The organism is Sphingomonas naphthae, from assembly GCF_028607085.1.
Lineage (GTDB): Bacteria > Pseudomonadota > Alphaproteobacteria > Sphingomonadales > Sphingomonadaceae > Sphingomonas_Q > Sphingomonas_Q naphthae.
The window spans coordinates 3,749,807-3,807,477 of sequence record NZ_CP117411.1; the positions used below are offsets into that span (position 1 = coordinate 3,749,807).

Annotated in this window: 48 protein-coding genes (2 of these 48 running past the window's edge); 24 read left to right on the forward strand and 24 right to left on the reverse strand. The window is 68.2% G+C overall.

The window, feature by feature from the left end; genetic code table 11:
• Together PQ455_RS18115 and PQ455_RS18120 are read right to left on the reverse strand one after the other, a co-directional pair.
• Positions 1-402, reverse strand: partial view of an FAS1-like dehydratase domain-containing protein gene (locus PQ455_RS18115; RefSeq protein WP_273687757.1) — the 5' portion only. The gene continues 747 nt to the left of window position 1, outside the view; only the first 402 of its 1,149 coding nucleotides appear in the window; it begins with the start codon at positions 400-402; the stop codon falls past the left edge of the window.
• Between the two features lie 48 nt (positions 403-450).
• Positions 451-2,019 (reverse strand): acetate--CoA ligase, encoded by a 1,569-nt coding sequence (locus PQ455_RS18120; RefSeq protein ID WP_273687759.1) that lies wholly within the window; start codon positions 2,017-2,019, stop codon positions 451-453.
• A 152-nt stretch (positions 2,020-2,171) separates the two neighbouring features.
• Between PQ455_RS18120 and PQ455_RS18125 the strand changes: the two genes are divergently transcribed.
• A complete protein-coding gene (locus tag PQ455_RS18125; protein ID WP_273687761.1) occupies positions 2,172-2,987 on the forward strand; it encodes an IclR family transcriptional regulator in 816 nt (271 codons plus the stop codon).
• A gap of 63 nt (positions 2,988-3,050) precedes the next feature.
• Here PQ455_RS18125 and PQ455_RS18130 read toward each other — a convergent pair whose 3' ends face one another.
• Both PQ455_RS18130 and PQ455_RS18135 read right to left on the reverse strand, forming a co-directional pair.
• Positions 3,051-4,445 (reverse strand): aromatic ring-hydroxylating oxygenase subunit alpha, encoded by a 1,395-nt coding sequence (locus PQ455_RS18130; RefSeq protein WP_273687763.1) that lies wholly within the window; start codon positions 4,443-4,445, stop codon positions 3,051-3,053.
• A gap of 110 nt (positions 4,446-4,555) precedes the next feature.
• A complete protein-coding gene (locus tag PQ455_RS18135) occupies positions 4,556-6,463 on the reverse strand; it encodes a flavin-containing monooxygenase (protein WP_273687765.1) in 1,908 nt (635 codons plus the stop codon).
• Positions 6,464-6,740: 277 nt separating this feature from the next.
• Between PQ455_RS18135 and PQ455_RS18140 the strand changes: the two genes are divergently transcribed.
• From PQ455_RS18140 to PQ455_RS18170, 7 genes are all read left to right on the forward strand, one after another.
• Positions 6,741-8,159, forward strand: coding sequence for an aldehyde dehydrogenase family protein (locus PQ455_RS18140; RefSeq protein ID WP_273687767.1), 1,419 nt, complete (start codon positions 6,741-6,743; stop codon positions 8,157-8,159).
• Between the two features lie 67 nt (positions 8,160-8,226).
• Positions 8,227-8,979, forward strand: coding sequence for a coenzyme F420-0:L-glutamate ligase (gene cofE / locus PQ455_RS18145; RefSeq protein WP_273687769.1), 753 nt, complete (start codon positions 8,227-8,229; stop codon positions 8,977-8,979).
• Complete coding sequence (gene cofD / locus PQ455_RS18150) at positions 8,976-9,905, forward strand: 2-phospho-L-lactate transferase (RefSeq protein WP_273687772.1); 930 nt, start codon at positions 8,976-8,978, stop codon at positions 9,903-9,905. Before cofE ends, cofD begins: the two co-directional genes overlap by 4 nt.
• The gene (gene cofC, locus PQ455_RS18155; protein WP_273687775.1) at positions 9,902-10,498 is read left to right on the forward strand and encodes a 2-phospho-L-lactate guanylyltransferase; all 597 of its coding nucleotides are present in this window, start codon (positions 9,902-9,904) and stop codon (positions 10,496-10,498) included. The genes cofD and cofC overlap by 4 nt, the downstream gene beginning before the upstream one ends.
• 41 nt (positions 10,499-10,539) lie before the next feature.
• A complete protein-coding gene (locus PQ455_RS18160; RefSeq protein ID WP_273687777.1) occupies positions 10,540-11,241 on the forward strand; it encodes a TetR/AcrR family transcriptional regulator in 702 nt (233 codons plus the stop codon).
• 308 nt (positions 11,242-11,549) lie between these two features.
• Positions 11,550-13,814 carry a TonB-dependent receptor gene (locus tag PQ455_RS18165; RefSeq protein ID WP_273687779.1) on the forward strand — a complete coding sequence of 755 codons (2,265 nt, stop codon included), beginning with the start codon at positions 11,550-11,552 and terminating at the stop codon, positions 13,812-13,814.
• Positions 13,815-13,957: 143 nt separating this feature from the next.
• Positions 13,958-14,389, forward strand: a complete 432-nt coding sequence (locus PQ455_RS18170; protein WP_273687782.1) for a helix-turn-helix domain-containing protein — start codon at positions 13,958-13,960, stop codon at positions 14,387-14,389.
• A gap of 4 nt (positions 14,390-14,393) precedes the next feature.
• Here PQ455_RS18170 and PQ455_RS18175 read toward each other — a convergent pair whose 3' ends face one another.
• Together PQ455_RS18175 and PQ455_RS18180 are read right to left on the reverse strand one after the other, a co-directional pair.
• Complete coding sequence (locus PQ455_RS18175; RefSeq protein ID WP_273687784.1) at positions 14,394-15,182, reverse strand: arginyltransferase; 789 nt, start codon at positions 15,180-15,182, stop codon at positions 14,394-14,396.
• Between the two features lie 160 nt (positions 15,183-15,342).
• Positions 15,343-16,596: a threonine ammonia-lyase gene (locus PQ455_RS18180; RefSeq protein ID WP_273687786.1), complete on the reverse strand. Its 1,254-nt coding sequence runs from the start codon at positions 16,594-16,596 to the stop codon at positions 15,343-15,345.
• 68 nt (positions 16,597-16,664) lie between these two features.
• Between PQ455_RS18180 and PQ455_RS18185 the strand changes: the two genes are divergently transcribed.
• The 3 genes from PQ455_RS18185 (at position 16,665) to PQ455_RS18195 (ending at position 19,690) form a co-directional block, all read left to right on the forward strand.
• Positions 16,665-18,359 carry an amidohydrolase gene (locus tag PQ455_RS18185; protein WP_273687788.1) on the forward strand — a complete coding sequence of 565 codons (1,695 nt, stop codon included), beginning with the start codon at positions 16,665-16,667 and terminating at the stop codon, positions 18,357-18,359.
• On the forward strand, positions 18,356-18,994 hold the full coding sequence (locus tag PQ455_RS18190) for a Pr6Pr family membrane protein (RefSeq protein ID WP_273687790.1): 639 nt from the start codon (positions 18,356-18,358) through the stop codon (positions 18,992-18,994). Before PQ455_RS18185 ends, PQ455_RS18190 begins: the two co-directional genes overlap by 4 nt.
• Positions 18,995-19,303: 309 nt before the next feature.
• Positions 19,304-19,690, forward strand: coding sequence for a hypothetical protein (locus PQ455_RS18195; RefSeq protein ID WP_273687793.1), 387 nt, complete (start codon positions 19,304-19,306; stop codon positions 19,688-19,690).
• A gap of 41 nt (positions 19,691-19,731) precedes the next feature.
• Here PQ455_RS18195 and PQ455_RS18200 read toward each other — a convergent pair whose 3' ends face one another.
• A complete protein-coding gene (locus PQ455_RS18200; RefSeq protein ID WP_273687795.1) occupies positions 19,732-20,529 on the reverse strand; it encodes a tetratricopeptide repeat protein in 798 nt (265 codons plus the stop codon).
• Entirely contained in the window at positions 20,526-21,266 is a 741-nt protein-coding gene (locus tag PQ455_RS18205; protein ID WP_273687797.1) for an alpha/beta fold hydrolase, read from the reverse strand. The genes PQ455_RS18200 and PQ455_RS18205 overlap by 4 nt, the downstream gene beginning before the upstream one ends.
• A 184-nt stretch (positions 21,267-21,450) precedes the next feature.
• On the opposite strand from PQ455_RS18205, the gene PQ455_RS18210 reads away from it, so the two are divergent.
• Both PQ455_RS18210 and PQ455_RS18215 read left to right on the forward strand, forming a co-directional pair.
• Positions 21,451-22,362, forward strand: coding sequence for a sulfite exporter TauE/SafE family protein (locus tag PQ455_RS18210; protein WP_273687799.1), 912 nt, complete (start codon positions 21,451-21,453; stop codon positions 22,360-22,362).
• Complete coding sequence (locus tag PQ455_RS18215; protein ID WP_273687801.1) at positions 22,359-23,120, forward strand: TIGR02186 family protein; 762 nt, start codon at positions 22,359-22,361, stop codon at positions 23,118-23,120. The genes PQ455_RS18210 and PQ455_RS18215 overlap by 4 nt, the downstream gene beginning before the upstream one ends.
• Positions 23,121-23,201: 81 nt before the next feature.
• Here PQ455_RS18215 and ppc read toward each other — a convergent pair whose 3' ends face one another.
• Genes ppc through PQ455_RS18230 form a run of 3 tightly spaced genes read right to left on the reverse strand, consistent with a single transcriptional unit; the run spans position 23,202 to position 28,128 of the window.
• Positions 23,202-25,874 carry a phosphoenolpyruvate carboxylase gene (gene ppc / locus PQ455_RS18220; protein WP_273687803.1) on the reverse strand — a complete coding sequence of 891 codons (2,673 nt, stop codon included), beginning with the start codon at positions 25,872-25,874 and terminating at the stop codon, positions 23,202-23,204.
• 38 nt (positions 25,875-25,912) lie between these two features.
• Positions 25,913-27,145 (reverse strand): dihydroorotase, encoded by a 1,233-nt coding sequence (locus PQ455_RS18225; protein ID WP_273687805.1) that lies wholly within the window; start codon positions 27,143-27,145, stop codon positions 25,913-25,915.
• Positions 27,142-28,128 (reverse strand): aspartate carbamoyltransferase catalytic subunit, encoded by a 987-nt coding sequence (locus PQ455_RS18230; protein ID WP_273691445.1) that lies wholly within the window; start codon positions 28,126-28,128, stop codon positions 27,142-27,144. Before PQ455_RS18230 ends, PQ455_RS18225 begins: the two co-directional genes overlap by 4 nt.
• A 187-nt stretch (positions 28,129-28,315) precedes the next feature.
• Here PQ455_RS18230 and PQ455_RS18235 point away from each other — a divergent pair, with 187 nt between their 5' ends.
• The 3 genes from PQ455_RS18235 (at position 28,316) to PQ455_RS18245 (ending at position 30,868) form a co-directional block, all read left to right on the forward strand.
• A complete protein-coding gene (locus tag PQ455_RS18235) occupies positions 28,316-29,236 on the forward strand; it encodes an isoaspartyl peptidase/L-asparaginase family protein (RefSeq protein ID WP_273687806.1) in 921 nt (306 codons plus the stop codon).
• A 149-nt stretch (positions 29,237-29,385) separates the two neighbouring features.
• Positions 29,386-30,282, forward strand: coding sequence for a S1/P1 nuclease (locus PQ455_RS18240; protein WP_273687808.1), 897 nt, complete (start codon positions 29,386-29,388; stop codon positions 30,280-30,282).
• A gap of 133 nt (positions 30,283-30,415) precedes the next feature.
• Positions 30,416-30,868 carry a hypothetical protein gene (locus PQ455_RS18245; RefSeq protein ID WP_273687810.1) on the forward strand — a complete coding sequence of 151 codons (453 nt, stop codon included), beginning with the start codon at positions 30,416-30,418 and terminating at the stop codon, positions 30,866-30,868.
• Here PQ455_RS18245 and PQ455_RS18250 read toward each other — a convergent pair.
• The 7 genes from PQ455_RS18250 to PQ455_RS18280 are packed head-to-tail and all read right to left on the reverse strand — an operon-like array spanning position 30,865 to position 35,421.
• Positions 30,865-31,137 carry an acylphosphatase gene (locus tag PQ455_RS18250; RefSeq protein ID WP_273687813.1) on the reverse strand — a complete coding sequence of 91 codons (273 nt, stop codon included), beginning with the start codon at positions 31,135-31,137 and terminating at the stop codon, positions 30,865-30,867. The genes PQ455_RS18245 and PQ455_RS18250 overlap by 4 nt on opposite strands.
• Positions 31,134-32,210, reverse strand: coding sequence for a chorismate synthase (aroC, locus tag PQ455_RS18255; RefSeq protein WP_273687815.1), 1,077 nt, complete (start codon positions 32,208-32,210; stop codon positions 31,134-31,136). Before aroC ends, PQ455_RS18250 begins: the two co-directional genes overlap by 4 nt.
• Positions 32,207-32,461, reverse strand: a complete 255-nt coding sequence (locus PQ455_RS18260) for a DUF2442 domain-containing protein (RefSeq protein WP_273687817.1) — start codon at positions 32,459-32,461, stop codon at positions 32,207-32,209. The genes aroC and PQ455_RS18260 overlap by 4 nt, the downstream gene beginning before the upstream one ends.
• Positions 32,445-32,687 (reverse strand): DUF4160 domain-containing protein, encoded by a 243-nt coding sequence (locus tag PQ455_RS18265; protein ID WP_273687818.1) that lies wholly within the window; start codon positions 32,685-32,687, stop codon positions 32,445-32,447. The genes PQ455_RS18260 and PQ455_RS18265 overlap by 17 nt, the downstream gene beginning before the upstream one ends.
• Positions 32,688-32,691: 4 nt before the next feature.
• Positions 32,692-33,495: an enoyl-ACP reductase FabI gene (fabI, locus tag PQ455_RS18270; protein WP_273687821.1), complete on the reverse strand. Its 804-nt coding sequence runs from the start codon at positions 33,493-33,495 to the stop codon at positions 32,692-32,694.
• A gap of 2 nt (positions 33,496-33,497) precedes the next feature.
• Complete coding sequence (locus PQ455_RS18275) at positions 33,498-34,436, reverse strand: YihY/virulence factor BrkB family protein (protein WP_273687822.1); 939 nt, start codon at positions 34,434-34,436, stop codon at positions 33,498-33,500.
• 34 nt (positions 34,437-34,470) lie between these two features.
• Positions 34,471-35,421: a DnaJ C-terminal domain-containing protein gene (locus tag PQ455_RS18280; RefSeq protein ID WP_273687823.1), complete on the reverse strand. Its 951-nt coding sequence runs from the start codon at positions 35,419-35,421 to the stop codon at positions 34,471-34,473.
• 275 nt (positions 35,422-35,696) lie between these two features.
• On the opposite strand from PQ455_RS18280, the gene PQ455_RS18285 reads away from it, so the two are divergent.
• The gene (locus tag PQ455_RS18285; RefSeq protein ID WP_273687827.1) at positions 35,697-36,821 is read left to right on the forward strand and encodes a zinc-binding metallopeptidase family protein; all 1,125 of its coding nucleotides are present in this window, start codon (positions 35,697-35,699) and stop codon (positions 36,819-36,821) included.
• 17 nt (positions 36,822-36,838) lie between these two features.
• Here the strand turns inward: PQ455_RS18285 and PQ455_RS18290 are convergent, their stop codons facing one another.
• From PQ455_RS18290 to PQ455_RS18305, 4 genes are all read right to left on the reverse strand, one after another.
• On the reverse strand, positions 36,839-37,324 hold the full coding sequence (locus PQ455_RS18290) for a hypothetical protein (RefSeq protein ID WP_273687829.1): 486 nt from the start codon (positions 37,322-37,324) through the stop codon (positions 36,839-36,841).
• Between the two features lie 245 nt (positions 37,325-37,569).
• Positions 37,570-38,466 (reverse strand): transglutaminase family protein, encoded by an 897-nt coding sequence (locus PQ455_RS18295; protein WP_273687831.1) that lies wholly within the window; start codon positions 38,464-38,466, stop codon positions 37,570-37,572.
• Positions 38,467-38,477: 11 nt separating this feature from the next.
• Positions 38,478-40,988, reverse strand: a complete 2,511-nt coding sequence (locus tag PQ455_RS18300; protein WP_273691447.1) for a circularly permuted type 2 ATP-grasp protein — start codon at positions 40,986-40,988, stop codon at positions 38,478-38,480.
• A gap of 175 nt (positions 40,989-41,163) precedes the next feature.
• Complete coding sequence (locus PQ455_RS18305) at positions 41,164-44,514, reverse strand: transglutaminase family protein (RefSeq protein WP_273687833.1); 3,351 nt, start codon at positions 44,512-44,514, stop codon at positions 41,164-41,166.
• A 188-nt stretch (positions 44,515-44,702) separates the two neighbouring features.
• Here PQ455_RS18305 and cysD point away from each other — a divergent pair, with 188 nt between their 5' ends.
• The 4 genes from cysD to PQ455_RS18325 all read left to right on the forward strand — a co-directional run bounded on the left by cysD (position 44,703) and on the right by PQ455_RS18325 (position 49,303).
• Entirely contained in the window at positions 44,703-45,608 is a 906-nt protein-coding gene (gene cysD, locus PQ455_RS18310) for a sulfate adenylyltransferase subunit CysD (RefSeq protein ID WP_420542811.1), read from the forward strand.
• A 111-nt stretch (positions 45,609-45,719) separates the two neighbouring features.
• Positions 45,720-47,627 (forward strand): sulfate adenylyltransferase subunit CysN, encoded by a 1,908-nt coding sequence (gene cysN, locus PQ455_RS18315; protein WP_273687837.1) that lies wholly within the window; start codon positions 45,720-45,722, stop codon positions 47,625-47,627.
• Between the two features lie 8 nt (positions 47,628-47,635).
• Complete coding sequence (locus PQ455_RS18320; RefSeq protein ID WP_273687839.1) at positions 47,636-48,370, forward strand: 3'(2'),5'-bisphosphate nucleotidase CysQ; 735 nt, start codon at positions 47,636-47,638, stop codon at positions 48,368-48,370.
• A gap of 54 nt (positions 48,371-48,424) precedes the next feature.
• Complete coding sequence (locus PQ455_RS18325; protein WP_273687840.1) at positions 48,425-49,303, forward strand: acyl-CoA thioesterase; 879 nt, start codon at positions 48,425-48,427, stop codon at positions 49,301-49,303.
• Between the two features lie 63 nt (positions 49,304-49,366).
• Here the strand turns inward: PQ455_RS18325 and thrS are convergent, their stop codons facing one another.
• Positions 49,367-51,355, reverse strand: coding sequence for a threonine--tRNA ligase (gene thrS, locus PQ455_RS18330; RefSeq protein ID WP_273687841.1), 1,989 nt, complete (start codon positions 51,353-51,355; stop codon positions 49,367-49,369).
• Positions 51,356-51,632: 277 nt separating this feature from the next.
• Between thrS and PQ455_RS18335 the strand changes: the two genes are divergently transcribed.
• Positions 51,633-52,625: an acyltransferase family protein gene (locus PQ455_RS18335; protein ID WP_273687842.1), complete on the forward strand. Its 993-nt coding sequence runs from the start codon at positions 51,633-51,635 to the stop codon at positions 52,623-52,625.
• A 3-nt stretch (positions 52,626-52,628) separates the two neighbouring features.
• Here PQ455_RS18335 and PQ455_RS18340 read toward each other — a convergent pair whose 3' ends face one another.
• Positions 52,629-54,686, reverse strand: a complete 2,058-nt coding sequence (locus PQ455_RS18340; protein WP_420542812.1) for a S9 family peptidase — start codon at positions 54,684-54,686, stop codon at positions 52,629-52,631.
• 133 nt (positions 54,687-54,819) lie between these two features.
• Between PQ455_RS18340 and PQ455_RS18345 the strand changes: the two genes are divergently transcribed.
• Together PQ455_RS18345 and PQ455_RS18350 are read left to right on the forward strand one after the other, a co-directional pair.
• Positions 54,820-56,328 carry a hypothetical protein gene (locus PQ455_RS18345; protein ID WP_273687843.1) on the forward strand — a complete coding sequence of 503 codons (1,509 nt, stop codon included), beginning with the start codon at positions 54,820-54,822 and terminating at the stop codon, positions 56,326-56,328.
• A gap of 52 nt (positions 56,329-56,380) precedes the next feature.
• Positions 56,381-57,671, forward strand: the 5' portion of a protein-coding gene (locus PQ455_RS18350; RefSeq protein ID WP_273687844.1) for an aminopeptidase P family protein. Its footprint extends 509 nt past the window's final position; only the first 1,291 of its 1,800 coding nucleotides appear in the window; it begins with the start codon at positions 56,381-56,383; the stop codon falls past the right edge of the window.

Genomic DNA, 57,671 nt, shown 5'->3' on the forward strand with positions numbered 1-57,671 from the left:
CTGATGCTCGATCAGATCCTTCAGATAGGCCTCGGTGCGGATCGTGTCGCCGCGCAGCACCGGCTTGTGCCACGTCCAGTCGGCGCCCGCCCACATGGCGTGGACGCCCGACAGGCCGCCGCAATAGCCCGAGATGATGCGGCTGGTGGTGAACAGGAAGCTCGGCAGCGCGACGAGCGTGCCGTACTTCGTGGTCGCGGCATATTCCGGGTCGTTCCACAGGGGATTATCGTCGCCGATGCCGTGGGCGTAATGGCGGATCGCGTCGCGGCTCGCCTCGTAATTCCACGGCTCGACGGTGTTGGTGATCTTCACGCCGATGCGCTGGCGCAGATCCTCCAGGCCCTCCTCGGTGATCTTGGGGAAGCGGTTGGTGGGCTTGTCTTCTGCCAATGTGGCCATGGTCTTCTCCTGATGGTCGGATGTCGGGATGGGTCGGGGGCCGGGCCGTCAGGCCGCCGCCGCTTCGGCCGCCTTGGCGGCCTCGCGATCGCGCAGCATCTTGCGATGCACCTTGCCGGCCGGGGTCTTGGGAAGTTCGCTGACGAACTCGACGATGCGCGGGAATTCGTGCTGCGCCAGTTTCTGGCGGGTGAAGTCCTGCAATTCCTTGATGAGCGCGTCGCTGCCCTCACGATCCGAAACGACGAAGGCCTTCACGACCTGGCCGCGCTTCTCGTCGGGCACGCCGATCACGCCGCATTCCAGCACCGCGTCATGCTTGAGCATGCTGTTCTCGATCTCGACCGCGCTCATCGTCCAGCCGGCGGAGATGATGACGTCGTCGGCGCGGCCGCAGTGGTAGAAATAGCCGTCCGCGTCGGTCCTGGCCCGGTCCTTGGTGGAGAGCCAGCCGCCGCCGCGCCACAGCATCAGCTCGCCGATCTCGCCGGCGTCGCAGACGCTGCCGTCGGGGCGCTGCACCTCCAGCTTCTGCCCCGGCACCGCCTTGCCGAGCGAGCCGGGTTTCACGGTGAAATCCTCGGCGCCAGGATAATTCACCAGCACTACGCCGATTTCGGTCGTGCCGTACATCGAGCAGACCGGCACCTTGAAATGCAGGTCGATCCAGTCGAGCGTGGCCGGGTCGATCGGCTCGCCGGTGTAGGAGAGCTTGCGGAAGTGAAAGGCGTAATCCGCCACTTTCCCGCTGTTCTTCATCATCCGGTAATGCGTCGCCGCCGCCGACATGTTGGTGACGCGATAGTCGTCCAGCGCCTTCATCAGCCGCACCGGATCGAAGCGTCCCGCGAAAGTGCCGGTCGTAACGCCCAGCCCCAGCGGCGCGAGCGTACCGTGCCACAGGCCATGGCCCCAGGCGGGCGAAGAGGGGCAGAAGAACTGGTCGCCGGGGCGGATGCCCGTGCCGTAAAGCGCGGCGAACATCAGCGTCACGAGCGCGCGGTGGCTATGCTTGACCGCCTCGGGCAATTCACGGGTCGTGCCCGACGTATATTGGAACACGGCGAGGTCGTTCGCCTTGGTTTTGGGCGTATAGGTCGAGGGGAAGCGGGCGATGTCGTCGAGCAGCCCGTCGTCCGCCACGATCACGCGCGGGCCGGGGGCGCCGCGCGCCAGGTCGGCCTTTTCGGAATTGGTGATGAGGATCGTCGGCTTGCAATCGTCGATCCGCAGCTTCAGCGCATCCGGCCCGAACAGGGTGAACAACGGCACCGAGATCGCGCCCGTCTGCATCGCCCCGAACAGGCAGACGTAGAAGGGCAGCGACGGCTCCAGCATGAAGGCGATGCGCTCGCCCGGCTGGATGCCCTCCGCATCGAGCCAGTGCGCGAAGCGGGCGGCACCGGTGGCGATCTCGTCGAAGCTCAATATCTCGTCGCGGCCGTCGGCATGGGCGATCCGCACCGCCGCCCGGCCCGACCCGTCGGCATGGCGGACGATACATTCATGGGCGATGTTCAGGTCTTCGCGGTCGCCGTCGAACAAATCCCATAGCGCCGCGGACGTCGCATGGCCTTGTGCATCGGCATAAGCCGTATAGTCGGTAAGCTGTGCCATCGATCCCACTGTCCTGTCGGGATGCGCCGGCCGGGAATGACTTCCCGACGGCCCCCGCCGTGTCGATCGATCGCTGACATGGGCTAATTTTGTTGTAAATATAGAATGCAGTTCTGTATATTGAACGCTGCGTCATATCGGGGAGGCGATGAATGAGCGATCCGCTACACTATGTTCCCCGGCCGGATCAGGAGCTTGCCAAGGCGGTAGAGGTCAGCAAGGCGCCCGCCATATCGCGCGCGGCGGCGGTGCTGCGGCTGCTCGGCAAGAGCGAGCAGCCGCTCGGCCTCCAGGCGATCGCGCGAGAACTGGGGCTGGTGCCCAGCACCTGCCTCTATGTGCTGCGCGCCCTCGTCGCCGAGGAATTCGTGGCGTTCGATCCCGATACCAAACGCTATGCGCTTCAGGCCGGGGTGCTGACGCTCGCGCGCCACTGGCTGCGCCGCGATCGCTTCAACGAACTGGCCCAGCCGATCCTCAACCGGATCAGCCGGCAGGTCGATGCCACGGTGATCGGCGTCCACATCGTCGGCATCGATCATATGATCATCGTCGCCACCTCGCAGGCGGGGAATAATTTCCAGCTGAGCGCGCAGGTCGGCAGCCGCTTCCCGGCGCTCATCAGCGCTACCGGCCGTTGCATCGCCGCCTTCGGCGATCATTCGGAAGCCGAGCTGGAGGCCAAATTCCGCACCCTGCGCTGGGATGACGGCCCGAGCTTCGAGACATGGCTGACGCAGGTGCGCGAAACCCGCGCGCAGGGCTTCGCGGTGGACGAGGGCGCCTATATCACCGGCGTCACCGTCGTCGCCGCGCCGGTGTGGAAGGTGCGCGGCCGGCTGAGCCATGCGCTCGTCGTGGCGGGCCTCACCAGCGCCGTCCGCCGCGCCGGGCTGGAGGCCGTGCAGCAGGAATTGCTGCGGTCCGCCACATGGCTGTCGCGCCAATTGTGCGGCGAGCAGGAATGATGTCGCCGGGGACCGGCCACCGGGCGGCCCCTGACGCGCACCATCCCCCGATAGAGCGGCCGCTCAGTCGAGCAGGCGCGGCCCGCCCATGCCCATATATTGCGCCAGGTTGCGGTGGAAGTTGGTGATCTTCTGTTCCTGATGCGGATTGGGCAGGGTGCCGCGGAAGCCGCGCGACTTCATGCCCTTCTGCACCCATTCCATATTGGCGAAGTCCTGCGCCAGCACCGATCCCCATTTCTCGGCGGTCGCCTCGGCATGGACCCATTCGGTCCTGGGCACCTCGCCTTCGGGGAAACGCTCGATCGCATAGCTCTCGAAAATGCATTTGTCGGGATCGTCGCCATAGGGCCGCGCGCGGTAGCACAGCGCGAAGGTGGCACCCTGCAACAGCGACATATTGGGGAACACATGCCAGGCGAGGCCCGCCTCGGCCATGTTCTCCGCGCTGATCTCGGGCCAGATCACGCCGCGCTTGGCGTCGTCCGCCTTGGCCGAAGCCAGCCAATGCTTGACCACGTCGCCAGGTGACGTGCCCTCGGGCAATTCGTCCACCAGCCGGCTGGCGGCGTTGACGAGCGTCTCGGTCGAGGCGGCGTAATTGACGGTCGTGTAATTCTCGCGCGCCAGTTCGTAGGTCGACACGCGCGGATCGCCGCCCAGCCCGGCGCGGGTGACGGTGCTGCTCTGGCTCATCTTCATGCTGGCGTCGCGCTCGTCGAAACCGCTGACGCCGTGCAGGCCATAGGATTTGCTGTAGGCGTAGAATTGCCCGTATTTCAGCAGTTGCGAGTGCGTGCCGGAGACGTGGTACGGCTCCATGAACGCCTCCAGCGCCGTCTTCCAATTGGCCGGATAGATGACCCACTGGCGCCATTTGTAGCGCATCTTCTCGAACTGGAAGGCATCGAGGATGCTGGCGGCGGGCTCGAGAAACTCGCGCAGCGGCACGCAATTGGGGTCCATGTTGATGAACACCCAGCCGCCCCAATGATCGACCTGCACTTCGGACAGGCCGGTGCGCCCCTCGGTCAGCGCGCCCTTCCAGTCCTGCGGATCGAGGATGTAGACGTTCTTGCCCTCCAGATCGAAGGCCCAGCCGTGGAAGCCGCAGACGAAGCGCCGCTTCGTACCGCACGCGCCATTCTGCTCGCATGGCGTATCGATCAGGCGCCGGCCGCGATGCGGGCAGACGTTGTGGAACGCCTTGATCTCGTCGGGCGCGCTGCGGACGACGATGATCGAATCGTCGCCGATCTCATAGGTGATGAAATTGCCGACCTCGGGGATTTCCTCCAGCCGGCACGCCATCTGCCAGACCTTCGGCCACAGCAGCTTCTTCTCGGCCTCGGCATAGTCCTTCGAGAGGAAGGCCTCGGTCGGGTAGGTCAGCGGCTTGGCGAGATCCTCCTCGGAGGCGACCGGGGCACCGACCTCGAGACTGAAGGGCTTGTTCATGAGATTCTCCTGGGTCCGCTCATCGCCGCGACGGAACGATTTGACCCGGCCTGTATCATTCCGCGCCGAGTCGATGCCATGGTCTTTGATGTTTGATGCATTATTTTCACTCAGGCCACGCTTTCCGGCTCGGCCGCGTCGTTGGCCGCCACCGGCGGCGTGAGTTCGAGGCCGGCCATGCTGCCCTCGTCGCGCCATTCCTGAAGCAGCGTGTCGAAGGCGTAGAAGCCGGGGCCATAGGGCTCGCCGAAGATGAACTTCAGTTTCTTGCGCCGCTCTTCGTCGGCCCCTGCGCCGCCGCCTTCGCCGTTCCAATAGCCGGGGGTACATTCCAGCAGGAAATCGCTGATATCGACCGCCGTCTCGTGGATGGTGCGGACCCAGCCCTCCTGCGCCTCGCGCGTCGGCTCGATCACGGCGGCGCCCCGCGCCAGCGCCTCCTTCACGATCCAGGCGATATGGCTGACCTGCTGGTCGTACATCGCGGTGATGTTGCCGCCGGCGCCCGCCTGGGTGAAGCCGGTGTAGAAATGGTTGGGGAAGCCGTGGCTGGTCATGCCGTGGAAGGTTTTCAGCCCGTCACGCCAATGATCGTACAGCGACAGGCCGTCGCGCCCGGCATAGGGCTCGATCCCCAGCCGCCGGTCGAGCTTGGTCGTCACCTCGAAGCCGCTGGCGTAGATGATGCAATCGACCTCATATTCGACGCCGTTGGCGACGATGCCCTTCTCGGTGATCCGCTCGACACCCTGGCAGTCGGACACATCGATCAGCTTTACGTTCGGCAGATTGAACGTCTCGAGATAGGTGTCGTTCGAGCAGGGTCGCTTGCAGCCCATCCGGTAATAAGGCTTGAGCGATTCCGCCGTCGCCGGATCGGTGACGATGCTGGCGATGCGGCGGCGCAACCGCTCCATCACGCGATAATCCTCCTCCTCGCGCATCGCCAGGATCTGCTCGAGCGGCAATTCCTCGCCGATCGCTTCCAGCCGGGTCGCCATGTTGCGATTGATCTCGGTCCAGAAGTCGCAGATCGCATCCTCCGCCACCTTGCCGGGCGGCAGGAATTCGAAGCTCCACTGGTGGAAGTTGCGCTGCCGCTCCTGCTGCCAGCCCGGCCCCAGATTGGCCGCCCAATCGGGATCGGTCGGCACGTTGCCGCGCCGGTCGACCGACGAGGGCGTGCGCTGGAAGACGAGCAGTTTCTTGGCATATTTGCCCACGAACGGCACGATCTGGATCGCGCTGGCGCCAGTGCCGATCACCGCCACCCTTTTGTCGGCGAGCTTGTCGAGCGTGGGATCCTCCCAGCTGCCGCCGGTATAATCATAGTCCCACCGCGCGCTGTGGAAGCTGTGGCCCTTGAAATCGGTGATGCCGGGGATGCCGGGCAGCTTCGGCTTGTTGGTGCTGCCCACGCACATGATGACGAAGCGGGCGCGGACGTCGTCGCCATGGTTGGTGCCGATCCGCCAGCGCTGGAGCCCGTCGTCCCACTGCATCGAACTGACCGACGTGCCGAACAGGGTATTGCCGTAGAGATCGAAATGCGTGCCGATCCGGCGGCAATGCTCCTGAATTTCGGTGCCGTCCGAAAAGCGCGACTTGGGGACGTAGCCGACCTCTTCGAGCAGCGGGAAATAGCAGTAGGATTCGTTGTCGCACTGGATGCCGGGATAGCGGTTCCAATACCACACGCCGCCGAAATCGCCGGCGGCGTCGATGATGCGGAAATCGGTGACGCCCTGCTGCTTGAGGCGGACGCCCGCCATCAGCCCGGAAAAGCCGCCGCCGATGATGGCCACGTCGATCTCCGGCGCGATCGGCTCGCGCGCCTGCGGCGGGGTGTGCGGATCGACCTCGGCGAATTCCTTCAGCCCATCGGCCGCCTTGGCATATTGATCGCCGCCCTCGGGGCGCAGCCGCTTGTCGCGCTCCTGCCGATAGCGCGCGCGCAGCGCCGGAATGTCGATGTCATCCGGGGTCTGGCTGGGGCCGCATGTCACGATCGTCTGCATTCGCCTGATTCCTCATCCGCTTTTCGGGTCAGCATGCCGCTCGCTGAACTTACAATCAACACTGTCGTTGATTAAGCGACGCCGCCACCCGCGCGGATGCACCACGATTGCTCTGCCCTCCCGCCGCGCATCGCAAGAGCCGGGCCCTACTTTTCGCCCGGGCGATGAAGCGCGTGGCCGCGCAGACCCCCTCCATGATCCGTGCCATAGGCTCGATCCAACACGGCCCGATCGTGCGAGCGCCCGGGCCGTACCTTATGCGGTCCCGGGAGAGACTATGCGCGAGTATCTCAAATTCTACATCGACGGCGCCTGGGTCGATCCCATCACGCCCAGATCGGCCGATGTCATCAACCCCGCCACCGAGGCGGTCGCCGGGCAGATTTCACTGGGCTCGGCCGCCGATGTCGATCTGGCCGTGACCGCCGCGCGGCGCGCCTTCGCCGGCTGGTCGATCACCAGCCGCGAGGAACGGCTCGACATCCTCCAGGCGATCCAGGCCGAATATGCCCGCCGCCAGAGCGAGATCGCCGATGCCATCATCGAGGAGATGGGCGCCCCGGCCTCGCTCGCCCACGGCTTCCACGTCGGGCTCGGCGCCGGCCATCTCCAGACCGCGATCGAGGTGCTGAAGGACTTTCCGTTCGAGGAGGTGCGCGGCCCCACCCTGATCCGCCGCGAGCCGATCGGCGTGTGCGCGCTCATCACGCCGTGGAACTGGCCGATGAACCAGACCTGCGTGAAGATCTTCCCGGCGCTCGCCGCCGGCTGCACGATGATCCTGAAGCCGCCGCAACTGGCCCCCTTCTCGGCCCAGATCCTCGCCGAGATCCTCCACACGGCGGGCGTGCCGGCCGGCGTGTTCAACATGGTGCAGGGTTCCGGCAGCGTGATCGGCACGGCGCTGTCGACCCATCAGGACGTCGACATGGTGTCCTTCACCGGCTCCGAAGGCGTCGGCGTCCAGATTTCCAAGGACGCGGCCGATACGGTCAAGCGGGTCGGGCTGGAACTGGGCGGCAAGAGCGCCGTCATCGTGCTCGACGATGCCGCGCTGGCCGAGAATGTCTCGGGCGCGACCGCCGGGATGATGGGCAATTCGGGCCAGACGTGCAGCGCCGGTTCGCGCCTGCTGGTGCCCGCCGCGCGCATGGAGGAGGCCATCGCCGCCGCCCGCGCCGCCGCCGACGGGGTCACGGTGGGCGATCCCAAGGGCAATGTCGCGATGGGCCCGGTCGTCTCCAAGGCGCAGTACAACATCATCCAGGACTATATCCGGAAGGGCCTCGACGAAGGCGCGCAACTCGTGGCGGGTGGGCTCGGCCGGCCCGACGGGATCGACAAGGGCTGGTTCGTGAAGCCGACCGTGTTCGTCACCACCAACGATACGGTGATCGGGCGGGAGGAGATTTTCGGGCCGGTCTTGGTCATCATCGGCTACGACGATGTCGATCACGCCATCGCCATCGCCAACGACAGCAATTTCGGCCTCGCCGGCTATGTGAACGGGCTCGATACCGAACTGGTCCATTCAGTCGCGCGGCGGATGCGGACCGGCTGGGTCAGCATGAACGGCGGCTTCGATTTCCACGCGCCCTTCGGCGGCTACAAACGATCGGGCAACGGCCGCGAATGGGGCGAGTTCGGCTTCCACGAATATCTCGAGGTCAAGTCGATGCTCGGTTACGCCGCCTGAGCGGTTGCCGCGCCGGCGCTGACGGTCGATACTGGAGACGACCGTCAGGGCCGGGGCGTACCATGTGATGCAGATACTTCCCCTCACGCAGATCGGCGAAGTCGGGCCCGGCGATGACCTCGCCGCGCTGATGATCGCCGCGCTCGACGCCGAAGGCATCGTGCCCGCCGCCGGCGACGTCCTCGTCGTGACGCAGAAAATCGTCTCCAAGGCGGAGGGCCGTGCGGTCGATCTCGCCACGATCCTGCCGGGCGCGCGCGCGATCGAGCTGGCGGCGATCACCCGCAAGCATCCGCCGCTGATCGAACTGGTGCTGCGCGAATCCACCGATGTGCTGCGCGCCGTGCCGCACGTCCTCATCACCCGCCACCGCACCGGCCATGTCATGGCCAATGCCGGTATCGACCGGTCGAACATCGGCCCCGACGGCGCCGATCTCGCGCTGCTGCTGCCGGAGGACGCCGACGTCTCCGCCGAGGCGCTGGGCGCGCGCCTGTCGGATCATTATGGCTGCCCGATCGCGATCGTCGTGTCCGACAGTTTCGGCCGGCCGTGGCGCTACGGTGTGGTCAATGTCGCGATCGGGGCGAGCGGCCTGCCGGCCTTGCTCGACCGGCGTGGTCTGCCCGATCGCGACGGACGCCCGCTGGAGGTGACGCAGATCGCGGTGGGCGACATGATCGCCACCGCCGCCGGCCTCGTGATGGGCGAGGGCGGCGAGGGCATCCCCGCCGCCGTCGTCCGGGGCTATAGCTGGTCCGCACCCGCCCGCCCGGCCGCCGCGCTGGTCCGCGCGCTCGCAGAGGATCTGTTCCGATGAGCAAGGTCGTGCTGCTGACCGGCGGCGTGGGCGGCGCCAAGCTGGCGCTCGGGCTGGAGGCGGTGCTGGACCCCGCCGACCTGACTTCGATCGTCAACACCGGCGACGATTTCGTCCACCTCGGCCTCGCGATCTCGCCCGATATCGACACATTGGCCTACACCCTCTCGGGCAAGGCGAGCGTCGCCAACGGCTGGGGCCGCGAGGACGAAAGCTGGGCGTTCATGGCCACCCTGCGCGAGCTGGGCGGCGAGGACTGGTTCCTGCTCGGTGACCGCGATCTCGCGCTCCACACCATCCGCACCGGGGCGCTCAAGCGCGGCGAAAGCCTCAGCGCGATCACCGCGCGCCTCGCTAGGGCGCTCGGCGTGCGATCGGCGATCGTGCCGATGAGCGACCACATCGTGTCGACCTTCGTCGATACCGACGAGGGGCCGCTCGCCTTCCAACGCTATTTCGTCGAGCGGCGCTGCGCCCCCGCCGTCCACGCCATCCGCTTCGAGGGGGCAGCCGCCGCGCGCCCGGCCCCGGCGGCGCTGGCCGCGCTGGCCGATCCGTCGCTGCGCGCTATCCTGATCGCGCCCTCCAACCCCTTCCTCAGCGTCGATCCGATCCTCGCCGTGCCGGGCTTCGCCAAGGCGCTGCGCGCGGCCAAGGCCCCGATCGTCGCCGTCTCCCCGCTGGTCGATGGCAAGGCGGTGAAGGGGCCGACGTCCAAGCTGATGGCCGAACTGGCCATCGCCGCCAGCCATGCCAGCATCGCAGCCCATTATGACGGCATCATCGATGGCCTGCTGATCGACCGGCCCGACGCCGGCGCGCCGCTGTCGATCGCCTTCGCCGAAACCGACACGATGATGGTGAGCGCCGCCGACAAGGCGCGCGTCGCCCGCGCCGCGCTCGCGCTGGCCGACAGCCTGGCATGAGCTGGCAGGTCGTCATCCCGCTCAAGCGCGCCGGCGATCGCAAGCAGCGGCTGGCGCCACATTTCTCGCCCGCCGCGCGCCACGCATTGAGCGAGGCGCTGTTCGATCATGTCGTGGATACCGTCGCGCGGGTCGGCCGGATCGGCGGCGTGCATGTTTTGTCGCCGGGCGCGCCGACGCGGCCCTCGCTCGGCTGGCTGTGCGACGGGGGACGCGGGCTGAACCCCGAACTGGCCGCCGCCTGCGTGCTGCTGGCACCGGCCGACATCCTGATCCTCCACGCCGATCTGCCGCTGCTCGCCCCCGCCGATCTCGAGGCGCTGATCGACGCTGGCGTGCGCCATGGCTGCGCCATCGCGCCCGACCGGCACGGTGCCGGCACCAACGCCATCGCGCTTACCGCCGGCCGCACTCTGCCGTTCCGCTTCGGGCCAGGCAGCCTGCGCCGCCATCTCGCCGCCGCCGACGGCCGGGCCGAACGGGTCGAGCGGCCGGGCCTCGCGCTCGATTGCGACACGCCCGACGATATCGCGGTCGCCGCCCGGTCGGGCTTCCGCTGGCCGATCGCGGCCGATACCCACCGCGCCGCCTGAGCGGTTGCAACCCGCCGTGGCCGGTGCGAAAGCCCCTGCCGATGGCCCGCACCGCCCCTGACATCGCGCCGGACGCCCCACCCCGCCCGAGGGGCCGCCCGCCGCTGTCCGAAGCCGATGTCGCCGCGCGCCGGACCCGCATCGTCGAGGCGGCCTTCCACCTGTTTTTCACGGAAGGCTTCACCGAGACGACGCTGGAGGCGGTCGGCAAGGTCGCCGGCGTCACCAAGCGGACCATCTACGAACTGATCGGCGACAAGACCGCCCTGTTCACCGCCGCCTGTGACACCCTGTGCACGCGCGGCCCGACCTTTTCCTTCGATATTCCGGTCAAGGGCAGGGCGTTGCGCGATGTCCTCGCCCACATGGCCCAGCAACTTCTCGATCATTCGCTGCGGCCGGACGTCATCGCCATTCAGCGCGCGGTGACGACGGAAAGCACCCGTTGCCCCGAGATGGTCGGCACGGCGATGGCATCCGGCAAGACCATCCTGTTCACCGCCATCGCGGAAATCTTCACCGAGCTTGTCGCCGAGCGGATGATATCGCCGCTCGACTGCGCCCGGGCGGCGGCGGTTTTCTACGACGTGGCGGTCGGCGCCCGCGGTTTCCGATCGGCCATGGGCCATCCGGCGGAGATCATTTTACCTGAAGAGATCGATATCCGCCTGGATATGTTCATTTACGGGTTTCTCGATCGCGCCGCTTGCGATCCGCGTCTTTCCGAAACCTTCGCGCCATAAGGTCGCGCCCAAGTAAAACATCGACAGGTCGATATGCTGCGGTTGACAGCTTTCGGCGCCGCTGATTATTTCTCCCCGCCGGTTCAAAAAATATGGCCCTGATCGGGGAGGTGGGAAACAGGCGGAGATCACGGCCCGGCCAGCTGACGCAAAGGCAGGGTGCCCGGCATGGGCGCCAGCATCTTTCCTGATTTGACGCCATCACGCGGGGGCCTTGCCGCCGCCGATCATCGCACGCACCGGGGCCATAAGGCTCCGGATTCCTTCGTGCGCCTTGAAATAAAGACAAATAAAACGGGGAGAAGAGCATGAACAGGATCATCCGGACGACGTGTATCCACCTTCTGGGCGGCACCGCGCTGCTGGGCGCGATGCCCGTGCTGGCGCAGACCGCGCCGCCGGCCACGCCCGCGGCCCCTGCCGCGCAGGCCGGCCTCGACGAGATCGTCGTCACCGCGCAGCGCCGCGCCGAAAATCTCCAGAAAGTGCCGATCGCGGTGACCGCCGTGACCGCCAACTCGCTCAAGAATTCGGGCGTCAACGCCACCGCCGATCTGCCGCAGCTGGTGCCCAGCGTGCAGGTCACCCGCTCCGGTCCATCCGGCCTGTTCTTCATCCGTGGCGTCGGCACCACCAACGCCGCCGCCGGCGAGGAGGGCGCCAATGCCATCTACATCGATGGCGTGTATCTGGGTGATCTCAGCCAGACCTTCAACAATTTCAACAATATCGAGCGGGTCGAGGTGCTGAAGGGGCCGCAGGGCACGCTCTTCGGCCGCAACGCCACCGGCGGCCTGATCCACATCATCACGCGCGAGCCCGGCAGGGATCTGGTGATCGACGGGCAGGCCGGCTACGCCAATTACGATACGGTCAGCAGCCAACTCTACGTCGGTGGCCCGATCAGCGACAAGATCAGCGCCGATGTCGCCACCACCTACTCGCATCAGGGCAAGGGCTGGGGCCGCAACCTCACGCTGAACCGCGAGAACAAGAAGGGCGAATATGGCGGCATCCGCTCCAAGATCGTCGCCCGGCCGACCGACGACATCAAGATCGTCCTCGGCGGCGATTATTACAAGAACAAGGACAATCTCGGCCTCGCCTTCCGGCTGGCCGACGGGCAACTCGGCACCGGCGGCAATGTCGGCCCGACCGGCCATCGCGGGCATGACACGACCGCCAATTTTCCGGCGCTCACCCGCCTGAAACTGTGGGGGCTGAACGGAACGGTCGAGGGCGATCTCGGCTTTGCCACGCTCACCAGCATCACCGGCCTGCGCCGCACCCGCAACAAGAGCGCGTTCGACGTCGATGGCGGGCCGATCAACCTCATCAACATCAGCTATGTCGCCCATGCCCGCACCTTTCAGGAGGAATTGCGGCTGGCCTCGCACAGCGGCGGCCCGCTGACGTGGCAGGTCGGCGGCTTCTACCTGAAGTCGAAGGCGACGACCGACCAGAACCAGAACGGCCTGGCCTTCGCGCCGACCCTGTCGGGCACGCAGATCGTCTCGTCGCTGGCGACCCGCTCGCTGGCCGCCTTCGCCGAGGCGACCTACGAGATCACGCCCACCACCAAGCTGACCGGCGGCATCCGCTATACCGACGACAAGCGCGATTTCGACGGCAACCAGACGCCGATCCTCGCCAGCGGCACGCGGCTGGCGACCACGACGGTCATCTCCACGCTGAAATATAGCGAGGTCACCTATCGGGCCGCGCTCCGGCAGGAGATCACGCCCGACATCAGCATCTACGGATCGGTCAACAAGGGGTTCAAGGCGGGCGCCTACAGCCTCCAGAGCCCGACATCGCCCTCGGTGAACCCGCAATATATCATGGCCTATGAGGCGGGCCTGAAGACCGAATTCTTCAACCGCCGGCTGCGCGTGAATATCGCGGCCTACCATTATGACATCGACGATTATCAGATCCGCTCGGCCGCGACCGCGACGCCCGGCACGCAGGTGCTGCTCAACGCGGCGACGGTGAAGGTGGACGGCTTCGACCTGGAATATGAGGCCCGGCCGACGCAGCGACTGCGCTTCTTCGGCGGCTTCACCGCGCTGAAATCCAAGTTCGACCAGTTCGGCGGGCCCAACGCGCAATTCCAGGCGCCGATCGTCTACCCCAGCCCCGCGACCTGCCCGGTGGCGTTGCGCGGCACCGAGAATCCCGGCGTTCTCGGCGCCGGTCCTCGCACCGGCGGCTACACCATCTGCCTGGGCGACGTGTCGGGCAATTACACGCCGCTCGCACCGAAATTCACCGGCAGCGCCGGCACCAGCTACACCCTGCCGGTGGGCTCGGGCGAAATCCGTTTCTCGGGCCTGTTCAGCTACAACAGCGGCTATTATTTCGACCCGGACAATGTGCGCCACCAGCGCAGCTTCACCCTGCTCAACGGATCGGTCGAATATCGCCCGACCCAACGGATCGGCGTGGAAGTCTTCGCCAGGAATATCGGCAAGACCAGATATCGCGTTCAGGATCTGACGACCGCGACCGGCACCACCTCGGCGTTCGGCGCGCCGCTCACCTACGGCGTGAATCTGAAGTTCAAATATTGATGCGCGTGTCGGAAGCGCCGAGGGGCTCATTTTGGGATGGGGCCTTGGCGCTGCCGGATTGCTGCTGACCTCCTTGCGACCGTTACTGTCGTGTCGCCAATGCCTTGTCTTCGCGACGGCAGGTCGAGTCGCGAGGGATGGCAATGAACGCACTGAGTGTCGATGCGGTGGGGCGGCTGCGCAAGGCGATGGAGCTGTGCGCCTCGGTCGAGCGCGAGCTGGCGCCGGTGCTGCGGGGCGATCCGCCGCCCGCCGATCCGGTCGATCTCGCGCGGCGGGCGTTGCGGCTGCGGCGGCGGCGCGAGCGGCTGTTCGGGGCGGGGCTCTTTTCCGATCCGGCGTGGGACATATTGCTCGACCTGCTGGTGGCGGGCGCCGAGCAGCGCGCCATTTCGGTCAGCAGCGCGTGCCTCGCCGGGGCGGGGCCGGCCACCACCGGGCTGCGCCATCTGGGGATGCTGGAGCGGCGCGGGCTGGTCGAGCGGGTGCGGGCGCCGGGCAAGAGTCGGCGGGTGCATGTGCGGCTGACCGCGCGGGCGGTGGCGGAATTGTCGACGCTGCTGCTGGCGGCGTGAGGCTTTACTTGAAGCGCCCGATCTTGCCCGATCCCTCGGCGGCGGGCTGGTCGGCCTTGGGGGCCTCGAAGCGGGTCCAGCCGCCGGCACCGAGGCGCTCGATCGGCTGGAAGCGGACTTTATATTGCATCCGCGCCGACCCCTCGACCCAATAGCCGAGATAGACGTAGGGCAGCTTGGCGGCCGCCGCGCGCAGGATATGATCGATGATGATGAAGGTGCCGAGCCCGTGGCGCCCGCCCTCGTCGGGCTCGAAGAAGCTGTAGACCATCGACAGGCCATCGGCCTGCTGGTCGGTCAGGCAGGCGCCGACCAGGCGGCCGGGGCGGTCGCCTTCGGCCGGCTCGCGATATTCGACGACATAGGTGTTGACCGGCGTGCGCTCGATCATGTCGGCGAAGTCGATCTCGTCCATCTCGGCCATGCCGCCGCCGGGATGGCGCGAGGCGAGATAGCGGCGCAGCAGCGCGAATTGCTCCTCGGTCGTCCACGGCTTGCAGGCGGTGACGACGAGATCGCTATGGCGGCGCAGGAGTTTGCGCTGGGTCGCGTTGGGCGCGAATTCGCCGGCGACGACGCGGACGGAAACGCACGCCTGGCAATCGAGGCAGGAGGGGCGATAGGCGACCGACTGGCTGCGGCGGAAACCGATTCGGCCGAGCGCGTCGTTCAGCTCGCCGGCGTGCTGGCCGGAGAGTTCGGTAAAGACTTTGCGCTCTGTCCTGCCCGGCAGATAGGGGCAGGGTGACGGAGTCGTCACGAAGAAGCGCGGGAAACGGAATTGCGCAGTCACCGCCGATGCCCCTCACCCGGTATGCTGCGGTTATGATCGCCCATGGCGGACATGAAAAGGGCGGTAACCATCAAAAGAAGGTTAACCGCCCCTGAAAAAATGATTTCGTGGCCTTTCCGCCGATCCGAAATGCCTGAACGTGCGATCGTTTCGGCGCGGATCAGGCGAGTTCGACCGGCGTGACCTCATAGCCCGCCTCGGTCAGCGCCTCGACCAGCCGATCGAGGTGCGCCCGATCCCGAGTCTCGCATTCGATATCGGTGATGAGGCCCTTGGCGGGCAGGGTGGTGAACACGCGCTGGTGATAGATTTCGATGATGTTGACCTGCTGCTCGTCGAACACTCGCGCCACGTTGAACAGCGCGCCGGGCCGGTCCTTCAGGCGCAGACGGAGCCGCGCGAGGCGGCCCGAGCGGGCGAGATCGCGCAGCAGCACGTTGGCGAGCAGGCGCGTATCGATATTGCCGCCGCACAGCACGATGCCGACGGTCTTGCCGGCGAATCGCTCAGGGTGCGCCAGCAGCGCGGCGAGGCCGGCGGCGCCGGCGCCCTCCACCACGGTCTTTTCGATCTGGAGGAGCAGCGCCACGGCGCGCTCCAGCTCGCGCTCGGCGACGAGGACGATGTCGTCGACCAGCTGGCCGACGATGGCGCTGGTGATCTCTCCCGGCTCCTTCACCGAGATACCCTCGGCCAGCGAATCGCCGCCCGACGGCAGATCGAGCTGCTTGATGCGCGCGTACATCGACGGATAAAGTTCGGCCTGCACGCCGACGACCTCGATCGGCTTTTCCTGCGCCTTGGCGACGACCGAGCAGCCCGAGATCAGCCCGCCCCCGCCGATCGGCACCACCAGAGTATCGATGTCGGGCGCGTCGGCCAGCATCTCCACCGCGAGCGTGCCCTGGCCGGCGATGATGTGCGGATGATCGAACGGCGGCACGAAGGTCAGCCCCTCCTGGGCGGCCAGCGCATAGGCATAGGTCTGCGCCTCGTCGAACGTCTCGCCGTGCAGGATCACGCGGGCGCGGTGGCCCTCGGTCTGCTGCACCTTCACCGTGGGGGTGGGGCGCGGCATCACGATCGTCACCGGCACGCCCAGCCGCGCGCCATGATAAGCGAGACCCTGCGCATGATTGCCGGCCGATGCCGCGATCACCCCGCGCGAGAGCTTCTCCGATCCGAGCTGGAGCAGGGTGTTGAGCGCGCCGCGTTCCTTGTAGGCGGCGGTGAACTGAAGATTCTCGAACTTGAGATAGACGGTGGCGCCGGTCAGCTCCGACAGTGTCTTGGAAATGAGCGTCGGCGTCCGCACGATCGAGCCCGCGATACGCTGTTGCGCCGCATAGACGTCGTCGATGGTGACGGGGACGGCGGTGCCGGCCGGTTCGCTGGTCTTGAGAAGGGTAGCCATGTCGCGGCGCTCCTACTCCAAACGCCGGGGGCTTTGAACCCCAATGGAAAAGCCGGTACGCCCGCGTGATGGTCATTCCCAGATTCCTCGCCGCGCTGGCCGCCCTCTCGCTCACGGCCGCGCCCGCCGTCGCCCGCCGCAAGGCGCCCGAAGCGGCGCCGATCCCGCCCTCGGCCGGCGGGCTGGTCGATAACGTCAACGGCTTTTCGATCGGGAAGGACGGGCGCTTCGTGCGCTTCACCGGCCTGCTGATGAAGGACGGCAAGGTCGTAAAGCTGCTGCGCGAGGGCGAGGCGCGGCCCGAGCGGCTCGATTTCCGGCTCGACGGACAGCACCGCACCATGCTGCCCGGCCTGTTCGACGCGCATGGCCATGTGCTGGGGCTGGGCTTCGCGCTGCTCCAGCTCGACCTGTCGGGCACGACATCGCTGGAGGCGGCGCAGGCCGCGCTCGGCCGCTATGCCGCCGAACATGCACGGCCCGTATGGATCGAAGGCGGCGGCTGGAACCAGGAGAAATGGGGCCTCGGCCGCTTCCCCACCGCCGCCGATCTCGATCGGGTGGTGCCCGATCGGCCGGTCGCGCTCAGCCGGGTCGATGGCCATGCGGTCCTCGCCAACAGTGCGGCGATGAAGGAAGCGGGCATCACCGCCGCTACCAAGGATCCCGCCGGCGGCCGGATCGAGCGCGATGCGAAGGGCAATCCCACCGGGCTGTTCGTCGATTCGGCGCAGGCCCTGCTGCAAAAGGCGATCCCCCAGCCGCTACCGCGCGAGCGCGACGAGGCGCTGGCCAAGGCGCAGGAGGCTTTGCTCTCGGTCGGCGTGACCGCCACCGCCGACATGGGCACGGCGGCCGAGGATTGGAACACGATGCGCCGCGCGGGCGATGCCGGCCGGCTGCGGGTGCGGATTTCCAGTTATGCGCTGGGGATCGAACCGATGCTGTCGATCGCCGGCACCGGGCCGACGCAATGGCTGTACGACGGGCGGCTCAGGATGATCGGCGTCAAGCTGTTCGCCGATGGTGCGCTGGGATCGCGCGGGGCTTTCCTGAAGGCGCCCTATAGCGACAAGCCCGGTGCCACCGGCCTGCAATTCCTCGACGACGCCAAGCTCCGTAATCTGATGAGCCGCGCGGCGATGGATCATTTCCAGGTGGCGGTCCACGCCATCGGCGACGGCGCCAATGCGCAATTGCTGGGCGCGATCGAGGAACTGAGCGACACCTACGAGGGCGACCGGCGCTGGCGGATCGAACATGCCCAGATCGTCGATCCGGCCGATCTGCCGCGCTTCGCGAAGAACGGCATCATCGCCTCGATGCAGCCGACCCACGAGACGAGCGACTGGCGCATGGCCGAGGCGCGGCTGGGCGCGAACCGTTTGGGCGGCGCCTATGCCTGGGGATCGATGCTGAAAAGCGGCGTGCCGCTGGCGTTCGGATCGGATTATCCGGTCGAGAGCCCCAATCCCTTCCCCGGCCTCGCCGCCGCGATCAGCCGCGAGGATGCCGAGGGTCAGCCTCCCGGCGGCTGGCACCCGGAAGAGAAGGTCTCGCTGGAACAGGCGCTGGCCGCCTTCACCACCGGCGCCGCCTTCGCCGCCTTCGCGGAGGATCGGCTGGGCAGCCTCGAACCCGGCCACATGGCCGATTTCATCCTGATCGATCGCGATCCGACGCAGGTGACCCCGGCGCAATTGCGCGAGACGAAGGTGCAGGAAACGTGGATCGGCGGCGTACGCGCCTGGGTCCGCAAATGATCGCCGGCGCGGCGCCAGCCTCCCCGCTGGTGCGCGGCGCGGCGGCGGTGGTGGCGGTCGCCGCGTGGGCGGGGCTCGGCCTGCGGCTCGACGTGAGCTGGGCGGCGACGGGCGACCTGTCGTGGGCGATCTGGGGGATGCTGCGCTTCTTCACGATCATCGCCAATCTGTTCGTGGCGATCCTGTTCAGCGGCATCGCGCTTGGCCGGCCACGCTGGAGCCATCCCTCGCTGCTGGGCGCGGTGACGCTGTCGATCCTGCTGGTCGGCATCGTCTTCGCCGCGCTGCTGAGCGGCCTCAAGATCCTCGCCGGCACCGCGCTGGTGGCCGATGTGGTGATGCACAAGGTGGTGCCGGTGCTGGTGCCGATCTACTGGCTGGCCTTCGCCCCCAAGGGCCGGCTGATCGCCTGGGATCCGGTGCGCTGGGCGACCGTGCCGCTGTTCTATTTCGTTTACGTCCTCGCGCGGGCGCGGATCGACGGCAAATATCCCTATTTCTTCTTCAACGTGGAGCGGATCGGCTGGGGCGGGGTGATGGCCTATGCGCTGGCGATGGCGGCGGGGTTTTTGCTCGTCGGCTTCGCGCTGGTGTGGCTGGATCGGCGATTGGGGCGCGGGGTTTCGCTTCAATGATGGGCCTCTAATGCATACCTTCATCCTGCTGCTGCTAGCTCTGCTGACGTGCAACGCGATCTATTGCGGCCAACATGTCATGGCAGCCTGGAGGCAGTCGCGAAGCGGCCAAGTCGCATGGGGTTTCTTGGCGCTGTTGGGTGCAATGATGGCCTTGGTGGCAACGGTCTGGGCGATGCTCGCCAGTTTGGCTCACTTTTAAGCGAGGGACCGCTCCCCACCATTGCCGGTCGCAGCCGCTCCCGACATCGGACAGACTGCTAACGCCCCATTTGCGGACATTGAGGCTGCGCGTGGTATGAGCGTGCGATGATCCTGAAACCACAAAAGAAAGCGTGGCTTCCCCTCCTCATTGTCGGCGTTCCTATTGGCGCGTTCGGTGCTGCTGTATTGGTGCAAGGTGGTCTGTTGACCGGCGTTGCCGCGATTGGCTTGGCGATCATGATTGTCGCCTATAACGGCACCATACGATTGGCCCTCACAGAAAGGCAGGTCCGTTTCAAGCGGTTTGGCCTGACAGTTTGGTCCGCACCCGCACGAGGGATGACCGTTGAGAGCGGCCGAGGTGGCGATCTCGGAGCTCAATCCGCATGGGTATTCGTCTTGCACTCGAAGCAAGTCGGACATGTGCTTCGCGGATGGTTTGCAGACGCTGACATCGCGGCGCTTAAAGCGGCAATGGCGAACCACCGCTAACCACCTAATCTCGGCCGTTCCACGCGGGACCCATTTGCCAATCAATCCCCGTCCAGCGCGTCATAGGGCAGGCTCGGCCTGCCCTCCGGCGCCGTCTCGGCCTGCGCCAATATCTGCGCCGCAGCCTTGCCCGCCGGCCCGTCCTTGTCGAGCTTCACCGCCTGCTCCCACGCCACCTTCGCGGCATCGGTTCGGCCCAGGGTCGCGGCGATGTTGCCCGCTTCATAGGCGACCGATCCATCGTCCGGCGACAGTTCGAGCGCCTTGGCGATGTCCCGTTCGGCGCGCGGCATGTCGAGCTGGCGGCGGGCGAGGGTGGCCGAGAGCAGCCACACGAACGGATCCTGCGGCACCAGCTTGATCGCCTCGTCCAGATCGGTGCGGGCGGCGGGCCAGTCCTTGATGGCGGCATCGGCGCGGGCGCGGTCGAGATAGGCTTCGCCGCGCATCTGGCCGGAGAGGACCGGCAGCAGCAACGCGCGATCGAGCTGGCCGCGCGCCTTCACCGCGTCGTCGCCCGCCAGCGCCGCGTTGGCGGCCTGCACCCACAGGGTCGCGGCGCGGCCGTCGCGGTCGAGATCGGCCTGTCGCGCCGCCTGCTCGAAGGCGGCCGAGGCGGGCGCCCAGCGCTCGTCGGCGACGAAGGCGAGGCCGAGGCACTGCCCCGCCACCACCGTCCGGCTCTGCTCGCGCCAGATGTTGGCCTGTTCGACGGCGGCCTTGGGATCGGACTTCACCAGCGCGAGACAGGCGGTGAAACGCGCCGTATCGCCGCCGGGCAGGTTCGCGATCGAGGTCGTCGTCGCGGTCGCGGCGAGGGCGAGCAGGAAGGGGATCATAGGCCGTCCAGATGCTGCGCCACCACGCCGATCAGGCGGCGAATGTCCTGATCGCGCGAGAGGCGATGGTCGCCGCCCTTGACGAAGATCGTCTGCACATCGGCTGAACGCAGCGCGCGGGTGAGCCGCAGCGCGATCGACGCGGGCACCTCCTCGTCGGCCATGCCCTGGATCAGCGTGACGGGGGCGTCGATCGCGATCGCCCCGCCCAGCAGCAGATTGGCCTGCCCCGATCGCCAGAAATCGAGCGTGGTGAGCGTCGGCTCGTCGCCATAGGGCGAGGGCTCGGCGAGATAGCCCTGTTCGGCCAAGGTCTCGCGCCGCCCGTCGTCGAAGCCCCAATCGGTGAAATCGGGCGCGGCGGCGATGCCGATCAGCCCCGCGATCCGATCCGGCCGGGCCAGCGCCACCAGCAGCATGATCCACCCGCCCATCGACGATCCGACCAGCAGCAGCGGCCCGCTGGTAATCTGGTCGATCACGAGCAGGGCGTCGTCACGCCAGCTGGCGAGGGTCTGCTCCCCGAACCGCCCCTCGCTGGCGCCGCAGCCGGCATAATCGAAGCGCAGCATGGCGCGGCCCTGCTCCCCGGCCCACGCATCGAGCGCGGTCGCCTTGCCGCCGGTCATGTCGGAGGCATAGCCGGGGAGGAACAGGATCGTCGGGCCGGTGCCGGGGCGGTGATGGTATGCGAGGCTTGTGCCGTCGGGGCGGGCGAGGGTGGCGGGTTCGGACATAGGGGCGATGTAGGGCCGGCACGGGTGATTGGGGAGTACCCGCCTTACCGTGCTCCTGCGAAGGCAGGAGCCCAGAGCCCCACGCGCCGCGCTCCGTAACCCTGGGCTCCGGCCTGCGCCGGAGTACTACGGCGGTTACGGGGGCTTTCACCCGCCCGCCCCCTCCGCTACCCCCTTTCCCGCGATGGATCTCTACCTCCCGATCGCCGGATTGTCGGTCAACTGGCTCGTCATCATCGGGCTGGGCGGGATCGTCGGCATATTGTCGGGGATGTTCGGCGTGGGCGGGGGGTTCCTCACCACGCCGCTTTTGATCTTCTACGGTATCCCGCCCTCGGTCGCGGTCGCCTCTTCCGCCACGCAGATCACCGGCGCCAGCGTGTCGGGCGTGCTGGCCCATGCCAAGCGCGACGGGGTCGATTATCGCATGGGGGCGGTGCTGGTGGCGGGCGGGGCGCTGGGGTCGCTGGCGGGGGGCTTCGCCTTCCGCGCGCTTCAGGCGACCGGGCAGATCGATACCGTCGTCAATATCCTCTACGTGCTGCTGCTCGGCTCGATCGGCGGGCTGATGGCCAAGGAGGCGATCGGCAGCGTGTGGGCGGCCCGCGCCGGCCGCGCGCCCAAGCCGGTCAAGCGCCATCTGAAGATCGTCGCGGCCCTGCCCTTCCGCTGGCGCTTCTACCGATCGGGCCTCTACATCTCGCCGCTCGCCCCCGCGATCCTAGGCTTCCTGACCGGGCTCCTCACCGTGCTGATGGGGGTCGGCGGCGGCTTCGTGCTGGTGCCGGCGATGATCTACCTGCTCGGCATGTCGACCCGTGTGGTGGTCGGCACCTCGCTGTTCCAGATATTGTTCGTCACCGCCGCGACGACGCTGATCCATGCGATGACGACCCAGGCGGTGGATATCGTACTGGCCGTCCTGCTGCTGATCGGCAGCGTCACCGGCGCGCAGATCGGCGCGCGGCTGGCGCAGAAACTGCGCCCCGATCACCTCCGCCTCGCCCTCGCGCTGATCGTGCTGCTGGTGGCGCTCAGGATGGCGCTCGGCCTCGGCTGGCGGCCGGACGAAATCTATACGGTGCAGCCGCTGTGAGGCGGGCGCTTGCCCTGCTGATCGCGCCGCTGCTGATCGGCGCGACGGTGGAGAAGCCCCGCCTCGTGCCCGACGTGTCGCAGCGGCGGATCGAGATCGCCTACAGCTTCACCGGCGCCGAACTGCTGCTGTTCGGCGCGATCCTCTACCCCGGCGGCCGCGCGCCCGATCGCGACGCGGACATCGCCGTGGTGCTGAAAGGCCCGGCCGAGCCGATCGTGGTGCGCGAGAAGGCCAAGGTGGCCGGCATCTGGATCAACCATGATTCGGCGCGCTTCCGCACCGTGCCGGCCTTCTACGCGCTCGCCGCCTCGCGCCCGATCGAGCGGCTGGTGGATAAGCGCACCGCCGCCATCTACGAACTGGGCCTCGGCAATATCCAGCTTTCCCCGGCCAGCGCGGCGGACCCGGCGGTGCACAGCCGGTTCGAGGCGGGGCTGGTCGATCTCAAGCGGCGCGGCGGTTTCTTCGGCGATGGCGCCAACCGGGTCGAGATCACCGACGGCGTCCTCTACCGCGCCCGCATCTCCATCCCCGCGCGCGTGCCGGTGGGGCGCTACACGGCCGAGACCTTCCTGATCCGCGACGGGCGCGTGCTGGCGGCGGCGGTGCGGCCGATCGAGATCGACAAATCCGGCCTCGAACGCTTCGTGGCGACGGCGGCGCGGCGCTGGTCGCTGGCCTATGGGCTGGCGGCGGTGGCGATCTCGCTGCTATTCGGCTGGGCGGCGGGGTGGCTGTTCGGGCGGCTGCGGTAATCATCGTCATCGCGAGCGTAGCGCGGCGATCCAGCTTCCGCCGCTGGATTGCTTCGCTGCGCTCGCAATGACGAGTGGCGGTTAGCCGCTGTTGCGCAATGCCGTCGCGATCGCGTTGATCGAGAGCTGGATGCCCTCTCGCACCCGCGGATCGTCCTCCCCGGCGCGATGGCGCTTGATGAGTTCGATCTGGAGGAAGTTGAGCGGCTCGATATAGGGCAGGCGCAGCCGCACCGAGGCGTCGAGCGCGGGGCTCTTTTCCAGCAGGCGCGACTGGCCGGTGATGTCGAGCAGGCGATCGTGAGTCAGCTGCCAGCCGTCGCGGATGCGATCGAAGATGGCGCGGCCGGCATCCTGATCCTCGACCAGCGCCAGATACCGCTCTGCGATGCCCATGTCGGATTTGGCCAGCACCATCTCCAGATTGGCGAGCGTCGCGCGCAGGAACGGCCAACTCGCGACCATCTCCTTCAGCATCCCCGTGTCGGCCGTGTCGAGCGCCTGCCCGACGCCATACCAGCCGGGCAGCATCACCCGCGCCTGGCTCCAGGAAAAGACCCAGGGGATGGCGCGCAGATCCTCGATCCGGTCGGATTTGGTGCGGCTGGCCGGGCGCGATCCGATCTTGAGATCGGCGATCTCGGCGATCGGGGTGAACTGGCGGAAGAAGGTGCGGAACCCCTCCGTCTCGTACACCAGCGCGCGGAAATTGGTGAAGGCGTCGTGCGAGATGCCGCTCATCGCCTCGGCGAAGCGGGCGTAGTCGGCCGGCGCCACCTCGCCCTGTTCCAGGCTGGACAGGAGCGTGGCCGAGGCCATGATCTCGAGATTGGCGGCGGTGCTTTCGCGCGTGCCATATTTGGCGGCGATCACCTCGCCCTGTTCGGTGATGCGGATGCGGCCCTGCACCGTGCCGGGCGGCTGGGCGAGGATCGCGGCGAAGGCGGAGCCACCACCGCGCCCGACGGCGCCACCGCGCCCGTGGAACAGCTGCATCGCGACATTCTGCTTCGCGAACACCTCTGCCAGCGCGCGGCTCGCCTGATGCAGGCTCCACACCGAGGTGAGGTAGCCGCCGTCCTTGTTGCTGTCCGAATAGCCGACCATCACCTCCTGATGGCCGCGCGCGCACACCACGGCGGAAACCTCGGGCAGCGCGAACCAGTCGGTCATCACCTCCGGCCCGCGCTCCAGATCGCCGATCGTCTCGAACAACGGCACCACCATGATCGCGGAATGGGGCGTGCCGTCTTCCTCCTCCGGCGCGCGATAGAGGCCCGCCTCCTTCAGCATCACCGCCACCTCCAGCATGTCCGACACGGTCGCCGCCTTGGAGATGATGTGGGTGGTGATGCAGGCCGGGCCGTAGAGCGCATGGGCGTCGGCGGCGGCGTGCATGATCGCCAGTTCGGACGCCGTCTCGTCCGAATAGGTGCAGTAAGCGCTGGAAAGCGGGCGGTTGTGCCCCAGCTCGCGGCGCAGCAGCGCGACCCGTGCCTCCTCGTCTAGCGCGAGATAATCGGCCTCGACTCCCGCCACCTTGAGCAGTTCGGCGACGACCCGCTCGTGCACGTCGCTATTCTGGCGCAGGTCGAGCGTGGCGAGGTGGAACCCGAACGTCTCGACCGCGCGGATCAGCCGGCCGAGCGCCCCGCCCGACGACAGCAGCCCCTTGCCCGCCCCGCCCAGCGCATGGGCCAGCGTGACGAGGTCGTGGCGCAATTCCTCAGGCGTGGCATAGGCGTCGGCCGGGTGGGCCGCCGGGCGCGCGGGGGCCTTGCCGGTGATCTTCGTGCAGGTGGCCGCCAGCCGCGCGTAGATGCCGGTCAGCGCGCGGCGATAGGGTTCGTCGGCGCGCGCGGGCGACGGATCCTGCCCGCCCTCCGCCAGCGCCTCGACATCGCCCGTCACCGTCGCCAGCTCGCTGGAGATGGAGAGTTCGGCGCCCAGCGCGTGGGTCAGGTCGAGATAATGCGCCAGCACGGCTTCGGACGCGGTGGCGAGGTTGAGGCGCAGCGTATCGGCGGTGACGAAGGGATTGCCGTCGCGGTCGCCGCCGATCCAGTTGCCGGGCTTGAGGAAGCTGGCCGGGCGATGGCCCAGCGCGCGCTCCCACCGGGCATAGAGCGCGGGCAGCACCGGCAGGAAACTGTCGCGCAGATAGGAGAGCGCGATCTCGATCTCGTCGGCCACGAACAGCCGCTCGCGGCGGAGCGGGCGCGTCTGCCACAGCAGGGCGATCTGGCGGGTGATCGCCTCGTCGATGATCTCGCCGTCGGGCGTCTCCTCGCGGCCGGCATCCTTCAGCCGCATCAGCGCGGCGATGCGGTTGCGATGGTCGATGATGCTCTTGCGGCGGACTTCGGTCGGGTGCGCGGTCAGCACCGGGGCGATCAGCGCGCGGTTGAGCAGGTCGAGCGCGGCGGCGCGGTCGATGCCCTCCTTCTCCAGCCGCTCCAGCGCGTCGGACAAGTCCGATCCCTGCTCGGTGGTGGCGCCCTGCCGATCCTCGGCGAGATTGGCGAGCAGGGAGAACAGCATGAAGCCGCGCGTGAAGGCCAGCGCCTCGTCCAGGGTCAGCGCATCCAGCCCCGGATCGATGTCGCCGCCCGCCAGCCCACGCGCGCGATCGACCGAGGCCGAGCGGATATATTCGATCCGCCGGAACAGCCCGTCGCCGCCATAAGCGCGGATCACGTCGCCGAGCAGGCGGCCGAGGAAGCGGATGTCCGGATTCTGGGTGATCGTCGCCATATGGCCCCCAACGATGCTGCGATGCGGCAGGAACGCCCTTACAGGACGATCGTGCCGCCCTTGATGGTATGACGGACCTTGCCCTGCACCGGAAGCCCGTCGAACGGCGTGTTGCCCGCTTTGGCCGCCATCGCCTCGGCGCGGATCACCCACGGCGCGTCGGGATCGAACAGCACCAGATCGGCGGGCGCGCCGATGGCGAGGCTGCCCGGATCGAGGCCGATCAGCGTGGCCGGCGCGGTCGAGAGCAGGGCCAGCAGGCGCGGCAGGCTGACATGCCCGTCGCGCACCAGATTGAGCGACAGGGTCAGCAGCGTCTCGGCGCCCGCCATGCCGGGTTCGGCGTCGGCGAAGGGCAGCCGCTTGGCCTCCGGCCCCTGCGGGTCGTGCGCCGAGCACAGCATGTCGATCGTGCCGTCCGCCACCGCCGCCAGGCAGGCGAGCCGGTCGCGCTCGTCGCGCAAGGGCGGCGAGAGGCGGGCGAAGGTGCGGAAGCCGGTGACGGCGGTATCGGACAGCAGCAGATGCGCCGGGCTGATGCCGCAGGTGACGGCGAGGCCGCGCTTGCGGGCGGCGCGGATCAGGTCGAGCGCGCGCGCGGTGGTGATCTGGCGGAAATGGAGCCGCGCGCCGGTTTCCTCGGCCAGCATCAGATCGCGCGCGACGGCCAGCGCCTCGGTGATGGCCGGGGCCGACGCGAGCCCTAGCCGGGTCGCGGTCTCGCCGGCGGTGGCGACGGCGGCGCCGGCGAGCCCCTCGTCCTCGGCATGGGCGATCACCGGCAGGCCGAGCGCGCCGGCATAGGCCAGCAGCCGCTGCATCGTGCCCGCGTCGGCGATCCGCCGCCGCCCGGTGGCGACCGCGACCGCGCCGCCCGATCGCATCAGGCCGATCTCGGCCAGCTCAGCGCCCGCCAGCCCGCGCGTGGCCGCCGCGATCGGGTGGACCCACAGATCGGGCTTGCCGGCCGCCGCCGCGCGCTGGACCAGCGCCACCTCGTCGAGCGGGGGCGATTGATCGGGCATCAGCGCGGCGCGGGTGATGCCGCCCGCCGCAAACGCCGGCAGGTCGATCGCGAACACGCCCACGTCGATCAGGCCGGGCGCCACCACCGCGCCGCGCGCGTCGATCGTGCGCGCGTCGGCGGGCAGATCGAACAGGCCCGTCGCGGCGATCGCGCCGTCCTTCAACAATATGCCGCCGCGCGTCTCGCTGCCCGCTACGGGATCGATCAGGCGCGCGTTGAGGATGGCGAGGGGGGCGTTGGTCACCATCCCTCGATCCCCCGCCGCCCGCGCGTCAGCACGTCGAGGCAGGCCATGCGCACGGCCACGCCCATCTCGACCTGTTCGGTGATCGCCGATCGCTGGAGATCGTCCGCCACCGACGAGGCGATCTCGATCCCCCGGTTCATCGGGCCGGGGTGCATCACCAGCGCGTCGGGCGCGGCGCGCGCCAGCCGCTCGGGCGTGAGGCCGTGGAGCATGTGATATTCGCGCGGGGAAGGCACGAAGCCGCCCGCCATCCGCTCGCGCTGGAGGCGCAGCATCATCACCACGTCGGCCCCGGCGATGCCCTCGTCGAAATCGGTGAAGGGCGTGACGCCCATCGCCTCGATGGCGGGCGGGAGGAGCGTGGGCGGGGCCACGACCCGCACCTCGGCGCCAAGCGCCGTGAGGCAGAGGATGTTGGAACGCGCGACCCGGCTGTGCAGCACGTCGCCGCAGATGGCGACCGTCAGCCCCTCGATCCGCCCCTTGCGGCGGCGGATGGTGAGCGCGTCGAGCAAGGCCTGGGTCGGATGCTCGTGGCGTCCGTCGCCCGCGTTGAGGACGGGGCAATCGACCTTGTCGGCGATCAGCTGCACCGCGCCCGATGATTCGTGGCGGATGACGATGACGTCGGCACGCATCGCGTTGAGCGTCATCGCCGTGTCGATCAGCGTCTCGCCCTTCTTCACGCTCGATTGCGCGACCGCCATGTTGACGACGTCCGCCCCCAGCCTTTTGCCGGCGATCTCGAACGAGAGGAGCGTGCGGGTGCTGTTCTCGAAGAAGGCGTTGATGAGTGTCAGCCCGCGCAGCCGCTCATCATGCTTGGTCCGCCCGCGATTCACCTCGACCCATTGCTCCGCCTCGTCGAGCAGGCCGGTGATCTCCCACGGCTGGAGCCCGTAGATGCTGACGAGATCGCGATGGGGAAACGGGTGCGGCCGATCGCCGAGAGGGTTTGCGCGGGCGGCGGGATCGCTCATCGGAACGGCGCTGTAATGGCGGATGCGGCAGGGCTCAAGCCAATAGCCCACGCACGGCTCTCCCCGTTCGTCCCGAGCGTAGTCGAGGGACGTGCCCCAAGCGACCCGGCTCCCCCGTACCTCGACTACGCTCGGCACGAACGGCAGAGAATGACGCTTACGATCGCGGGGTGTATGCACCCACCCCATGCAATGGACCCTCGTCATCCACGGCGGCGCCGGCCGCCTCACCCGCGACACCGTCAGCCCCGATCAGGAGTCCGCGATCCGCGCCGCGCTGACCGCCGCGCTCGATGCCGGCGCCGCGATCCTCGATGCGGGCGGCCCCGCGCTCGACGCGGTGGCCGCCGCCGTGCGCGTGCTGGAGGACGATCCGCATTTCAACAGCGGGCGCGGCGCGGCGCTCACGCAGGACGGGCGGATCGAGCATGACGCCGCGATCATGGACGGCGCCACCCGAGATGCCGGCGCGGTCGCCGGCGTCACCACCACCCGCCACCCGGTCGATCTGGCGCGCACGGTGATGGAGCGGAGCCCGCACGTCCTGCTGTCCGGCGCGGGGGCCGATCGTTTCTCGCGCGATCAGGGGCTGGAACAGGCCGAGCCCGCCTGGTTCGAGGTCGCCGAACGCCGCCGCCAGCTCACCGAAATGCTGGCGCGCGACCCCGACGCGTTCGACGTGGACATGAAATACGGCACCGTCGGCGCGGTCGCGGTGGATGCCGCCGGGCACCTCGCGGCCGCCACCTCGACCGGCGGGGTGACCGGCAAGCGCTGGGGCCGGATCGGCGATTCGCCGTCGATCGGCGCGGGCACCTGGGCGGACGACCGCGCCTGCGCCGTCTCCTGCACGGGCTCCGGCGAACATTTCATCCGCGCCGGCGTCGCCCACGGCATCGCCGCGCGGGTGCGGCTGCTGGGCGAGAATGTCGTCGATGCGGCCGGCATTATGCTGGCCGAGGCCGAGGCGCTCGGCGGGCGCGGCGGCGCGATCGTGGTGACGCCTGCCGGCGAGGCCGGCTGGGCGCTGACGACGGCGGGGATGCACCGGGGCATCCGCCGCGCGGGCGAGGCGGGGACGGTGGCGATCTTCGGGGAGGAGGGGTGACATAGGCCGTCGCCCCGGCGCAGGCCGGGGCCTCTGGCGGCTGCCACAGCCGTCGCCCCAAGCGTACAGCGGCCCCGGCCTGCGCCGGGGCGACGCATCTTGTAACCGCGTCATTCCACCCGTCATCAAAACCCATTAAGGGCGCAATCATGCGTCGTATCCCCGCCCTGCTGCTGGCCCTCGCGGCCCTGATCCTCACCGCCTCGCCGGCCGCCGCCTGGTGGGAATGGGGGCATGAGACCGTCGCCGGCATCGCGCGGATGAACGTCACCCCGCGCACCCGGCTGGAGATCGATCGGCTGCTGAAGCAAGGCGCGCTCGTCGGCACGCCGACCTGCCCGCTGAAAACGATCGAGGATGCCAGCGTCTGGGCCGATTGCATCAAGCCGCTCGGCGATCGCTTCAGCTACGCCTACAATTGGCATTATCAGAACGTCGATATCTGCAAGCCCTTCGCGGTGAAGCCCAATTGCCCGGACGGCAATTGCGTCTCCGCGCAGATCGCCCGCGCGCAGCGGATGCTGGCCGATCGCAAGCTGCCCACCCGCGACCGGATCGAGGCGCTGGCCTTCCTCGTCCACTTCGTCGGCGATCTCCACCAGCCGCTCCATGCCGGCGACCATCACGATCTCGGCGGCAATCAGGCGAAGGTGAATTACGGCGCGATCGGCGGCCGCATGAACCTCCATTCCATCTGGGACGGTCTCCTCGCCGAGCGCGCGATCTCCACCCCGGAAGCGGGCGCGAAAGGCATCCTGGCCGAAGTGCCGGTCGCCGAGCGCGCAACTCTCGCGGGCGGCACGATCGAGGATTGGAGCCGCGAAAGCTGGCAGATGGCGCACGACGCCTATGCCGCCGTCATGGCCGACCCCTGCGCCACGCCCGACGGGCGGGTGACGATGGACGCGGCGACGATCGACCGGCTGGTGCCCCGGGTGCGGCTGACCATCGCCAAGGGCGGGCTGCGGCTGGCCAAGCTGCTCGACGAGGCACTGGACGGCGATCACCCGGAAGTGGCGCATCCGGCCAAGGGTTTCGTGCGGTAGGATTGCGATTCCGTTCGTGCTGAGCGAAGTCGAAGCACGGGAGGCAGACGCAGCGTTCGGGGCACGCCCTTCGACTTCGCTCAGGGCGAACGGGCAAGGTTAAGGCCGTCGGTTTGAGGGCATAAGGAGCATCATGCGCTATTTCCTCGATACCGAATTCAACGGCTTCGGCGGCGACCTCATCAGCCTCGGCCTCGCGGCGGAGGAGGGCGATCAGGATTATTACGTCGCCCTGCCGCTGCCCGACGAGGTCGATCCTTGGGTGCGCGCGCATGTCGTACCCTATCTGTATCAGGTGCCCCAGGCGCTCGATAACCGGCTGGACCGGATCGCCGCCGCGCACGATCTGGCGGCGTATCTGGCGACCGATCCGGCGCCGCTGATCGTAGCCGACTGGCCAGAGGATATCGCGCTCTTCTGCCGCCTGCTGCTCACCGGCCCGCGCGATATCGTCGATGTCGGGCGGATCGAATTCGAGTTCCGCCGCACCCCCGGCTTTTCCACCGCGCACAACAGCGCGGTGCCGCACAACGCCCTGCACGACGCACGCGCCTTGCGGCGTTTCGTTCTCGACAGCGAGGCCTAGCGGCGGGCGAACCCCGTCGTGCCGGGATCGTCGGCCGGCGCCTCCGTCACGCCATCCACCTGCGCGCGGGCGGGCCCGTCATGCGCGCGGCGGATCAGATCGGCGACGGCGGCGGTATCGCCCGCGGCGAGGATTTCGACAGTCCCGTCGGGCAGGTTGCGCACCCAGCCGTCGAGCCCGAGGCCCGTCGCCTGCGCCACCGTCCAGTCGCGGAAGAACACGCCCTGCACCTTGCCTGTCACGATCAGGTGACGGGCGACCCGGCTCATGCCCCGCCCACCTGCCCCCGGTGGAGCAATTTCTGGTCGGCCAGCACCAGCGCGACCATCGCCTCCACCACCGGCGCGGCGCGGATGCCGACGCAGGGGTCGTGGCGGCCCTTGGTGCGGATGTCGGCCGCCTGCCCGTCGCGGCCGATCGTCTCGACCGGCGTGAGGATCGAGGAGGTGGGTTTGAGCGCGACGCGCACCACCACCGGCTGGCCGGTGGCGATACCGCCCGCGATGCCACCGGCATGGTTGGCGAGGAATTCGGGCTTGCCGTTCGCGCCGGGGCGCATCGGATCGGCGTTGCTCTCGCCGGTCAGCCGCGCGGCGGCGAAACCGTCGCCGATCTCGATGCCCTTCACCGCGTTGATCGACATCAGCGCCGAGGCCAGCTCGCTGTCCAGCTTGGCATAGAGCGGCGCGCCCCAGCCGGCCGGCACGCCGGTCGCGACGCATTCGACCACCGCGCCCACCGAGGAACCGGCCTTGCGCGCATTGTCGACGATCACCTCCCACCGCGCGGCGGCGGCGGCATCGGGGCAGAAGAAGGGGTTGCGATCGATCTCGCCATCGTCGAACGCCGCCGGGTCGATCGGATTGCCGCCCAGCTCGACCAGATAGGCGCGGATCGAAACCTCGGGGATCACCGCGCGCGCCACAGCCCCCGCCGCCACCCGCGCCGCCGTCTCCCGCGCCGAGGATCGCCCGCCACCGCGATAGTCGCGGAAGCCGTATTTCGCGTCATAGGCATAATCGGCATGGCCCGGCCGATAGGCGAGCGCGACCTCCGAATAATCCTTCGACCTTTGGTCGACATTCTCGATCATCAGGCTGATCGGCGTGCCCGTCGTCCGCCCCCCGAACACGCCCGAGAGGATGCGGACGGTGTCCGGCTCCTGCCGCTGCGTGGTGAAGCGCGAGGTGCCGGGGCGCCGCTTGTCGAGCCAGGGCTGGATATCGCTTTCGCTGAGCGGCAACCCCGGCGGGCACCCGTCCACGACGGCGCCCAGCGCCGGCCCATGGCTCTCGCCCCAGGTGGTGAAGCGGAACAGACGACCGAAACTGTTGAGGCTCATGCGGCGGTAGCGCGCGTCCGCGTCATGTCGCCCCGCCCCGCCAGCAGGCCGGCGATCGAGATATCCTCGTCAAGCTCGTCCCAGTGGAGACCGACTGTTCCGATATGTACCTTGGCGCGATCCTCCGGCGATCCATCCAGCAGGCGCGGAAACCAGACAAGGGGCACACCGAGCGTGCGACCGTCCTCCAGCTCGACCCACATTGTCACGTCGTCGAAGCGAACCTCGACCGCCTTAGCGGAAGTGTCCATGCCATGCGTCCTGCAACTCGCGCTTGCGCGCCCTGATGATAAGCAGCGCCATCGCGAGCGAGCGCCGATCCAGTCCATGATTGTAAGCCAGCTCGATCGTGTCACCAAGCCAGAACTTGGCTTCGTGCCCATCGCGCTCGACATGGATATGGATCGGCTCGCGCGGATTGCCCTCGTTCGAGAAGAAGTGAAACCGCAAACCCTTGTCGCGAAAGACGAGCGGCATCAGATCACACTAGCCCGATGTCGGGCGCATCCTCCGCCTTCATGCCGATCACGTTGTACCCCGCGTCGACATGGTGGATCTCCCCCGTCACGCCGCTCGCCAGATCGGATAGCAGATAGAGCGCGCCGCCGCCGACATCCTCGATGGTCACGTTACGGCGGAGCGGGGAATTATATTCGTTCCACTTCATGATGTAACGGAAATCGCCGATGCCGCTGGCCGCCAGCGTCTTGATCGGGCCGGCCGAGATGGCGTTGACCCGGATCTTCTCGCGCCCCAGATCCATCGCCAGATATTTGACCGAGGTTTCCAGCGCCGACTTCGCCACGCCCATCACGTTGTAATGCGGCACGACCTTCTCGGCGCCGTAATAACTGAGCGTCAGCACCGATCCGCCATCGGGCATCATCCGCCGCGCCGCGCGGGTGACGGCGACGAAGCTGTAGACCGAGATGTTCATCGTCAGCAGGAAATTATCCAGGCTGGTATCGACGAACAGGCCGCGCAGCTCGTTCTTGTCGGAAAAGCCGATGGCGTGGACGAGGAAGTCGATCGTCGGCCAGCGTTCGGCGACCTGCGCGAAGGTCGCGTCGATCGCCTCCATGCTCGATACGTCGCATTCCACCAGGAAATCGCTGCCCAGTTCGGCCGCCAGCGGGCGCACGCGCTTGGCCAGCGCCTCGCCCTGGTAGGAAAAGGCCAGCTCCGCGCCCTGCGCGGCGAGCGCCTTGGAAATTCCCCAGGCGAGCGACTTGTCGTTGGCGAGGCCCATGATGAGCCCCCGCTTGCCCTCCATCAACCCGGCCATCTCTACTCCCTCGCTTCCGGTGCCGATCCCCTTAGCCGCGCTTCAGGGGTTTCCGCCAGTGCCGCGTTGAGATGCGCGCCGATCACCAGCCCGAAGCCGACCAGCCAGAAGAAGAACAAGGCGATCACCACGCCCGCCAGGCTGCCGTAGGTGCGATCGTAACCGCCCAGCAGCGAGAGGGCGGCGGGCAGCGCCATCGTGATCGCCATCCACCACACGCTGGTGAACAGCGCGCCCGGCCATTTCGGGCAGCCCGCATAGCGATATTTGGCCGGCGTGAGCGTCAGGAAGACGAGGTAGATCGATCCGGTCAGCAGCAGCAGGGTCGGCAGGCGCAGCACGTTGATGACCGCGCCGATCCGCGTCGTGAAGGGCAGCAGGCGATAGATGAACTGCTCGGCGCCGGTCAGCACAACCTGCGCCGAAAAGGCCGTCAACACCGCCACCACCGACACGAAGATGATCGCGACCGACCCGAGCCGGTAATGCCAGAAGGCGCGGCTGAACTGCGTGCCGTAGGCGCGGCGCAGGATGTCGCGGATCGTCTCGATGAAGCTGCCGACCGTCCAGAAGCCGACGAGCGCGCCCAGCCACAGCAGCGCGCCGGTGCGGTTGGCCAGCACGTCGGCGATCGGCTGGCGCAGCAGATTGGCCACGGTGGGGGGCAGGGTGCGCAGAAAGCTGGCGATGGCGGCGGCCGTATCCGGCCCGCGATCGAACGCCTGCGCCAGCGCCGCCAGCACGATGAAGAAGGGGAAAAGGGAGACCAGCGCCAGATAGGCGAGGTTTCCGGCGTGGATGAAGCCATCCGAATAGACGCCGATCGCAACCCGCTTGACGACCTCCATCACCCGCCGCGTCGGGCGCAGCCGACGGAGCGAGCGCCGCCAGAGCGGATGGGCGGCGCGTTCCTCGGGCGATTCGGGAGAGATTCGCTGCAAACCTCTCCCTTTCAAACGGCCCCGAAACGATTCTTCAAACCCCCAACCCGGCCCTCGGGTTGCGTGCCTTTTCCTCTTCCCAGCTTTCGACGAAGGCGGTCAGTGCCGCGTCGTCGGCGGGCAGGTCGACCATCAGGGTCACATATTGCGCGCCGCGCGTGCCGTCCTTCCTGTGGAAGCCGCGATCCTTGAGGCGCATCACCTTGCCCGAGGAGGAGCCGGCCGGCAGCTTCAGCATCACCGCGCCCTCGACGGTCGGCACCTTGACGGTCGCGCCTAGCACCGCCTCGTCGAGCCGGATCGGCAGGTCGAGCCGCACGTCGTCGCCGTCGCGCTTGTAGAAGCGGTGGGGCTTCACCTCGACGGTGACGATCGCGTCGCCCGCGCCGCCGGGGCCGGCCTCGCCCTGCCCACCCAGCCGCATCGGCGATCCGCCGACCGCGTCGGCCGTGAGTTTCAGGTCGATCGTCTTGCCCGAGGACAGCGTCACCCGCTGCGACTTGAGCGCGGCGGCCTCCTCGAAATCCACCGACAGGCGATAGGCGACGTCGGCGCCCTTGGGGGCTGCGCGCTGGCGGAAGCCGCCGCTGCCGCCGCCGAACGGATTGCCCCCGCCGCCGCGCCCGGCCGCGCCGCCGAACAGCCCCTCGAAGATATCCGAGAAATCTCCGCCGCCGCCACCGAAGTCCGCGCCACCCGCCGGCCCGCGCTGGCGGAAACCGCCGCCGGGATGCCCGCCGCCATAGCCGAACGGCGCCCTGGGATTGCCCTGTTCGTCCAGCTCGCCGCGATCATATTGCGCGCGTTTGTCCTTGTCGGAGAGAAGGTCATAGGCCTGCGTCACCTCCGAGAAGCGCTCGGAAGCCTTGGGATTGTCCTTGTTGCGATCGGGGTGCAGTTCCTTGGCGAGCTTGCGATAGGCTTTCTTGATCGTCGCCTCATCCGCGTCGCGCGCCACACCCAGCCTTGAATAGAGATCCGCCATCGTCGTCCGTGTTGCCCGAGTGCAACGCGATGTGCGCATGGGGGAGCCGACACACAAGAGGTATTTCGCGCTGAAGAACACCCCTCCCGCTTGCGAGAGGGGCTGGGGGTGGGCCTATCCATCGCCACGACGGCGCAACCCTGGCGGACCGCGCGCCCTCCCCCGACCCCTCCCGCAAGCGGGAGGGGAGAGAATGGATTTTAGGGCGCATCACGGCACCATCTTCGCGGAAGGGCGTTCAGGCGGGCAAATCCCCAATATCAAAGGTGTTTTCCGTGGCTCCCCTCGCTTGCCCCAATTGCGCTCGCCTCAACCATTTCGAGGTGCGGGTCTGCCCGAACTGCTCCTTCACACTCGGCTACGATCCGGCCAGCGAGGGCTTCCTGTTCCTGGGCGACAATGCGACGACCTGGCGCGACGCCGCCGGGCGCGACCATGATGTCGTCGTCTGCGCCAACAACAATGAGTTCGAGGTGTGCAACTGGCTGGTGCCGACCGGCGACGACACGCCCTTCTGCCGCGCCTGCCGCCACAACCGCACCATCCCCGACCTGACCGCCGACCCGACCGTTCCCGAGCGCTGGGGCAAGATCGAGGCGGCCAAGCGCCGCTTGTTTCACGAACTGATCCACATGAAGCTGCCGCTGGAAACGATCGGCGAGGCCGCCGCCACCGGCGCGCCGCAGGGGCTGGCGTTCGATTTCCTCTACGATCCCAGCATCGAGAACAACGGCCAGCAGCAGGTGTTCACCGGCCACGAATCCGGCCTCGTCACCCTCAACCTGATCGAGGCCGACGATGTCGAGCGCGAGCGCATCCGCCGCTCGCTGGGCGAACCCTATCGCACCCTGCTCGGCCATATGCGGCACGAGGTGGGCCATCATTACTGGTCGCGCCTGATCGAGAATACCGACGAGGTCCACGCCTTCCGCGCGCTCTTCGGCGATGAGACGATCAGCTATGAGGATGCCAAGAGCCTGCATTATGGCGGCGACGGCAGCGGCAGCGGCTGGACCAGCGATTTCGTCTCGGCCTATGCCACGATGCATCCGTGGGAGGATTTCGCCGAGACCTTCGCCCATTATCTCCACATCGTCGACGCGCTGGCGACGCTGGGCGGCTTCGGGATGCGCATGACCAACTGGCCCGGCGAGGAGGAACAGCCGGACGCCAGCTTCGACCCCTATAACGCGCCGACCAGTCAGCTGGTCGCCGAATGGCGCCCGTTCAGCTTCGCGCAGAACGCCATCAACCGCAGCATGGGCCAGGCGGATCTCTACCCGTTCCATCTCTCGCAGAAGATCATCGCCAAGCTGGATTATGTGAACCAGCTCGTCCGCCGCGCGCGAAACGGCGAGATCCGGGGCGCGTTCACTCAGCCGCAGATGGCGGCGGCCTGACTCGGCCCCGGCTGCGGTCAGTTCACGCGGCGGCGGTTGCGCTGCCAGGAGGTATAGATCTGGCGGCCGGAGCCCAGCCGCTGCGGCTTCTGGCAGCGGCGCGGCTGATACACGCATTGCTGCGCCAGATCGCGCTCGACCTTCTGGGCACCGGCGCCCTGCGTCGGCGACAGGCGATTGTAAGGCTGATCGAGCGAGGCCATCCGATCGTTGATGTCGATACCCGCCAGACGCGCCAGATCGGTGCCGATCGCATTCTTGTCCTGCGCGCCGGTCGAATAAGGCTTGGCATATTTGTCGGTCGCGGTGCGGTAGCTGGCCCAGCGCTCGCTCGCGGTGCGATAGGTGGGGACGCGATCGGTCGCGGTCTTGTAGCCGTCGGTGCGCGTCTGGCGACCGGGATAGCTCTTCATCCGGCTGAGCGGATCCTTGTCCTCCTGCGTCTGCGCGAAGGCGGGCATGGCGAGCAGCAGGATCAGCGGCAGAAACCAGGTACGGATCATCACGGCCCTTCGGGTCGGAGGCGATCGACGAACGACCGCGAGCTAGGCATGCGCTTAGCAGGAATCGGCGGTTCGATCGAGACTTAGATGATTCGCGATAGCGATGAGCGGGTTAATATCGGCTGAAGTCGCATACTTCCCCCGTTCGTCCTGAGCGTAGTCGAAGGACGTGCGACTGGACGACACCGCTTGGCGCACGTCCTTCGACTGCGCTCAGGACGAACGGGTTTGTTAGAGTGGCCTGTTCACGCCGCCGCAGCCGCATCCTCCAGCGGCTCCACATCCACCGACACATCGATATCCTGCCCGTCGCGGCCGACGAACACGCCGTCGATCGGGGCGACGTCGGCATAGTCGCGGCCGATGGCGGTGACGATATGGTCGGCGCCCATCGTCACGCCGTTGGTGGGATCGAAGCCCAGCCAGCCGCGCGCCGGGCCGCACCACAGCAGCACCCATGCGTGGGTCGCGTCCGCGCCGACCAGACGCGGCTTGCCGGGCGGCGGCAGGGTGCGCAGATAGCCCGACACGTAGGCGGCGGCGAGGCCGAGGCCACGCAGGCCCGAGATCATGATCTGCGCGAAATCCTGGCAGACGCCGGCTTTGGCGGCGAAGGCCTGCGCGGGGGTGGTGTCGATCTGGGTCGCGCTGCCGTCGTAGCGGAACTCCGCCTTGATCCGCTTCGACAGGGCCAGCCCCGCCTCGACGATGCCGCGCGTGGGGGCGAATTCTTGCGTGCACCAGTCGATGATGGCCGGCACCAGATCGATCCCGCCCGAGGGGAAGAGATAGCCGGCGGGCGACATCACGCCGAGATCGGTGGAGGCCCGGCACAGCGCGGCCACCGCCGCCACGGAGAGGTCCGCCGGATCGGCGACCGGCGCGACCCGATCGACCGTCAGCCGCGCCCGGCTTTCGATCACCAATTCGGTCGCGGGCTTATCGAGCAGGATGCGGGTGACGTGGCAGAGATAGCCGGCGGGGCGTGGCGTTTCGCTCAAGGGCGCGGGGGTCACCTCCAGCGCGGATTCCTCGACCCGCTGGCCCTCCCAGTCGATCGGCTTCAGCCGCAGGTTGCAGCGCGCGAAGCGGAACGGGGCCTCATATTTGAAGCGGGTGACGTGGCGGATGGCGTAACGCATGGCTCCCCTCCTTACGCCAGCGTCATGCCCGGCGCACGGATCGTCTCGGCGCCCTGGAGGAAGAAGCGCCGGCCGATCGCGTCGGACAAGGCATAGAGCCGGTTTTCCATCGCCAGCACCGCATCGCCGCCGAGCGATTCCGCCTTGGCCGTGGCGATCGCGGCGGTCAATTCGGTCGCCAGCACCTGCTGTTCCTCGGCCATACCGTCGTCACGCAAATTGGGGATGGCGGCCAGATGCTCGGTCACCCGCGCGATCTGGAACGCCAGACTGCGCGGGTTGCTGGGATCGAGCGCGATCAGGTCGCGCACCGGCACCAGCGCGATGCCCGCCAGATAGCGCGAGCGATAGCTGATCTGGCTGTCGACCAGATCGAGCAGGGTCGTCAGATCGTCCTGCGTGGCGGCATTGCCGGCGAAGGTGCGCAGCAGGCGGCAGCACACCACCGCGCGCTCCAGCCGGCGCCCCATGTCGTGGAAGCGCCAGCCGGCGTTGCGGCTCATATTCTCGGCGGCGAGGCCGGCCAGCGCCGAGAAGCGCTCCTGAAGCGCGGTGACGCGGGCGGCGAGCGCGCCGGCATCGGCCGATGCCGTGACGGGCGGCGGCTTGTCGAGCAGGCGCCACACGTCGGCCGAGAGGCGATCGCGGATGCCCTCGCCGATGTTCCGCACCGAGGCGAAGACCGATCGCACGCTGGCGCTGCCCGGCCCGTCGAGCGCGTCGCGGGCGAGTTCGGGCAGGTCGAGGATCACCCCGCCGCGATCGTCGTCGCCTTCCTCGTCCTCGTCCGTCTCGGCCACCGCCGCGCCCGACGAGATGAGCATGGTGGCGATGCGTTCGAGCGTGACCGGCACCAGCGCGCCGCCGCCGTCCGCGTCGATCGTGCCGCCCAGCGCCGAGCGGACCAGCCGCAACGTCGCCTCGCCCCGCTCCAGATAGCGGCCCAGCCAGTATAGATTGTCGGCCGCGCGCGACGGGAGCGTGCCGGGGTTGCGGCGGATCGCGATATTGTGCGGCAGCAGGCTGACCGGCGCGACCGGATCGAGCCCGGCGATGCACACGTCGGCGGAAAAGGCGCCTTCGCCCATCACCGTGGCGCGCACGTCGGACACGTCGGACAGGCGGGCGAAGCCGCCCGGCATCACCGTCCAATGGCCCTTGCCGTCGCGGGCCGCGAAGGCGCGCAGGGTGAAGGGGCGGGCGACGAGTTGCCCCTCGCTCACCGCCGGCATGGTCGAGAGGTGGACGACCTCCTGCCCGACATAATCCATCGGCCGGCGGGCGATCGCCTCGGCGAGCGCGGCACGCGCGGCGGGGTCGAGCGAGCCGCCCAGCACCGGCTGCCCGCCCGGCAGGCCGGCCGGCGCATCGGCGAATGCCGGCGTGATGAGCATCTCGTCCAGCCGGGCCTGCACCTGCCCGCGCGCCCAATCCTGCCCGCACCACCAGGTGGCGATGTTCGGCAGCAGCAGATCGGTGCCGAGCAGGCGGCGCGACAGGGCCGGCAGAAAGGCCGCCATCGCCGGGCTCTCGACCACGCCGACGCCGGGATGGTTGGCGATGATCGCATTGCCCGCCAGCATCGCATCCATCAGCGCGGGCACGCCGATGCCCGATCCGGCATCGAACGCCAGCGGATCGAGGAAGCGCGTGTCCATCCGCCGCCACAGCGCGTCGACCCGCTTCAGCCCCTCGATCGTGCGAACGTACAGCCTGTCCTCGCGCACGGCGAGATCGTCGCCCTCGACCAGCAATATGCCGAGGTAGCGCGCGAGATGCGCCTGTTCGGCATAGGACGGATTGTAGCGGCCGGGGGTGAGCAGGCCGATGCGCGGTTCGGCGCGGTGGCAGGCGGCGGCCAGCCCCTCGCGGAAGGCGGCGAAGAAGGGCGCCAGCCGCTCGACGTTGAGCCGGGTCTGGAGCGTGCCCATCACCCGGCTCGCGCCCAGCCGGTTCTCCAGCGCGTAGCCGGCGCCGGCCGGCGCGCGGACATGATCGGCCAGCACGCGCCACTCGCCATCGGGCCCGCGCGCCAGATCGACCGCGTAGAATTGCAGGCGATGGCCTCCGGTCGGCGGCACATCGATCATGCTGCGCCAGAAATGGCGGCTGCCGGTGACGAGGGCGGCGGGCAGGCGCCCCGAGGAGACCAGATCGGCCGGGCCGTAGATGTCCGCCAGCAGCCGTTCGAGCAGCTCGGCGCGCTGGGCGACGCCGGCCGAAATGCCGGTCCATTCGTCCTGCCCTATCAGCAGCGGCAGGGCGGAGAGCGGCCAGGGGCGCTCCTGCTGGTCGCCCGGCAGGCGGAAGGCGGTGCCGAGTTCGGCGACCTGCCGACCGACCCGATCCTGCAACCGCTGGAGATGCCCCTCGGTGATGGTCGCCACGCCATCGAACAGATGATGCCACCAGCGCGCGCCCCGCCCGCTGTCGCCCCGCACGACATCGTCGATCCCGGCGCGGGCGATGTAGCTGTCGAGCCAGCCCTGTCCCCAGGAGGGGAGGCCGGGGAGTTGCGACATGGCGTGCGCGGGGCTCACCGGAAATCCTCCCCTGCAAGGGGAGGGGGACCGCCGGCGCAGCCGGGGGTGGAGGGGTATCCCGCTGTCGAGAGGGCGTCACCCCTCCACCATCGCTGCGCGATGGTCCCCCTCCCCTTGCAGGGGAGGAACTTCATTTTGCCCCCCATCGCCATCGCTACCCGCGCGGCCCCGGCGCGCGCAGGTCCAGCGTCATCGGAAATTCGCTCGCCCGCTCCGCCGCCGGCGCCTCGACCCGGCCGGGCGTATGGCCATGATCCTGGAACCGCGCCTTGCGCCGGGCCTCCGCCTCATAATCGTTGATCGGCAGATTGTCGTAGCTGCGGCCGCCGGGGTGGGCGACGTGGTACATGCAGCCCCCCAGCGAGCGGCTGTTCCACGTATCGACCAGATCGAAGGTGAGCGGCGCGTTGGCGGGCAGGCGCGGGTGCAGGCAATTGGCCGGCGCCCACGCCTTGAAGCGCACGCCGCCCACCGCCTGCCCCGGCACGCCCGTCGGCGCCATCGGCACCGCGCGGCCGTTGCAGGTGACGACGTGGCGGCCGGGCACCAGCCCGTCGGCCTTCACCTGCACGCGCTCGGTCGAGCTGTCGACATAGCGCACCGTGCCGCCGATCGCCCCGGTCTCGCCCAGCACATGCCACGGCTCCAGCGCCTGGGTGATCTCCAGCTTGACCCCGCCGGCGACGAAATCGCCATGCTTGGCGAAGCGGAACTGGCGTTGCGCCTCGAACCAGTCGGGATCGAAATCATAGCCCGCCGAGCGAAGATCGGCGAGCACGCCGAGGAAATCCTCCCACACGAAATGGGGCAGCAGGAAACGATCGTGGAGTGTCGTGCCCCAGCGGACGAGGCTGCCTTCCTGCGGCTGGCGCCAGAACCACGCCGTCAGCGCGCGGATCAGGAGTTGCTGCGCGAGGCTCATCCGCGCCTCTGGCGGCATCTCGAACCCGCGGAACTCGACGAGGCCGAGGCGTCCGGTCGGGCCGTCCGGCGAGAACAGTTTGTCGATGCAGATTTCGGTGCGGTGGGTGTTGCCCGTCACGTCGACCAGCAGGTTGCGGAACAGGCGATCGACCACCCACGGCTCGGGCGTCGGCCCCTCGCCGGGGCGCGGCACCTGCGCCAGCGCGATCTCCAGCTCGTAGAGGCCGTCGTGGCGCGCCTCGTCGATGCGCGGCGCCTGACTGGTCGGGCCGATGAACAGGCCGGAGAACAGGTACGAAAGCGACGGATGGCGCTGCCAGTAGAGGACGAAGCTCTTGAGCATGTCCGGCCGGCGGATGAACGGGCTGTCCATCACCGATCGCCCGCCGAGAACGAGGTGATTGCCCCCGCCGGTGCCGATCGCGCGCCCGTCGACCATGAACTTGTCGGCGGTCAGCCCACATTCGCGCGCCATGTCATACAGGCTGGTGGTCAGGTCGACCGTCTCGGCCCAGCTGCCCACCGGCTGCACGTTGACCTCGACCACGCCCGGATCGGGGGTGATCTTCAGGACTTGCAGGCGCGGATCGGGCGGCGGGGAATAGCCCTCGATCCGCACCGGGATGCGGGTCGCCTCCGCCGCGCGCTCGACCTGGGCGACCAGCTCCAGATAATCCTCCAGCGCCTCGGTCGGCGGCAGGAACACGGCGAGATGGTCGCCGCGCGGCTCGACGGTGACGGCGGTGCGCACCGCGCCCTCGATGATGCGCTGCTCGGATCGCTCCTGCTGGGCATAGCCGCCCTCGGCCGAGGCCACCGCCTCGGACCGCTGCGGCGCGGCGGGGGCCGCCGCCGGCTGCTGGTCGCGGAAATCGGGCAGGGGCTCTCGCGGCTCGGTCGTGTCGCGCACATGGAGATAGGGATAATCGGATTTGGGGATATGCGGCAGCGATCCCAGCGGCAGGCGATAGCCGAGCGCGCTGTCGCCGGGCACCAGGAACAGCTTGCCGCGACGGGTCTGCCACCGCTCGCTGCGCCAGCGGCGCGGCTCGGGCATGGCTGCCGCCTGCCACCGCTGGACGGGCAGGACATAGCCGACCGGCGTGGAAAGGCCGCGCTCGAACGCCGTCACCATCCGCGCCCGCGCCTCCGGGTCTTCGATCGCCGGATCGGTCGGGTCGGTATTGTCGGGCAGCGCCGCTTCCTTGACGGCCCATTCGAGGCCGTCCTCATAGGCGGGCTGGATATTCTCCGCCTCGACGCCCAGCCCCTCGGCCATGGCGGCGAGGAAGTCGCCCGCGACGGACGGGTCGATCGGCGCGCCGCCGCCCGGCAACATCGGCGCGATCAGGCTGGTGTCGCGCCAGATCGGCACGCCATCCAGCCGCCAATAGACCGAATAGCCCCAGCGCGGCAGGCTCTCGCCCGGATACCATTTGCCCTGGCCGTGGTGGATCATGCCGCCCGGCGCATAGCGATCGCGCATCTTGCGGATCAGCTTGTCGGCGAAGAAGGCCTTGGTCGGCCCGACGGCGTCGCCGTTCCACTCGCCCGCCTCGCCGCCGTCGATCGCCACGAAGGTCGGCTCGCCGCCGGTCGTAAGCCGCACGTCGCCCGCGACCAGATCGGCGTCCACCTTCTCGCCCAGCGCCATCAGCGCCTGCCAGCGGGTATCGGTGAAGGGCTTGGTGATGCGGACGGCTTCGTCGATGCGCTGCACGTCCATCGCGAAATCGAAATCGGTGCGCGCGGGCTCCAGAATGGCGCCCTCGATCGGGGTGGCCGATCGGTAATGCGGCGTGGCGGCCAGCGGAATGTGGCCCTCGCCCGCGAACAGCCCGGATGTCGGGTCCATGCCGACCCAGCCCGCGCCGGGCACATAGGCCTCGACCCAGGCGTGCAGGTCGCACACGTCCTGCGCGACGCCGCTGGGGCCATCCAGCGCCACCACGTCTGGCTTCAGCTGGATCGAATAGCCCGACACGAAGCGCGAGGCGAAGCCGAGATGGCGCAGCAGGTGGACGAGCAGCCAGGAGGAATCGCGGCACGATCCCGTCCCCAATTCCAGCGTCTCCTCGGGCTGCTGCGTGCCCGCCTCCAGCCGGATGACATAGCCGACCGCCTGATTCACCGCGCGGTTGATCTCGACCAGGAAGTCGATCGTCCGCATCTCGACGTCGGCGAAGCGGTGGACCATCTCGGTGAACTTCGGCCCCATCGCCTGCGTCTCGAAATAGGGCGCGAGATCGGCGGCGAGATCGACCGCGTACACGAACGGCCGCTGCTCGGCATATTCCTCGAGGAAGAAGTCGAACGGATTGTAGACCACCAGATCGGCGAGCAGGTCCACGGTCACGCGGAACTCGCTGACCTTTTCGGTGAACACGATCCGCGCCAGCCAGTTGCCGTGCGGGTCCTGCTGCCAGTTGATGAAATGATGCTCGGGCGAAACCTTGAGCGAATAATTGGGGATGCCGGTGCGGCTGTGCGACGCCGGGCGCAGGCGGATGGTCTGCGGCCCCAGCAGGACCGGATGGTCGTAGCGATACGACGTCGAATGGTGGAGCGCGGCCTGAATCATCACTGCCCTTCGATCATATCGCCTGTTGCGGCGCAATACGCTGAGCGGCCGCACATGGGGTGCCCGATGCCTCGGCGCACCCCCAAATGGGATTAGCTTAGCTTCGGGCGCCTACAGTAACCGTGCTTTGCGCCGAACGACGACCCAATCGATCTGCGGCGGCGAGAATCTTGCGAACGGAAGTGCCGGTGTCCCAGACCCTTACCCATCTCCAGCGGCTCGAGGCCGAGAGCATCCACATCCTGCGCGAAGTGGTGGCCGAGGCGGAGCGGCCGGTGATGCTCTATTCGGTCGGCAAGGATTCGGCGGTGATGCTGCATCTGGCGCGCAAGGCCTTCTATCCCTCGCCCCCGCCGTTCCCGCTGCTCCATGTCGATACGACGTGGAAGTTCAGGGCCATGTACGATCTTCGCGACAAGGCGGCGCGCGATGCCGGCATGGAATTGCTGGTCTACCAGAACCCCGAGGCGAAAGAGCGTGGGATCAACCCGTTCGATCATGGCCCGCTCCATACCGACATGTGGAAGACCGAAGGGCTGAAGCAGGCGCTCGACCTCCACGGCTTCGACGCGGCCTTCGGCGGCGCGCGCCGCGACGAGGAGAAGAGCCGCGCCAAGGAGCGCGTCTTCTCCTTCCGATCGGCCAACCATCGCTGGGATCCGAAGAACCAGCGGCCGGAGCTGTGGAACCTCTACAACGCCAAGAAGGCGAAGGGGGAGAGCATCCGGGTGTTCCCGATCTCCAACTGGACCGAGCTGGATATCTGGCAATATATCCACCTGAACGACATCGAGATCGTGCCGCTCTATTTCTCCGCGCCCCGCCCCACGGTGGAGCGCGACGGGCTGCTGCTGATGGTGGACGACGACCGCTTCCCGCTGGCGCCCGGCGAAGTCCCCGTCGAACGCTCGATCCGCTTCCGCACGCTCGGCTGCTATCCGCTGACCGGCGCGGTCGAGAGCGAGGCCAGGACACTGCCCGAAGTGATCCAGGAGATGCTGCTCACCACCACCTCCGAACGGCAGGGCCGCGCGATCGACAAGGATGCGGGCGGGGCGAGCATGGAGAAAAAGAAGCAGGAGGGGTATTTCTGACGTGGCGGCTGAGCCGGCACGTCATCCCAGCGAAAGCTGGGATCTCCCTCCACAGGCCGCGCGCCTGCCGCACAAGATCCCAGCTTTCGCTGGGATGACGGGGTTAAACGAATGACCACCCAGGACGCCATCTACCAGACCGACGCGCTCATCGCCGAGGATATCGACGCCTATCTGATCCAGCATCAGAACAAGTCGCTGCTGCGCTTCATCACCTGCGGATCGGTGGACGATGGCAAGTCCACGCTGATCGGCCGCCTCCTCTACGACAGCAAGATGATCTTCGAGGATCAGCTCGCCGCGCTGGAGGCGGATTCGAAGAAAGTCGGCACGCAGGGGCAGGAGATCGATTTCGCGCTGCTGGTCGACGGCCTCGCCGCCGAGCGCGAGCAGGGCATCACGATCGACGTCGCCTACCGCTTCTTCGCGACCGAAAAACGCAAGTTCATCGTGGCGGACACGCCCGGCCACGAACAATATACCCGCAACATGGTGACCGGCGCCTCCACCGCCGACCTCGCCGTGATCCTGATCGACGCGCGCAAGGGCGTGCTGACCCAGACGCGGCGGCACAGCTACCTCGCCCACCTGATCGGCCTCCGCAATCTGGTGCTGGCGGTGAACAAGATGGACCTGATCGGCTATGATCGGGCGCGCTACGACGAGATCGTCGCCGACTACGCCGCCTTCGCCGCGTCGATCGGCATCACGGCCTTCACGCCGATGCCGATCTCCGGCTTCAAGGGCGACAACATCACCGCGCCGAGCACGAACACGCCCTGGTATGACGGGCCGACCCTGATGGGCCATCTGGAAACCGTCGAGCTGGACGTCACCTCTGCGCAGGGTCAGCCGTTCCGCATGCCGGTGCAATGGGTCAACCGGCCCAATCTCGATTTCCGCGGCTTCTCCGGCCTGATCGCCGCCGGCACCGTGAAGCCGGGCGACGCGGTGCGGGTGCTGCCCTCGGGCAAGACATCGACCGTGACGTCGGTCGTCACCTTCGATGGCGATCTGCCGCAGGCGGTGGCGGGCCAGTCGGTGACGCTCACCTTCGCCGACGAGGTGGATTGCTCGCGCGGCGACGTGATCGCGGTGGCGGACAATCCGCCGCAGACCGCCGACCAGTTCGAGGCCACGATCGTGTGGATGGCCGACGAGGCGATGCTGCCCGGCCGCCCCTATTGGCTGAAGCTCGGCACGCAGACGGTGAGCGCCACGATCCAGGCGCCCAAATATCAGGTCAACGTCAACACGATGGAGCAATTGGCGGCGAAAACGCTGGAGCTGAACGCGATCGGCGTGGCCAATTTCGCCACCGATCGCGCCATCACGTTCGAGGCCTATCCCGCCGATCGCACGCTCGGCGGCTTCATCCTGATCGACAAGATCACCAACGCCACCGTCGGCGCGGGGATGATCCACTTCGCCCTCCGCCGCAGCCAGAACGTCCACTGGCAGGCGACCGACATCGGCCGCGAGCAGCATGCGGCGCTCAAGAACCAGAAGCCCGCCGTGCTGTGGTTCACCGGGCTTTCGGGCGCGGGCAAATCGACCATCGCCAACCTCGTCGAGAAGAAGCTGGCGCGGATGAACCGCCACACCTTCCTGCTGGACGGCGACAACGTCCGCCACGGGCTCAACAAGGATCTCGGCTTCACCGATGCCGATCGGGTGGAGAATATCCGCCGCGTGGGCGAGGTCGCGAAGCTGATGACCGATGCCGGGCTGATCGTCATCACCGCCTTCATCTCGCCGTTCCGCGCCGAACGGGCGATGGTGCGCGGCATGATCGCGGCGGGCGAGTTCATCGAGGTGCATATCGATACGCCGCTGGCCGACGCCGAGCAGCGCGACGTGAAGGGCCTCTACGCCAAGGCGCGGGCCGGGCAGCTCAAGAATTTCACCGGCATCGACAGCCCCTACGAGCCGCCCGAGGCGCCCGAAATCCGCATCCACACCACCCGCCTGACCCCCGAGGAGGCCGCCGACCTGATCGTCGCGCAAATCATCCCATGAGCGGGATCATGACCGACGCCGAATTGGCCGCGCATCTGGCCGAGGTGGCGGGGCGCATCCTGCTCGAAGTGCGAAACAGCGGGGTCTTTTCGGAGAAACTGCTCGGCAAGGCGGGCGACCAGACCGCCAACCAGTTCCTCGTCCATGCCCTGCGCGAGCAACGCCCCGACGACGGGCTGCTGTCCGAGGAGATGAAGTGCGACGGCGCGCGGCTGGCGCAAAGCCGGGTGTGGATCGTCGATCCGGTCGACGGCACGCGCGAATATGGCGAGGGCCGCGCCGACTGGGCGGTGCATGTCGGCCTGGCGATCGACGGCGTGGCGGAGGTCGGCGCGGTGGCGCTGCCGGGCGTCGGCGCGGTGCTGCGCAGCGATCAGGTCGCGCCGCTGCCGTCCGCACCCGCACGGCTGCGCATGGTCGTCAGCCGCACCCGGCCGGCGAAGGAAGCGATCGCGATCGCCGAGCGGATCGGCGTCGAACTCGTGCCGATGGGCTCGTCGGGCGCCAAGGCGATGGCCGTGATCCGGGGCGAGGCCGACATCTACCTCCATTCGGGCGGGCAATATGAGTGGGATTCGGCCGCCCCGGTCGCGGTGGCGCGCGCCTACGGCCTGCATTGCTCGCGGATCGACGGCAGCCCGCTCACCTACAACAATGAAGACGTCTACCTCCCCGATCTGTTGATCGCGCGGCCCGAACATGCCGAAACCGTGCTGGCGTTGTTGGCGGAAATGCCCGCCTGACGCCTTTGCCGCCTGCGCCCCGGACCTGTAGGTCTGGCGGCGAAGGGGATCGGCATGACGGGTGCGGCGAGCGGCGGCAAAGGGATCGGGGCGGCCGATCTGCTGCGCCTCGACCAGACCGGTCCGCTACGCTTCCGCGCGCTCCACAATCAGGATAACGGCACCGGCGCGATCTTCGGCGGGCAACCGATCGCGCAGGGGCTGGCGGCGGCGCAGCGCACCGTGCCCGACTGGCCGGTACATAGCGCGACCGGCTATTATCTGCGCGCCGGGGCGATCGGCGTGCCGGTGGATTATACCGTCGAGGTGCTGCGCGACGGGCGGCGCTTCGCCTCGCGCCGGGTTTTGGCCGAACAGGCGGGGCGGGCGATCTTCGAGATGCTCTGCTCCTTCCACGATGCCGAGGACGGCCCCGTGCATCAGCACGCCGTGCCGCCGGCCATGCCCGATCCCGAGACGCTGCCCGACATCGCCGATTTCATGCGCGCCCATGCCGATCGCCTGCCGGCGATCCTGTCGGGCGATTTCGGCCTGTCCTTCCCGATCGACCTGCGCCTGCCCGATGCCGAGGCCGCCTTCTTCAGCCCGCCCGCCTCCGCCGAGCGCAATTACTGGATGCGGATGCGAACGGCGGCGATGCTGGACGATCCGGCGGCGCACCAATGCCTGCTCGCCTTCATGTCCGATTTCTGGGTCGCGGCGACTCCCGGCGCGCCGCACCTGCGCGTGGCAGACGCACATCGCATGGCAACCGTGACGCTCAATCACAGCCTGTGGTTTCACGGCGCCACCCGCGCCGACGAATGGCTGCTGTGCCACACCGAAAGCCCCTGGGCGGGCGAAGGGCGCGGGCTGGTGCGCGGCGCGATCCACGACGCGCGCGGCCGGCTCGTCGCCAGCGTCACGCAGGATGTGAGCATGCGCCGGCTGTGACCGGCGAAACGGGCGAGAGCGAGTTGCGGCTGTCGGGCATGGCGACCGCCCGACGGCGCGTCGTCACACCAGATCCGGCGGGGTCGCCTCCGCCTTCAGCCGCGCGATCGCCTCGTCCAGCGGCAGGATGGTCTGCCCCTGATCGCCGAGCCGGCGGATCGCCACCGTCCGCTCCTCGGCCTCGCGCTTGCCGACCACCAGCAGCGCCGGCACCTTGGCGAGCGAATGTTCGCGCACCTTGTAGTTGATCTTCTCGTTGCGAAGATCCGCCTCCGCGCGCAGCCCCGCCGCCTTGAGCGCCGCGACCACTTCGGCCGCATAGCCGTCCGCGTCGGACACGATCGTCGGCACCACCGCCTGCACCGGCGCCAGCCACATCGGCATCTTGCCGGCGTGATGCTCGATCAGGATGCCGAGAAACCGCTCGAACGTGCCGAGGATGGCGCGGTGGAGCATGATCGGGCGGTGGCGCTGGCCATCCTCGCCGACATAGCTCGCGTCGAGCCGCTCGGGCAGGACCGTGTCGGTCTGGAGCGTGCCGCACTGCCAGGTCCGGCCGATCGCGTCGGTAAGGTGGAATTCCAGCTTGGGGGCGTAGAAGGCGCCTTCGCCGGGCAGCTCCTCCCAGCCGAATTCCGCCGTGGCGCGGCCCGTCGCGGCGACGGCGTCACGCAGGCTCTGCTCGGCCCAATCCCACATCTCGTCGGTGCCGAAGCGCTTCTCCGGGCGCAGCGCCAGCTTGATCGCATAGCTCTCGAAGCCGAGATCCTTGTAGATCACGTCGAGCAGGTCGCAGAAGCGTTGCACCTCGCCGACGAGCTGGTCGGCGCGCACGAAGATATGGGCGTCGTCCTGCGTGAACTGGCGGACGCGCATGATGCCGTGGAGCGCGCCATGCGCCTCGTTGCGGTGGCAGCAGCCGAATTCCGCCATGCGGATCGGCAGGTCGCGATAGCTCTTGATGCCCTGCTTGAAGATCAAAACGTGCGCCGGGCAGTTCATCGGTTTCAAGGCCATCAGGTCGCCCTCGCCCGACAGCACCGCGCCCTCATCCTCGGTGTTGGGCACCTCGTCGGGCACGACGAACATATTCTCGCGATATTTGCCCCAATGGCCGGATTGCTCCCACTGGCGCGCGTCCATCAGCTGCGGCGTCTTGACCTCGGCATAATCGGCCGCGTCGAGCCGTCGGCGCATATAGGCCTCCAGCGCGCGCCACATGACGAAGCCCTTGGGGTGCCAGAAGACCGAGCCCTGCGCCTCGGGCTGGAGGTGGAAGAGGTCCATCTCCTGGCCGATGCGGCGATGGTCGCGCTTGGCGGCCTCCTCCAGCCGCGTGAGGTGCGCGTCGAGCTGCTTCTTGTTGAGCCATCCGGTGCCGTAGACGCGGCTCAGCATCGCATTCTTCTGGTCGCCGCGCCAATAGGCGCCCGACACGCGCGTCAGCTTGAAGGCGGCCGGGTCGAGCCGGCCCGTCGAGGGCAGATGCGGACCACGACACATGTCGAAGAAGGCGCCGGCGCGATAGACCGTCAGTTCCTCGCCTTGCGGAAGCTCCGCGGCCCATTCGGCCTTGAAGCGCTCGCCCTGCTTCTCCCACGCGGCGATCAGCGCGTCGCGTTCCCACACTTCGCGGACCAGCGGCTCGTTGGCGGCGATGATGCGGCGCATCTCGGCCTCGATCGCGGGCAGGTCCTCGTCGGTGAAGGGGCGTTCGGCGGGCGCGAAATCATAATAGAAGCCGTCGTCCGTCGCCGGGCCGAAGGTGATCTGCGTACCGGGAAAAAGGCTCTGCACCGCCTCGGCCAGCACATGGGCATAATCGTGGCGGACGAGTTCGAGCGCGTCGGCCTCGTCCTTCGCCGTCACCAGCGCGAGCGCCGTATCATTGTCGAGCGGCCGATTCAGATCGCGCAGTTCGCCATCGACCCTGGCGGCGAGTGCGGCCTTCAGCAGCCCCGGCCCGATCGACGCCGCGATCTCGGCCGGAGTGGTGCCGGCCGCGACCTGGCGGACGGAACCATCGGGCAGCGTGATCGAGATATCGGACATGGGAGACCTGTATTGTTGAAAGGCGGCGGGCTTATGCCCCTAGCGGGCCATCAGGGGCAAGCCGGAGAGATAGGGACGACCCGGCGGAAGTTCACGACGTTCGCATCCTATCGCCCCTTTTCGATCCACGGCCCTTCGCGGGAGAGGATCAGGTCCGGCGGCACTGGCACAAGCGGGGGGCTGTAGGACAGCGTTTTTTGGGCGCGGCGGCGGGCCGCGCGCATTGCGCCGCCACGCCCCCTCGTTAAACAGGCGGGGGCTCGGGGGGACGGCAGGCATGGCGGACACGGCGAAGGCGCGCGTTCTGTGGGCGGACGTGGCGCGCGGCATCGGCATCCTGCTCGTGGTGATCGGCCATGTCTGGCAGGATAGCGAGCCCTGGCTGATGGCGGCGATCTACGCCTTCCACATGCCCCTGTTCTTCCTGCTGTCCGGCTATTTCACCCATCCCCGCGCGACGCTCGGCGACGATATCGGCCATCGCGCCCGCACCCTGCTGGTGCCTTATGCCTGCTACATCCTGCTGATCGGCGGGGCGCTGCTGGCGGTGCATGTGCTGCGGCGCGACTGGCAGGGCGTGGCCGATATCGCCTTCGTCCTGATCTATGGCGGGGCGAAGCTGACGGCGCATATGGGCGCTTTCTGGTTCGTCACCTGCCTGTTTCTGGCGCAGGCCTTCTATCTCGCGCTGCTGCATTGGTTCGGTTCGCCGCGCTCGCCCGGGCTGATCGCGATCCTGCTGGTCGGGCTGGCGCTGGGCTATGGCGCGGGCCGGCTCGGCTGGCCGGGGCCGTGGAATGTGGCGGTCGCGCCGGTCGCGGCGGTCTTCCTGTGGATCGGTCACCGGCTGCGCCTCGCCGATCCGTCGCCGCGCCGGGTGGTCAGCGGCGCGCTGCTGCTGGCGCTGGTGCCGCTCGCCACCCTGCCGCTCGGGATGGTCTACGATCTCAACATGAAGGTGGCGCTGTATGGGCCGCCGATCCTGGGCCTGATGCTGGCGACGGGCCTGTCGCTGCTGCTGATCGAAGCGAGCAAGGTGATGGAGCGCAGCGCGCGGCTGGCGACGACGCTCAGCGCGCTCGGCGATGCCGCGCTCACCATCCTCTTCCTCCATCAGGCGGTGCATTATGCGCTGGTTTCGGCGGATGCCCCGCTATGGCTCCAGTTCCTGCTGTCGCTCGCGCTGCCGTTCACGCTCCACCGACTGTTCCTGCGCTTCCACCTCTCTCGTGTGCTGCTGCTCGGGCGGGGGCGGTTGCGCCGGGGCTGAGGATCAGCCCACGCCGAGCTGCCACAGCAGGAAGGCATATTCCTCCGCCACCTCGCGCAGCGAATCGAAGCGGCCGGATTTGCCGCCATGGCCCGCGCCCATGTTGGTCTTGAGCAGCAGGATCGCATCGCCGGTGCGGGTCGCACGGAGCTTCGCGGCCCATTTGGCGGGCTCCCAATAGGTGACGCGCGGGTCGTTCAACCCGGCGATGATGAGGAGCGGGGGGTAATCCTGCGCCGACACCTGATCGTAGGGGGAATAGCTGCGGATCAGCTCGAAGGCGGCCTTGTCCTCGATCGGATTGCCCCATTCGGGCCATTCGCCCGGCGTCAGCGGCAGGCTGGCGTCGAGCATCGTGTTCAGCACGTCGACGAAGGGCACATGCGCCACCACCGCACCCCACAATTCGGGCGCCTGGTTGATGATCGCCCCCATCAGTTCGCCACCGGCCGAGCCACCCGAGGCCGTCACCCGACCGGGCGAGGCCCAGCCCTCCGCCACCAACCCCTTCGCCACATCGACGAAATCGTCGAACGTATTGGTGCGTTTTTCCAGCTTGCCGTCGAGATACCAATGATAGCCGAGATCGTCGCCGCCCCGGATATGGGCGATGGCGAAGGCGAAGCCGCGATCGAGCAGCGACAATCGGCTGGTCGAGAAGCCCGGCGGAATGGCGAGGCCATAGGCGCCATAGCCATAGAGATGGAGCGGCCCGGAGCCGTCCTTCGCGAAATCGGCCGGATAGACGATCGAGACGGGAATGGCGGTGCCGTCGCGCGCGGCGATCTCGACCCGCTCGGTGCGATATTTCGCCGGATCGTAGCCCGAGGGTATCTCCTGCACCTTCAGGCTTTCCAGCCCCCGCCCGCCGACGTGGAAATCATACACCGTCGGCGGCGTCACCATCGACTGGTAGGAAAGCCGCAGCCGATCGACCGCATATTCGGGATTGTTGGCGAGGGAGGCGGTGTAACTCGCCTCGGGAAAGGCGACCCGCCGGCCGGCCGCGCTGCCATGATCGTGCAGCACGATCTGGTCGAGCCCCCGCTCGCGCCCCTCGACCGTGAAGAAATCGGCGAAGGCGGTAAGCCCGCGAATGTAGAAATCGTCCGATCCGGGGATCAGTTCGGCCCAGTCGCCCGGCGCCGCCAGCGGCGCGGTGGCGACGCGGAAGTTCACATGGGCATCGTTGGTGCGGATGAGGAGCGTGCCTTCATGCTCGTCCACCTCATATTCGCGGCCGGCGATGCGCGGCGAGACGAGGATCGGCGTACCGGTCAAATCGTCGCCGGGCAGCAGCCGCACCTCGCTGGTGACATGGTCGCCGGCCGACAGCACCACGAACCGCCGCGACTGGGTCTGGCCGATCGAGATGCGGAAGCCCTCGTCCGCCTCGCGGTACAGCACGACATCCTCGGCGACATCGCCGCCCAGCCGGTGGCATTGCGCCACGTCCACCCGCCACTGATCGTTGACGAGGCCGTAGGCGAAGGCGGCGCTGTCGGCCTGCCACGCCACGCCGCCGAGCGTGCCGGGGATGGTGTCGGGCAGGTCGGCGCCCGCGATCAGGTCGCGTACCCGCAAGGTGAAGCGTTCCGATCCATTGTCGTCCACGCTCCACGCCATGAAGCGCCCGTCCGGGCTGACGGCGAGCGCGCCCAGCCGGAAATAATCCTTCCCCTCGGCCAGCGCCGGCTCGTCGAGGATCAATTCGTCGGCCCCGCCGCCCGCCACCGGCCGCCGCCACCAGCAGCGATATTGCGCGCCCGGCCGGAACGCCCACCAGTAGAGCCAGTCGCCGTCCTTCTGCGGCACGGAGGAATCATCCTCCTTCAGCCGCCCCTTCATCTCGGCGAACAGCGCGTCCACCGTGGCCTGATGCGGCGCCATCGCCGCCTCGAAGAAGGCGTTCTCCTGCGCGAGATAGTCCAGCACCTCCGCGTTGGTGACGGTCGGATAGTTCGGATCCTTCAGCCACGCCCACGGGTCTTCCACGGTGATGCCGTGATGGGTGAAGCTGTGGGGCTTGGTCGGCGCGACGGGCGGGGTGGGCAGGGGCAAGACGGACCTTTCTGGTTCATTTTCGATCATGATATGGCCGATCACGCTTCTTTCCTATGGAGGGAAAGGCTAGGGCGCGGCTTTCCGATCGGCGACCAGCGGGGGCAGGCTCCTGACCAACCTTTCGACCCGGATGCCGTTCCGGGCCATCGGCGCGCTGTCGCGTCGCATCGCCGCCTCGCCCTGGGCGCTGGGGTCGGTCGCCGCGCTGGCGTTTCTGCTGCGCTATGTTGTGCAGGCGGGGCTGCCGCAGGGCGACGGCCCCAAATGGTGGGGCTATTTCGATCAGGCGCGCTATCTGCGCTCGGCCGTGGCGCTGGCGCATGGCGGCCTCGACGCGGCGGACCATTGGTATCCACTGGGCTATGCGCTGGTCGCCGCCCCGTTCGCGCGGGTGATGCCGGCGGACCCGTTCCTGATCCCCGATTGCCTGCTGTTCGGGGTGGCGCTGGTCGGCTTCGCGCGGACGATGCGGCATCTGGGGCTCGGGCCGCGCGCGTCGGCCGCCATCTTCGTGGCGACCAACCTGCTGATCTGGCCCTACGCCAAATTGTGGGTGGTGCCGTGGACGACGAGCCTGTCGGCCGCGCTGCTGTGGTGGCTGCTCGCGCTGGCCGGCGATCTGCTCGCCGAGGGGCGGGCGCCGGTGTCGCATCGGGTGCGCGACCGGCTGATGGTGGCGATGGGCGCGCTGGCCGGCGCGTTGCCGCTGGTGCGGCCGACCGAGGCGCTGACCTCCGCGACGGTCGGTCTGGTCGTCGGCTGGACGCTGTATCGCCAGCGCCGCCTGACGCTGCGCGCGATGGCGTGCGCGGTGGGAACGGGCCTCGCGCTCGTCCTGCCCTATCTCGCCCTGCATGGCGCGATCTATGGCCCGCGGGCGAGCGACTATGCCGTCGCGGCGGCCTTGCAGGGCTTCAACCTGCCCGATCTGCCGTGGAAGATGGCGGTGGTGCTGGTGAGCGCCAGGCCGTGGTTTCCGGACGGCCATTCGCTGATCGAGGGCTTTCCCGCGATCGTGCCGGGCCTCGCCGGGCTGATCGCGCTGACGTGGGCGCTGCCCAGCCATGCCCGCCGGCTGCTCGGCCTGATCGCGCTGATCGCATTGCCCTATTGCCTGCTGTTCCTCGCCTATACCGATCTCCAGCCGCCCGGCATCTGGGATCATTCCAACGCCCATTATTTCAAATGGCTGTTCCCCTTGCTGGTCGCGGGATGCTGGTTCCTGATCGACGGGCTGCGCGATCGGCGGCGGCGCGGGCCGGCCGTCGCGGCGCTGGCGGCGATCGGGCTGGCGATGTGCGTCCGCCCGATCCCCGTGCCGGTCGGGGAGGATGTGCCCGCGCGGATGCTGCTGTTCCGGGGCGACACGACCGGCTTCTGGGAAAAGGGTCGGCCCACCAAGGCCTGGGACGCGGCCTATTTCCGCCCGGCGCGGATCGTCGATGCGAAGGGCGTGCTGGAGAATGTCGGCCGCTATCATCAGGTGCCCGATGCCCAAGGCGAGCGCGCCATCGCCGTGTGGCGCCTGTTCGCGGCGCACCCCCGCCGCCTCGATCCGGGCGAGCCGCCGGCCTTGCGGGGGCCGCAGGCGCCCTATGCGCGCTATGGCGTCCGCGTCGGCCTCGCCTGGCCCTGGTAGACCGGGGCGAAGCGGCTGGGGTAGGATGCGCGCGAGGACGGAGGAAAGTATCATGTCCACCTATGAAGATCGCCTCAAGGCGCTCCGCGACGAACTCGCCCGCCGCCGGCTCGACGGTTTCGTCGTGCCGCTTACCGACGAGCATATGAGCGAATATGTCGGCGCTTATGCCCAGCGGCTGGCGTGGCTGACCGGCTTTCAGGGATCGGCCGGATCGGCGGTTGTGCTGCCGGCCGACGCCGCGATCTTCGTCGACGGGCGCTATACGTTGCAGGTGCGCGAGCAGGTCGATGGCGCCTTGTGGCAATATCAGTCGGTGCCGCAGACCAGTGCCGCCGAATGGCTCGGCGCCCATGCCGGGTCGGGCGCGCGGATCGGTTATGATCCGTGGCTGCATACCAAGGATTGGGTGGTGCAGGCGACCCGAGCGCTGGCCGCCAGCGGCGCCGAACTGGTCGCGGTGGACACCAATCCGATCGACGCCATCTGGCCCGACAAGCCCCAGCCCTCGGCCGCGCGCCTTGTCGTCCAGCCCGACGATCTCGCCGGGCGCTCCTCGGCCGACAAGCGCCAGACGATCGCCGATACGCTGACCGAGGCGGGCGCCGACGCCGCCGTCCTCTCCGCGCTCGATTCGATCGCCTGGACGTTCAACGTGCGCGGCGCGGATGTCGATCACACCCCCGTCGCGCTGGCCTATGCGCTGGTCCATGCCGACGGCACCGCCGATCTGTTCGTCGCGCCCGAAAAGCTCGACGACAGCGTGCGCCAGCATCTCGGCAATGCGGTGCGCGTGCACGACCGCGCCGCCTTCCGCCCGGCGCTGGCCTCGCTCGCCGGCAAGAGCGTGATCGTCGATCCCGAGCGTGCCGTCTCGGCCATCTTCGGCACGCTGGAGGAGGCGGGCGCGAAGATCCTCGCCCGGCGTGATCCGGCCGTGCTGCCGAAGGCGATGAAGAACGCCACCGAGATCGCCGGCCACCGCGCCGCGCAGGCGCGCGACGGGGCCGCCCTGGTACGCTACCTGCACTGGCTCTCGATCGAGGCGCCCAAGGGGGGGCTCACCGAATTGTCCGCCGCCGCGCACCTCCGCGCGCTGCGCGACGAAACCGGCGTGCTGAAGGATCTGTCGTTCGGCACCATCTCGGCCGCCGGCCCCAACGGCGCCAGCCCGCACTACAGCGTCACCGAGGAAAGCGATCGCCGCATCGAGCCGGGCACGCTCTACCTCGTCGATTCGGGCGGGCAATATCAGGACGGCACGACCGACGTGACCCGCACCATCGCGGTGGGCACGCCGACGCAGGAGATGCGCACCCGCTTCACCCTCGTCCTCAAGGGCC

Bases quoted from the DNA above. Each gene is read 5' to 3' on its own strand.
- PQ455_RS18190 (WP_273687790.1), top strand. From the start codon at position 18,356: ATGATCGCCGGCGCGGCGCCAGCCTCCCCGCTGGTGCGCGGCGCGGCG.
- PQ455_RS18170 (WP_273687782.1), top strand. From the start codon at position 13,958: ATGAACGCACTGAGTGTCGATGCGGTGGGGCGGCTGCGCAAGGCGATG.
- PQ455_RS18165 (WP_273687779.1), top strand. From the start codon at position 11,550: ATGAACAGGATCATCCGGACGACGTGTATCCACCTTCTGGGCGGCACC.
- PQ455_RS18325 (WP_273687840.1), top strand. From the start codon at position 48,425: ATGACGGGTGCGGCGAGCGGCGGCAAAGGGATCGGGGCGGCCGATCTG.
- cofD (WP_273687772.1), top strand. From the start codon at position 8,976: ATGAGCAAGGTCGTGCTGCTGACCGGCGGCGTGGGCGGCGCCAAGCTG.
- PQ455_RS18180 (WP_273687786.1), bottom strand. From the start codon at position 16,596: ATGGCTACCCTTCTCAAGACCAGCGAACCGGCCGGCACCGCCGTCCCC.
- thrS (WP_273687841.1), bottom strand. From the start codon at position 51,355: ATGTCCGATATCTCGATCACGCTGCCCGATGGTTCCGTCCGCCAGGTC.
- PQ455_RS18205 (WP_273687797.1), bottom strand. From the start codon at position 21,266: ATGTCCGAACCCGCCACCCTCGCCCGCCCCGACGGCACAAGCCTCGCA.
- PQ455_RS18245 (WP_273687810.1), top strand. From the start codon at position 30,416: ATGCGCTATTTCCTCGATACCGAATTCAACGGCTTCGGCGGCGACCTC.
- PQ455_RS18160 (WP_273687777.1), top strand. From the start codon at position 10,540: ATGGCCCGCACCGCCCCTGACATCGCGCCGGACGCCCCACCCCGCCCG.
- PQ455_RS18280 (WP_273687823.1), bottom strand. From the start codon at position 35,421: ATGGCGGATCTCTATTCAAGGCTGGGTGTGGCGCGCGACGCGGATGAG.
- PQ455_RS18295 (WP_273687831.1), bottom strand. From the start codon at position 38,466: ATGCGTTACGCCATCCGCCACGTCACCCGCTTCAAATATGAGGCCCCG.
- PQ455_RS18290 (WP_273687829.1), bottom strand. From the start codon at position 37,324: ATGATCCGTACCTGGTTTCTGCCGCTGATCCTGCTGCTCGCCATGCCC.
- PQ455_RS18305 (WP_273687833.1), bottom strand. From the start codon at position 44,514: ATGATTCAGGCCGCGCTCCACCATTCGACGTCGTATCGCTACGACCAT.
- PQ455_RS18260 (WP_273687817.1), bottom strand. From the start codon at position 32,461: ATGGACACTTCCGCTAAGGCGGTCGAGGTTCGCTTCGACGACGTGACA.
- fabI (WP_273687821.1), bottom strand. From the start codon at position 33,495: ATGGCCGGGTTGATGGAGGGCAAGCGGGGGCTCATCATGGGCCTCGCC.
- cysN (WP_273687837.1), top strand. From the start codon at position 45,720: ATGACCACCCAGGACGCCATCTACCAGACCGACGCGCTCATCGCCGAG.
- PQ455_RS18300 (WP_273691447.1), bottom strand. From the start codon at position 40,988: ATGTCGCAACTCCCCGGCCTCCCCTCCTGGGGACAGGGCTGGCTCGAC.
- PQ455_RS18335 (WP_273687842.1), top strand. From the start codon at position 51,633: ATGGCGGACACGGCGAAGGCGCGCGTTCTGTGGGCGGACGTGGCGCGC.
- PQ455_RS18125 (WP_273687761.1), top strand. From the start codon at position 2,172: ATGAGCGATCCGCTACACTATGTTCCCCGGCCGGATCAGGAGCTTGCC.
- PQ455_RS18320 (WP_273687839.1), top strand. From the start codon at position 47,636: ATGACCGACGCCGAATTGGCCGCGCATCTGGCCGAGGTGGCGGGGCGC.
- PQ455_RS18240 (WP_273687808.1), top strand. From the start codon at position 29,386: ATGCGTCGTATCCCCGCCCTGCTGCTGGCCCTCGCGGCCCTGATCCTC.
- PQ455_RS18130 (WP_273687763.1), bottom strand. From the start codon at position 4,445: ATGAACAAGCCCTTCAGTCTCGAGGTCGGTGCCCCGGTCGCCTCCGAG.
- PQ455_RS18265 (WP_273687818.1), bottom strand. From the start codon at position 32,687: ATGCCGCTCGTCTTTCGCGACAAGGGTTTGCGGTTTCACTTCTTCTCG.
- PQ455_RS18120 (WP_273687759.1), bottom strand. From the start codon at position 2,019: ATGGCACAGCTTACCGACTATACGGCTTATGCCGATGCACAAGGCCAT.
- PQ455_RS18200 (WP_273687795.1), bottom strand. From the start codon at position 20,529: ATGATCCCCTTCCTGCTCGCCCTCGCCGCGACCGCGACGACGACCTCG.
- PQ455_RS18210 (WP_273687799.1), top strand. From the start codon at position 21,451: ATGGATCTCTACCTCCCGATCGCCGGATTGTCGGTCAACTGGCTCGTC.
- PQ455_RS18195 (WP_273687793.1), top strand. From the start codon at position 19,304: ATGATCCTGAAACCACAAAAGAAAGCGTGGCTTCCCCTCCTCATTGTC.
- PQ455_RS18250 (WP_273687813.1), bottom strand. From the start codon at position 31,137: ATGAGCCGGGTCGCCCGTCACCTGATCGTGACAGGCAAGGTGCAGGGC.
- aroC (WP_273687815.1), bottom strand. From the start codon at position 32,210: ATGAGCCTCAACAGTTTCGGTCGTCTGTTCCGCTTCACCACCTGGGGC.
- PQ455_RS18345 (WP_273687843.1), top strand. From the start codon at position 54,820: ATGCCGTTCCGGGCCATCGGCGCGCTGTCGCGTCGCATCGCCGCCTCG.
- PQ455_RS18230 (WP_273691445.1), bottom strand. From the start codon at position 28,128: ATGAGCGATCCCGCCGCCCGCGCAAACCCTCTCGGCGATCGGCCGCAC.
- ppc (WP_273687803.1), bottom strand. From the start codon at position 25,874: ATGGCGACGATCACCCAGAATCCGGACATCCGCTTCCTCGGCCGCCTG.
- cofE (WP_273687769.1), top strand. From the start codon at position 8,227: ATGCAGATACTTCCCCTCACGCAGATCGGCGAAGTCGGGCCCGGCGAT.
- cofC (WP_273687775.1), top strand. From the start codon at position 9,902: ATGAGCTGGCAGGTCGTCATCCCGCTCAAGCGCGCCGGCGATCGCAAG.
- PQ455_RS18140 (WP_273687767.1), top strand. From the start codon at position 6,741: ATGCGCGAGTATCTCAAATTCTACATCGACGGCGCCTGGGTCGATCCC.
- PQ455_RS18235 (WP_273687806.1), top strand. From the start codon at position 28,316: ATGCAATGGACCCTCGTCATCCACGGCGGCGCCGGCCGCCTCACCCGC.
- PQ455_RS18135 (WP_273687765.1), bottom strand. From the start codon at position 6,463: ATGCAGACGATCGTGACATGCGGCCCCAGCCAGACCCCGGATGACATC.
- PQ455_RS18185 (WP_273687788.1), top strand. From the start codon at position 16,665: ATGGTCATTCCCAGATTCCTCGCCGCGCTGGCCGCCCTCTCGCTCACG.